58 protein-coding genes, 4 tRNA genes and 1 rRNA gene (1 of these 63 running past the window's edge) are annotated in these 57,671 nt (G+C 32.5%); 25 read left to right on the top strand and 38 right to left on the bottom strand.

Translation table 11 applies throughout. The features are described from left to right. Positions 1-1,415, top strand: the 3' portion of a protein-coding gene (locus ABD940_RS20510) for a M1 family metallopeptidase (protein ID WP_345208011.1). Its footprint begins 214 nt before the window's first position; the window shows 1,415 of its 1,629 coding nt (coding positions 215-1,629); its start codon lies off the left edge, out of view; it ends in the stop codon at positions 1,413-1,415. Positions 1,416-1,582: 167 nt separating this feature from the next. Further along, entirely contained in the window at positions 1,583-3,439 is a 1,857-nt protein-coding gene (locus ABD940_RS20505; RefSeq protein WP_345208009.1) for a M61 family metallopeptidase, read from the top strand. A gap of 115 nt (positions 3,440-3,554) precedes the next feature. On the opposite strand, the gene ABD940_RS20500 is transcribed toward ABD940_RS20505, so the two are convergent. From ABD940_RS20500 to pepE, 4 genes are read right to left on the bottom strand one after another with little or no spacing between them, the layout of a single operon-like run. Then, on the bottom strand, positions 3,555-4,712 hold the full coding sequence (locus tag ABD940_RS20500) for a sensor histidine kinase (protein WP_425550377.1): 1,158 nt from the start codon (positions 4,710-4,712) through the stop codon (positions 3,555-3,557). Positions 4,713-4,715: 3 nt separating this feature from the next. Then, positions 4,716-6,086, bottom strand: coding sequence for a D-alanyl-D-alanine carboxypeptidase/D-alanyl-D-alanine endopeptidase (gene dacB / locus ABD940_RS20495; protein ID WP_345208005.1), 1,371 nt, complete (start codon positions 6,084-6,086; stop codon positions 4,716-4,718). A gap of 36 nt (positions 6,087-6,122) precedes the next feature. Next, positions 6,123-6,674 carry a hypothetical protein gene (locus tag ABD940_RS20490; RefSeq protein ID WP_345208003.1) on the bottom strand — a complete coding sequence of 184 codons (552 nt, stop codon included), beginning with the start codon at positions 6,672-6,674 and terminating at the stop codon, positions 6,123-6,125. Between the two features lie 5 nt (positions 6,675-6,679). Next, positions 6,680-7,372 (bottom strand): dipeptidase PepE, encoded by a 693-nt coding sequence (gene pepE, locus ABD940_RS20485; protein ID WP_345208001.1) that lies wholly within the window; start codon positions 7,370-7,372, stop codon positions 6,680-6,682. Between the two features lie 186 nt (positions 7,373-7,558). Here pepE and ABD940_RS20480 point away from each other — a divergent pair, with 186 nt between their 5' ends. Beyond that, positions 7,559-8,101, top strand: a complete 543-nt coding sequence (locus tag ABD940_RS20480) for a tetratricopeptide repeat protein (protein ID WP_345207999.1) — start codon at positions 7,559-7,561, stop codon at positions 8,099-8,101. Positions 8,102-8,142: 41 nt separating this feature from the next. On the opposite strand, the gene ABD940_RS20475 is transcribed toward ABD940_RS20480, so the two are convergent. Next, positions 8,143-8,628 carry a YdeI/OmpD-associated family protein gene (locus ABD940_RS20475; RefSeq protein WP_345207997.1) on the bottom strand — a complete coding sequence of 162 codons (486 nt, stop codon included), beginning with the start codon at positions 8,626-8,628 and terminating at the stop codon, positions 8,143-8,145. Positions 8,629-8,875: 247 nt separating this feature from the next. On the opposite strand from ABD940_RS20475, the gene fsa reads away from it, so the two are divergent. Then, positions 8,876-9,529, top strand: coding sequence for a fructose-6-phosphate aldolase (fsa, locus tag ABD940_RS20470; RefSeq protein WP_225686713.1), 654 nt, complete (start codon positions 8,876-8,878; stop codon positions 9,527-9,529). A 103-nt stretch (positions 9,530-9,632) separates the two neighbouring features. After that, a complete protein-coding gene (locus tag ABD940_RS20465; RefSeq protein WP_345207990.1) occupies positions 9,633-10,625 on the top strand; it encodes a serine hydrolase domain-containing protein in 993 nt (330 codons plus the stop codon). A gap of 39 nt (positions 10,626-10,664) precedes the next feature. Here the strand turns inward: ABD940_RS20465 and ABD940_RS20460 are convergent, their stop codons facing one another. From ABD940_RS20460 to fucP, 12 genes are all read right to left on the bottom strand, one after another. Beyond that, entirely contained in the window at positions 10,665-11,507 is an 843-nt protein-coding gene (locus ABD940_RS20460) for a GLPGLI family protein (protein WP_345207988.1), read from the bottom strand. Positions 11,508-11,530: 23 nt separating this feature from the next. Next, positions 11,531-12,091: a sugar O-acetyltransferase gene (locus ABD940_RS20455; protein ID WP_345207986.1), complete on the bottom strand. Its 561-nt coding sequence runs from the start codon at positions 12,089-12,091 to the stop codon at positions 11,531-11,533. Between the two features lie 89 nt (positions 12,092-12,180). Continuing rightward, positions 12,181-13,083 carry a GLPGLI family protein gene (locus ABD940_RS20450; RefSeq protein WP_345207984.1) on the bottom strand — a complete coding sequence of 301 codons (903 nt, stop codon included), beginning with the start codon at positions 13,081-13,083 and terminating at the stop codon, positions 12,181-12,183. Between the two features lie 76 nt (positions 13,084-13,159). Beyond that, entirely contained in the window at positions 13,160-15,040 is a 1,881-nt protein-coding gene (locus ABD940_RS20445; protein ID WP_345207982.1) for a M56 family metallopeptidase, read from the bottom strand. Between the two features lie 3 nt (positions 15,041-15,043). Next, the gene (locus ABD940_RS20440; protein WP_345207980.1) at positions 15,044-15,409 is read right to left on the bottom strand and encodes a BlaI/MecI/CopY family transcriptional regulator; all 366 of its coding nucleotides are present in this window, start codon (positions 15,407-15,409) and stop codon (positions 15,044-15,046) included. A 437-nt stretch (positions 15,410-15,846) separates the two neighbouring features. Continuing rightward, positions 15,847-16,626: an L-fucose dehydrogenase gene (locus tag ABD940_RS20435; RefSeq protein WP_345207978.1), complete on the bottom strand. Its 780-nt coding sequence runs from the start codon at positions 16,624-16,626 to the stop codon at positions 15,847-15,849. A gap of 71 nt (positions 16,627-16,697) precedes the next feature. Next, positions 16,698-17,522, bottom strand: coding sequence for an amidohydrolase family protein (locus ABD940_RS20430; RefSeq protein WP_345207976.1), 825 nt, complete (start codon positions 17,520-17,522; stop codon positions 16,698-16,700). A gap of 216 nt (positions 17,523-17,738) precedes the next feature. Next, the gene (locus ABD940_RS20425) at positions 17,739-18,068 is read right to left on the bottom strand and encodes an L-rhamnose mutarotase (protein ID WP_345207974.1); all 330 of its coding nucleotides are present in this window, start codon (positions 18,066-18,068) and stop codon (positions 17,739-17,741) included. Further along, positions 18,065-18,916, bottom strand: a complete 852-nt coding sequence (locus tag ABD940_RS20420; RefSeq protein ID WP_345207972.1) for a fumarylacetoacetate hydrolase family protein — start codon at positions 18,914-18,916, stop codon at positions 18,065-18,067. The genes ABD940_RS20425 and ABD940_RS20420 overlap by 4 nt, the downstream gene beginning before the upstream one ends. Before the next feature lie 220 nt (positions 18,917-19,136). Continuing rightward, positions 19,137-19,901 (bottom strand): SDR family NAD(P)-dependent oxidoreductase, encoded by a 765-nt coding sequence (locus tag ABD940_RS20415; protein ID WP_345207970.1) that lies wholly within the window; start codon positions 19,899-19,901, stop codon positions 19,137-19,139. A 34-nt stretch (positions 19,902-19,935) separates the two neighbouring features. Beyond that, a complete protein-coding gene (locus tag ABD940_RS20410) occupies positions 19,936-21,576 on the bottom strand; it encodes a UxaA family hydrolase (protein WP_345207968.1) in 1,641 nt (546 codons plus the stop codon). Positions 21,577-21,588: 12 nt separating this feature from the next. Continuing rightward, entirely contained in the window at positions 21,589-22,857 is a 1,269-nt protein-coding gene (gene fucP / locus ABD940_RS20405) for an L-fucose:H+ symporter permease (RefSeq protein ID WP_345207967.1), read from the bottom strand. A 539-nt stretch (positions 22,858-23,396) separates the two neighbouring features. Here fucP and ABD940_RS20400 point away from each other — a divergent pair. The 3 genes from ABD940_RS20400 to ABD940_RS20390 all read left to right on the top strand — a co-directional run bounded on the left by ABD940_RS20400 (position 23,397) and on the right by ABD940_RS20390 (position 24,950). Next, on the top strand, positions 23,397-23,978 hold the full coding sequence (locus ABD940_RS20400) for a hypothetical protein (protein WP_345207965.1): 582 nt from the start codon (positions 23,397-23,399) through the stop codon (positions 23,976-23,978). A gap of 156 nt (positions 23,979-24,134) precedes the next feature. Next, on the top strand, positions 24,135-24,587 hold the full coding sequence (locus ABD940_RS20395) for a carboxymuconolactone decarboxylase family protein (RefSeq protein ID WP_345207963.1): 453 nt from the start codon (positions 24,135-24,137) through the stop codon (positions 24,585-24,587). A 120-nt stretch (positions 24,588-24,707) separates the two neighbouring features. Then, a complete protein-coding gene (locus ABD940_RS20390; protein ID WP_345207961.1) occupies positions 24,708-24,950 on the top strand; it encodes a hypervirulence associated TUDOR domain-containing protein in 243 nt (80 codons plus the stop codon). 17 nt (positions 24,951-24,967) lie between these two features. On the opposite strand, the gene ABD940_RS20385 is transcribed toward ABD940_RS20390, so the two are convergent. The 5 genes from ABD940_RS20385 to ABD940_RS20365 all read right to left on the bottom strand — a co-directional run bounded on the left by ABD940_RS20385 (position 24,968) and on the right by ABD940_RS20365 (position 25,922). Continuing rightward, positions 24,968-25,378 carry a hypothetical protein gene (locus ABD940_RS20385; RefSeq protein ID WP_345207959.1) on the bottom strand — a complete coding sequence of 137 codons (411 nt, stop codon included), beginning with the start codon at positions 25,376-25,378 and terminating at the stop codon, positions 24,968-24,970. 131 nt (positions 25,379-25,509) lie between these two features. After that, positions 25,510-25,582, bottom strand: a tRNA-Met gene (locus tag ABD940_RS20380). 41 nt (positions 25,583-25,623) lie between these two features. Further along, positions 25,624-25,696: transfer RNA gene (locus tag ABD940_RS20375), tRNA-Met, on the bottom strand. Positions 25,697-25,735: 39 nt separating this feature from the next. Next, positions 25,736-25,808 (bottom strand) — tRNA-Met (locus ABD940_RS20370). 41 nt (positions 25,809-25,849) lie between these two features. Next, positions 25,850-25,922 (bottom strand) — tRNA-Met (locus ABD940_RS20365). Positions 25,923-26,023: 101 nt separating this feature from the next. Here ABD940_RS20365 and ABD940_RS20360 point away from each other — a divergent pair. The 5 genes from ABD940_RS20360 (at position 26,024) to ABD940_RS20340 (ending at position 31,898) form a co-directional block, all read left to right on the top strand. Beyond that, positions 26,024-26,635 (top strand): L-threonylcarbamoyladenylate synthase, encoded by a 612-nt coding sequence (locus ABD940_RS20360; RefSeq protein ID WP_345207957.1) that lies wholly within the window; start codon positions 26,024-26,026, stop codon positions 26,633-26,635. A gap of 40 nt (positions 26,636-26,675) precedes the next feature. Next, on the top strand, positions 26,676-27,377 hold the full coding sequence (locus ABD940_RS20355; protein WP_345207955.1) for a CPBP family intramembrane glutamic endopeptidase: 702 nt from the start codon (positions 26,676-26,678) through the stop codon (positions 27,375-27,377). 4 nt (positions 27,378-27,381) lie between these two features. Then, positions 27,382-28,140: a peroxide stress protein YaaA gene (gene yaaA, locus ABD940_RS20350; RefSeq protein ID WP_345207953.1), complete on the top strand. Its 759-nt coding sequence runs from the start codon at positions 27,382-27,384 to the stop codon at positions 28,138-28,140. Then, on the top strand, positions 28,141-28,992 hold the full coding sequence (gene prmC / locus ABD940_RS20345) for a peptide chain release factor N(5)-glutamine methyltransferase (protein WP_345207951.1): 852 nt from the start codon (positions 28,141-28,143) through the stop codon (positions 28,990-28,992). It begins immediately after the preceding gene. A 407-nt stretch (positions 28,993-29,399) separates the two neighbouring features. Next, positions 29,400-31,898 (top strand): pectate lyase family protein, encoded by a 2,499-nt coding sequence (locus ABD940_RS20340; RefSeq protein WP_345207949.1) that lies wholly within the window; start codon positions 29,400-29,402, stop codon positions 31,896-31,898. A 207-nt stretch (positions 31,899-32,105) separates the two neighbouring features. Here the strand turns inward: ABD940_RS20340 and ABD940_RS20335 are convergent, their stop codons facing one another. Next, on the bottom strand, positions 32,106-32,480 hold the full coding sequence (locus ABD940_RS20335) for a helix-turn-helix domain-containing protein (RefSeq protein WP_345207947.1): 375 nt from the start codon (positions 32,478-32,480) through the stop codon (positions 32,106-32,108). A gap of 231 nt (positions 32,481-32,711) precedes the next feature. Between ABD940_RS20335 and ABD940_RS20330 the strand changes: the two genes are divergently transcribed. After that, positions 32,712-32,912: a TIGR04139 family peptide modification target gene (locus tag ABD940_RS20330; protein WP_345207945.1), complete on the top strand. Its 201-nt coding sequence runs from the start codon at positions 32,712-32,714 to the stop codon at positions 32,910-32,912. Between the two features lie 61 nt (positions 32,913-32,973). Then, the gene (locus ABD940_RS20325) at positions 32,974-33,444 is read left to right on the top strand and encodes a hypothetical protein (RefSeq protein ID WP_345207943.1); all 471 of its coding nucleotides are present in this window, start codon (positions 32,974-32,976) and stop codon (positions 33,442-33,444) included. Positions 33,445-33,656: 212 nt separating this feature from the next. Here ABD940_RS20325 and ABD940_RS20320 read toward each other — a convergent pair whose 3' ends face one another. The 4 genes from ABD940_RS20320 to ABD940_RS20305 form a co-directional block, all read right to left on the bottom strand. Beyond that, the gene (locus tag ABD940_RS20320; RefSeq protein ID WP_345207941.1) at positions 33,657-33,818 is read right to left on the bottom strand and encodes a hypothetical protein; all 162 of its coding nucleotides are present in this window, start codon (positions 33,816-33,818) and stop codon (positions 33,657-33,659) included. 80 nt (positions 33,819-33,898) lie between these two features. Further along, positions 33,899-34,144, bottom strand: coding sequence for a hypothetical protein (locus tag ABD940_RS20315; protein ID WP_345207939.1), 246 nt, complete (start codon positions 34,142-34,144; stop codon positions 33,899-33,901). Continuing rightward, positions 34,135-35,061 (bottom strand): IS1595 family transposase, encoded by a 927-nt coding sequence (locus ABD940_RS20310; protein ID WP_345207937.1) that lies wholly within the window; start codon positions 35,059-35,061, stop codon positions 34,135-34,137. The genes ABD940_RS20315 and ABD940_RS20310 overlap by 10 nt, the downstream gene beginning before the upstream one ends. A 43-nt stretch (positions 35,062-35,104) precedes the next feature. Continuing rightward, complete coding sequence (locus tag ABD940_RS20305; RefSeq protein ID WP_345207935.1) at positions 35,105-35,377, bottom strand: hypothetical protein; 273 nt, start codon at positions 35,375-35,377, stop codon at positions 35,105-35,107. A 307-nt stretch (positions 35,378-35,684) separates the two neighbouring features. Between ABD940_RS20305 and ABD940_RS20300 the strand changes: the two genes are divergently transcribed. Further along, the gene (locus ABD940_RS20300; protein ID WP_345207934.1) at positions 35,685-35,981 is read left to right on the top strand and encodes a hypothetical protein; all 297 of its coding nucleotides are present in this window, start codon (positions 35,685-35,687) and stop codon (positions 35,979-35,981) included. Here the strand turns inward: ABD940_RS20300 and ABD940_RS20295 are convergent. From ABD940_RS20295 to ABD940_RS20270, 6 genes are all read right to left on the bottom strand, one after another. Further along, a complete protein-coding gene (locus tag ABD940_RS20295) occupies positions 35,978-36,175 on the bottom strand; it encodes a hypothetical protein (protein ID WP_345207933.1) in 198 nt (65 codons plus the stop codon). The genes ABD940_RS20300 and ABD940_RS20295 overlap by 4 nt on opposite strands. 75 nt (positions 36,176-36,250) lie before the next feature. Continuing rightward, positions 36,251-36,559, bottom strand: a complete 309-nt coding sequence (locus tag ABD940_RS20290; RefSeq protein ID WP_345207932.1) for a hypothetical protein — start codon at positions 36,557-36,559, stop codon at positions 36,251-36,253. 28 nt (positions 36,560-36,587) lie between these two features. After that, a complete protein-coding gene (locus tag ABD940_RS20285) occupies positions 36,588-37,229 on the bottom strand; it encodes a rhomboid family intramembrane serine protease (RefSeq protein WP_345207931.1) in 642 nt (213 codons plus the stop codon). A gap of 14 nt (positions 37,230-37,243) precedes the next feature. Beyond that, complete coding sequence (locus ABD940_RS20280) at positions 37,244-39,832, bottom strand: DNA gyrase/topoisomerase IV subunit A (protein WP_345207929.1); 2,589 nt, start codon at positions 39,830-39,832, stop codon at positions 37,244-37,246. A 6-nt stretch (positions 39,833-39,838) separates the two neighbouring features. After that, positions 39,839-40,315 (bottom strand): hypothetical protein, encoded by a 477-nt coding sequence (locus ABD940_RS20275; RefSeq protein ID WP_345207927.1) that lies wholly within the window; start codon positions 40,313-40,315, stop codon positions 39,839-39,841. A gap of 54 nt (positions 40,316-40,369) precedes the next feature. Beyond that, complete coding sequence (locus ABD940_RS20270; protein ID WP_345207925.1) at positions 40,370-42,259, bottom strand: DNA topoisomerase IV subunit B; 1,890 nt, start codon at positions 42,257-42,259, stop codon at positions 40,370-40,372. 291 nt (positions 42,260-42,550) lie between these two features. On the opposite strand from ABD940_RS20270, the gene ABD940_RS20265 reads away from it, so the two are divergent. From ABD940_RS20265 to ABD940_RS20230, 8 genes are all read left to right on the top strand, one after another. Then, on the top strand, positions 42,551-43,270 hold the full coding sequence (locus ABD940_RS20265; RefSeq protein WP_345207923.1) for a LytR/AlgR family response regulator transcription factor: 720 nt from the start codon (positions 42,551-42,553) through the stop codon (positions 43,268-43,270). A 127-nt stretch (positions 43,271-43,397) separates the two neighbouring features. Beyond that, on the top strand, positions 43,398-44,555 hold the full coding sequence (locus ABD940_RS20260) for a T9SS type A sorting domain-containing protein (protein ID WP_345207921.1): 1,158 nt from the start codon (positions 43,398-43,400) through the stop codon (positions 44,553-44,555). Positions 44,556-44,817: 262 nt separating this feature from the next. After that, a complete protein-coding gene (locus ABD940_RS20255; RefSeq protein WP_345207919.1) occupies positions 44,818-46,035 on the top strand; it encodes a T9SS type A sorting domain-containing protein in 1,218 nt (405 codons plus the stop codon). Between the two features lie 221 nt (positions 46,036-46,256). Beyond that, positions 46,257-49,175, top strand: a complete 2,919-nt coding sequence (locus tag ABD940_RS20250; RefSeq protein ID WP_345207917.1) for a sensor histidine kinase — start codon at positions 46,257-46,259, stop codon at positions 49,173-49,175. Then, complete coding sequence (locus ABD940_RS20245) at positions 49,144-49,878, top strand: LytR/AlgR family response regulator transcription factor (protein ID WP_345207915.1); 735 nt, start codon at positions 49,144-49,146, stop codon at positions 49,876-49,878. Before ABD940_RS20250 ends, ABD940_RS20245 begins: the two co-directional genes overlap by 32 nt. A gap of 129 nt (positions 49,879-50,007) precedes the next feature. Beyond that, a complete protein-coding gene (locus tag ABD940_RS20240) occupies positions 50,008-50,214 on the top strand; it encodes a hypothetical protein (protein ID WP_345207913.1) in 207 nt (68 codons plus the stop codon). Between the two features lie 261 nt (positions 50,215-50,475). Beyond that, positions 50,476-51,576, top strand: a complete 1,101-nt coding sequence (locus tag ABD940_RS20235) for a DUF4848 domain-containing protein (RefSeq protein ID WP_345207911.1) — start codon at positions 50,476-50,478, stop codon at positions 51,574-51,576. Between the two features lie 81 nt (positions 51,577-51,657). Continuing rightward, entirely contained in the window at positions 51,658-52,806 is a 1,149-nt protein-coding gene (locus ABD940_RS20230) for a methionine aminotransferase (protein WP_345207909.1), read from the top strand. A 75-nt stretch (positions 52,807-52,881) separates the two neighbouring features. Here ABD940_RS20230 and ABD940_RS20225 read toward each other — a convergent pair whose 3' ends face one another. Together ABD940_RS20225 and ABD940_RS20220 are read right to left on the bottom strand one after the other, a co-directional pair. After that, a complete protein-coding gene (locus ABD940_RS20225; protein ID WP_345207907.1) occupies positions 52,882-53,646 on the bottom strand; it encodes an SDR family NAD(P)-dependent oxidoreductase in 765 nt (254 codons plus the stop codon). Positions 53,647-53,733: 87 nt separating this feature from the next. Then, positions 53,734-54,681, bottom strand: coding sequence for a helix-turn-helix domain-containing protein (locus ABD940_RS20220; RefSeq protein WP_345207905.1), 948 nt, complete (start codon positions 54,679-54,681; stop codon positions 53,734-53,736). 167 nt (positions 54,682-54,848) lie between these two features. On the opposite strand from ABD940_RS20220, the gene ABD940_RS20215 reads away from it, so the two are divergent. Beyond that, entirely contained in the window at positions 54,849-55,010 is a 162-nt protein-coding gene (locus ABD940_RS20215; RefSeq protein WP_345207903.1) for a hypothetical protein, read from the top strand. Positions 55,011-55,105: 95 nt separating this feature from the next. Here ABD940_RS20215 and ychF read toward each other — a convergent pair whose 3' ends face one another. The 3 genes from ychF to rrf all read right to left on the bottom strand — a co-directional run bounded on the left by ychF (position 55,106) and on the right by rrf (position 57,625). Beyond that, a complete protein-coding gene (ychF, locus tag ABD940_RS20210; RefSeq protein WP_345207901.1) occupies positions 55,106-56,197 on the bottom strand; it encodes a redox-regulated ATPase YchF in 1,092 nt (363 codons plus the stop codon). Positions 56,198-56,381: 184 nt separating this feature from the next. Next, entirely contained in the window at positions 56,382-56,933 is a 552-nt protein-coding gene (locus ABD940_RS20205) for a ferritin (RefSeq protein ID WP_345207899.1), read from the bottom strand. Positions 56,934-57,516: 583 nt separating this feature from the next. Continuing rightward, positions 57,517-57,625: ribosomal RNA gene (gene rrf, locus ABD940_RS20200) — 5S ribosomal RNA — on the bottom strand. Between the last annotated feature and the right edge of the window lie 46 nt (positions 57,626-57,671).

Raw genomic sequence — 57,671 nt, 5'->3', positions numbered from 1 at the left:
CGAAAGATGTAACGAACCCAACTTTTCAGGTTGATCTTCAACAACCCATGAAAGCTGATAAAGTAGAAGGAAATTTCCCAATTGCAGAATACAAACAGGATGGTGATTTTATCTGGATAAAAACAAATAAAAGCTTCAAAAAAGGAGAAAAATACACAATTGATGTGACGTATTCCGGAAATCCTACCATTGCAAAACGCGCTCCTTGGGACGGAGGCTGGGTTTTTACAAAAGACGAAAAAGGAAATCCTTGGATGAGCGTTGCTGATGAAGGAATCGGAGCCTCAATCTGGCTTCCTACAAAAGACACCTGGAGTGATGAACCCGATAATGGAGTTGTCATGAGAATTATTACCCCGAAAGATTTAGTCGGAGTCGGAAACGGAAAATTGATTGACAAAAAAGCTCAAGGTGATAAAATGGTTTACACTTGGGAAGTCAAAAACCCGATCAACGCCTACTCTATCATTCCTAATATCGGAAAATATGTAAATTTCAAAGATACTTTTAACGGAGAAAAAGGAAAACTGGATCTTGATTACTGGGTGATCGATTATAATTTAGATAAAGCTAAAAAACAGTTCCAACAGGTAAAACCGATGCTTTCTGCATTTGAATATTGGTTTGGATCTTATCCTTTTTACGAAGACTCCTATAAGTTAGTAGATTCGCCTTATCTGGGAATGGAGCACCAAAGTAATGTTGCTTATGGAAACGGTTATCAAAATGGCTACATGGGACAGGATTATTCAGGAACTGGAGTTGGTCTGAACTGGGATTATATTATTGTCCACGAAAGTGGTCATGAATGGTTTGCCAATAATATTACCGCAAAAGATCAGGCAGATATGTGGGTTCATGAAGGCTTTACAATGTATTCTGAAGTTTTGTTTACCGAAAAATATATGGACAAAAAATCCGCAAACATTTATGCTCAGGGAATCAGACACGGTATACAAAATGATGTTCCAATCATTGGAAAATACGGTGTAAGAAACGAAGGAAGCGGAGATATGTATCCAAAAGGAGCAAGTATGCTTCATACGATTCGTCAGGTTATCAATAATGATGAGAAATTCAGAGAAATCTTAAGAGGAATTAATAAAGATTTTTATCATCAGACGGTAACAACAGAACAAATTGAAAATTACATTTCAAAAAAATCCGGAATTGATTTTTCTAGTGTTTTCAACCAATATTTAAGAACAACAAAAATTCCTGTTTTAGAATATTCTCAAAAAGGCGAGGAATTAAAGTTCCGTTATTCAAACATAATTAAGAACTTAAAACTTCCGATTATCGTCGAAGGTGTAACCATTAATCCAACTGAACAATGGCAAACCGTAAAACTGAAGAAAGGAACTCCGGTGGAATTTAACGAGAATTATTATATTGATTATAAGAAGGTTCAATAATATTTAAAAAACAAAGCAAAATCGTAACATCCGGTTTTGCTTTCTTATTTAATGACACATCTGTTTATTGATTAATTCATTAGCCTTTAAAATTTTATGAAAAGTTTAATATAACATTCGTAACAAATTTAATTTTTTAGCAACTACTTAACTATAAATTAAACTCAATGAAAAAAATAGCACTAAGCTTAGGCATTTTAACCGCTTTTCTGGTGAATGCCCAATCTATTAAAACGACTATCGATCTTGTGAATGTAAAGGACGATAAAGTTGCCGTGACGATGGAGTTTCCAAAAATGAAATCGGGAGATGTAAAATTCCACTTTCCTAAAACCGTTCCGGGAACTTATTCTATAGACGATTACGGAAGATTTGTAGAAGGGATCAAATTTCTTGACAATAAAGGAAAAGAAATTGCTTTCACAAAGGTGAATGATAATACCTATTCATTAAAAAATGCTCAAAATTTAACCACAGTTACTTATTTGGTGAATGACAGTTTTGATGATGAAATGGATAATTCTAAACATAAAGCTGTATTTTCACCTTCAGGAACCGATATTGAGGCAGGAAAAATTTTCATGATCAATACTCATGGATTTATAGGATATATCGACAATATGCAGGATGTTCCTTATCAATTGGTAATCCAAAAACCAACAGATTTTTACGGAACAACAGCTTTGGTAGATCAGGATAAATCTGAAGCTACTGATACATTTACATTAGCAAACTATGCAAAAGTTACCGATTCTCCGTTGATGTATACAAAACCGGATTACATTACTTTCAACGCAGGAGGAATGGATCTTGTTTTAGGAGTTTATTCACCTACCGGAAAATATAAGGCTGCTGATTTTAAAGAAAATTTAGAAAAAATGGTAATTGCTCAAAAGAAATTTTTGGGTGATATGAATACCAATAAAAAATATGCAATCATGCTTTATCTTTCAGGAGGTGACGGACCGCAGATCAAAGGTTTCGGAGCTTTGGAACACCACGAATCTACAAGTGTTGTTCTGCCTGAAATGATGCCGAAAGATGCCATTGATAAAACAATCACAGATGTTGTTTCTCACGAGTTTTTCCATACGGTAAATCCTTTGAAAACGCATTCAGAAGAAATTCACTACTTCGATTATGCAGATCCGAAAATGTCTCAGCATCTTTGGATGTATGAAGGTGGAACAGAATATTTTGCGAATTTATTCCAGATTCAGGAAGGTTTGATCAATAAAGATGAATTCCTTCAGAGAATGAACGAAAAAATCACCAATTCTAAGAACTACAACGATACAATGCCTTTCACGGTGATGAGTAAAAATGTTCTTCAGGATGAATATAAAGACCAATACAGAAATGTTTACGAAAAAGGAGCACTTCTTGCGATGTGTCTTGATATTGAATTGAGAAAACTATCAAATGGTGAAATGGGTTACCGCGACATGATTAGAAAATTATCTCAAAGATTCGGTGAAAATAAGCCTTTCAAAGATGATAAATTGATTGATGAACTGGTAACGGTTACGGGTTATCCTCAAGTAAAAGATTTCTACAACAAATATATTGCAGGAAGCCAGCCAACACCTTATATGGAATATTTGAATATGGTAGGTGTAGAAGCAAAAAAACAGGAAACTCCGCCAATTTTCTGGTTCATTAAAGATCCACAACAAACAGGATATGATGATAAAGATAATGCATTTGCATTCGATGAGAGTTCCGCATTGTCACCTTTCTCAAAAAGTATAGGATTTAAAATCACAGATAAAATCGTTGCTTTGGATGGAAAAACAATCAACATTCAAAATATTCAGGCTTTCATTGAATATGCTAAAACGATCAAAGAAGGTCAAAATGTGACAGTAACTGTTTTAAGAAAGAACGGTGACAAAACCGATAAAATTGATTTGAAAGGAAAAGCTATTTTGGATAAAATGACTGTGGAAACACTTAATTTTAAAGCCAATCCAACTCCGGCAGAACAAAAACTGCAGGATCAGTGGTTAACCGGAAAGAAATAATCTAATAAAATATCAATAATAAAGCGGGGAATTTTCTCCGCTTTTTTTCTTAAACAGTTTAGAATCTAAAAATTAGTATTATTAATGAAAACCTGTGATAATTAGTGTTTTTAAATTAAGCTTTTCTAATCGTAATTCTAAAAGTAGTTCCTTTCCCAACTTCAGTTTGTGCAATTTTAATATCTCCATTATGATATTCCTGTACAACTCTTTTAGCTAAAGACAAACCTAATCCCCATCCGCGTTTTTTTGTGGAATAACCTGGTTTAAAAGCATTTCTTGCCTGTTGTTTCGTCATTCCGCTTCCGTTGTCCTGAACCTCAACTAAAATATTTTTGTTTCGCTCAAAAACGGACATCGAAATAGAACCTTCTCCTTTCATTGCATCGACAGCATTTTTAACTAAATTTTCAATAACCCAACTCATTAAAATCCTATTATGTGGAACTGAAATATTATAGTTGGGAAGATGCAAGCCAAAATTTATTTTTCTTGAAATTCTTGTTTTTAAATAATCATAATTTTCCTGAATCGTTGCGTTAAAATCTGTATCATTTAATTCAGGAACAGAACCAATTTTTGAAAATCGTTCGGAAATCGTTCTTAATCTTTCAATGTCTTTTTCAATCTCATGGACACCTTCAGAATCAGGATCATCCAGTTTCATAATTTCCATCCAGCCAATCATTGACGATAAAGGAGTTCCGATTTGATGTGCCGTCTCTTTTGCCAAACCAGCCCAAAGATAACCTTCGTCTGTTTTTTTAATTGTTCTGAAAAACCAAAAAGAAAATCCAAAATATGAAAGAATAAAAAGCCCTAAAATATACGGTGAATACTGAAGGTTATTCAACAAAGGTGAGTTATCATAATAAACGATCTGTTTATTTCCTTTTACAATTTCAATTTCGATAGGCGTATAACTTTTCGCCATTTTTTTGGCTAAAGCAACTATTTTTACAGAATCACTTTCAATATCTTGAGGAATATTTTTATGTTCCATAATCTGATCATTTTTATCTAAAATAATCAAAGGAATTGTAGTATTTGAGCTATAAATCTGAAGAAGTAATGCCTGAATTTCTAAACTAGGAGTTTTTACTTCCTGTTGAAATTTTAAGGCAGTTACCAAAATATCGACTCTTTTAACCTCTTCCTTTCTAAGAAAATTAAAAAGAATGGTCGAAGCAATAACGATGGTTAATACAACGATCGTCATCAATACAAAAATGATCCAGTTATTAAGTCTCGCAAATATGGATTTCTTCAAAATAATTTATTTTAAAACATTCAGGATTTTCTGCAGTTCTGTACTTCCGCTTCCCTGATAATTATTAATAATGATTGAAAATACATATTTTTTTCCATCTTTCGAGGTATGGAAACCTGCAAAAGATTTTGTATCCTTCATCGTTCCGCTTTTCATTTTCATTCCATTGTCCTGTGTGGGAAAACCGTCGTAATAAGAATCGAACCAAGGTTGTTTTTTAGCATATAACAAAGCCTGAACTTCCGCTTTTGCAGCAACATAATTCTGTGGTGAAAGTCCGCTTCCATCGGCAAAATTGATCATATTCGGATTAATTCCTTTTGATTTCCAGAACTCTTTCAGAAATGCTACTCCACTTTTAAAACCGGGGTTTCCTTTTTTTTCTTTTCCTAATGTTTTAATTAAAGTTTCACCATACATATTGATACTTTTTCTTAAAAACCAATAGACAATTTTATCTAAAGTCGGCGACTCATAAGTAAGAATGATATTATTTTTTGGAGCTTCCAAAGCTTTTTTTCCTTCAATTTCAAGTTGAGAATTTGTCACAACTTTTCCTGAAAATTCAATTCCTGATTCTTTCAGCCATTGGTTTACTTCAGCACCTAACTGCAACGGCGGATTGGGTACCGAACCTGAAACTGTGACCAATTTTGAGGGTAAGGTTCCATTAATTAAAGCAACATTGGAATACGGTGCTGTAAAAATCAGACTTTGGTCTGAACTTCCGCCAATTTTCACATCGTTTAGCCAATTCACGTTTTGTAAAGGATATGAAAAACTTTTGAATTCGTTTCCGTTAATATTGATATCAAATTGATTTTCACGCCAATTTACTCCCCAAACTCCGGCTCCGTAATAATTTCCCAAATCATCCCACGGCCAACCTCCGGGAATCGCTTGGTGATCGAAGTAAGAATCGTCAATGACCAAATCTCCTGAGATTTTTTTTATTCCGGATTTTTTTACAGCTTCAATTAGTTTTTGTTTAAAATTTTCAGGTTTATAAGCTTCATAACGCCAACTTCCTAATGTCGGATCGCCAGTCGAACTGATAAAAAGATTTCCATTCAAATTTCCATTAGAAATACTTCCCGAATAACTTGAAGTTGTTTTAAAAGTGTAATTTTTCCCTAAAGTTTCCAAAGCTGCTGCTGCAGTAAATATTTTTTGAGTCGAGGCTGTAGAAAGTCCTTTATTTCCCTGATAATCGTAAATCATATTTCCGCTTTCATCAGAAACATAAAATGATAAATTTGAAGAAATTGCTCCAGAAGAATCCATCAAATCTTTGGTAACAGCGTCTAATTTCTGAGTAATATTTTGAGCAAAAATAATTTGCGTAGAAAGTGTAAGAATTGTGAATGTTTTTTTCATTCCGTATTTTTTAATCTAATCAAATATATAAAGATTTTAACTCATAAAGCCTGACATAACCTTTTCTACAATCCAGCTATTATTACTTCTTTTTAGTATAACTCTTTCACCACTTCCACAAAGTCCTCCGCAAAAATATCCGTAATTTATAATCACTCTTTTTTTATCTGCTGTAAATAATGGTTTCCCCACAAACAAAAAACCTTCTTTTCCATGTTTCTTTTCAAATTCCGTCCAAAAATATTTTCCATTGGAAGAATAACTAAGTAATTTTTCTTTGTGAATAATTCTAATATTTAAAATATATTTAGGAGTTAATGTAAACTGATCTATTGTTGCGTATTGTTCTTTTATTGATTTAATGTCTTTATTGTTAAAATATTCTTTTAATAATTTTTCATCAAAATATTTAGAATCATTTTTAACATTTGGGTCCTCAGTAATAATTTTAAAATTCTTAGAACTTTTATTCCCATTTTGGATGATAAAGTTTATCACTTCATAAATTTCTTCTTCGGATGGCTTTGGGGGTTGAGAATAAACCACAAATGAAGTAAACAGAAAAATTAAATATATTATTTTTCTCATTTTACTTAAATTTCAATTCCAGATTCGATCTCATAAGGTTCTTTATTTTTTTCAAAAATTCTCGTTAATTGGTTTCCTTCCACTGTAATTTTGTCGCCGATTCTCCTGATCCAGTTTCCTTCACGAAGTCCGACAACTTTCAGATCATTTTGGGTTAGAAATTCTTTAATTCTGGTTTCTCTTGTTTCTCCATTATGTTTTAAATCCGGATTTGGATCAAGATAATGTGGATTTAAATTAAAAGGAACCAATCCCATACAATCAAAACTTGGTGGATAAACGATAGGCATATCGTTCGTGGTTTTCATATTCTGTCCACCAATATTACTTCCTGCGCTGCATCCTAAATACGGTTTTCCGCTTTCTATATTTTCTTTTAAAACAGACATTAAACCTTCTTCATGCAACGTTTTAACCAACAAAAAAGTATTTCCGCCACCTGTAAAAAAGCCTTTTGCGTTGTTCACAGCTTCAATTTTATCTTCAAATTCGTGAAGTCCTTTTATTTTAATATTGATTGTTTTGAAAAAAGAACGAGCTTTTGCGGTGTATTCATCATGAGAAATTCCGCTTGGTCGGGCGAAAGGAACGAAAATTATTTCATCGATTCCTTCATATAGCTTAATTAATTCTTCTCTTAAATATTCTAAATACTCTCCGCCAAAAAGTGTGGAAGTTGAAGCTAATATAATGTTCATATAAAATGATATTAATTAAAATTGATTGAAGAACAAAGATAATTCAAACTGCAACGAATCAAAAATTTAGATAAAAAAACATTTAATCTTCTTAATATTTTCTAAAAAAGCTTAAAGGTTCTAAAATTTAAATCTTTATGGAATTATTATTGAATTTTAAAATGTACAATTCGAAAATATAAGATTATGAAAATGATTAAAATGAACATCAAAAACCTTTTTTTAGGTTTGATATTAGTAGGAAGTGTAAGTTTTGTAAATGCACAAACAACTCAGACAGACGCAACTGCAACGACTCAAACAACAGGTAATTCTACTATTGAAGGTCTTAAAAAACAAATTGAAACAAATCCTAAGGATACGGAAGCTTTAGTGAAATTAGCGGGAGCTTATCAGGACGCTTCAGACTGGACAAATGCAGTAGATACATGGAAAAAAATATCTGTATTGTTACCGGATTGGGCTCCGTCATATTACAGTCAGGCTTATGCGTATCAATCTTCAAAAGATGACGCGAATGCAAAAATCGCTTATGAAAAGTATATTGCTACTGTAAAACCGGAAGAAGTAGAGCAAAATAAGAAGAATCTAGCCTATGCTTACTTCTATCTTGCTTTTTCTGAACAGAAAAGTGACCCAAACAAAGCAAAAGAGCACATTGCTAAGTCGATACAGTATGATCCTACCAATCAGGATGCTGTAAAGCTTAACAAAGTTTTAAATTCATAGTTGTAAAAGATCCGGAATAATGTTTCGGATCTTTTTTTATTTTAATTAATTTTCTTTCCGAAAAAATCTGTCTCTCCTTGTAAATATCTGATTATCTTTTCAATATTTCTTTTGATGCTTTCTTCGGTTTTAAGATTATTGATATATTTTATTAATTCTAATTTTCTTGAAGGAATTAAATTCTCAAAATTCTTTGCTGCAATTACACTTTCATTGATTGCTTTTTCCAATTGCGGGTGAATGGTAATCGCCCTATCTGAATCATCAAATTCAACAAAAATTTCAATGATTTCGCCAATTCTTTTCGGTGAATTTTTAAGCATAGTTAAATTTACATATAACCGCCATTCGCCTGAATATTTCATTAAAGTTTGTCTGAATTCCTTACCATTTACAGTTCCTTTCACAGGAATCGGACTTTTATTTTTTCCTGATTTTTCGAAAATTTCATCTAAAATTTCACTGGGAATGAAAATAAAAGGATTGATTCCGATGATTTCGAGCTTTGTTGCAAAATGGTTTTTCATTAAAGTTTTTGTTGTAAGTTAAAATTAATGATTTTTGTTTATTCTAAGTTTGATGTTTTTTTAAACCACCCGTCAAAAATTCTTTGAATTTTCACCACCCCTCCAAAGGAAGGGAATTCTTATCTCCAATACTAACTTTATCATTGGATTGTTAAATCTTAAATCTTACACTTCACAACTCTCATTCAAATTAATTTTCCACTCGAAATGGAATGATTATCTTTGTAGGAAATAAATCTCAAAACAAATGAAATTTTTTATTGACACAGCTAATTTAGAGCAAATCAAAGAAGCAAAAGACCTTGGAATCCTTGATGGAGTAACAACAAACCCTTCATTGATGGCAAAAGAGGGAATTCAGGGAGCTGAAGCGATCAGAAATCATTATAAAGCTATTTGCGAGATCGTAGACGGTGATATTTCTGCAGAAGTTCTTTCTACAACTTATGAAGAAATGATCAAAGAAGGTGATGAATTGGCAGCAATCCACCCAAATATCGTGGTAAAAATCCCAATGATAAAAGACGGGATCAAAGCATTAAAATATTTTTCAGATAAAGGAATCAGAACTAACTGTACCTTAATTTTCTCTCCAGGACAGGCTCTTTTGGCTGCGAAAGCGGGCGCAACTTACGTATCTCCTTTTTTAGGAAGATTAGATGATATTTCAACTGACGGATTGAATTTGATTCAAGAAATCAGATTGATTTTTGATAACTATATGTACGAGACTGAAATTTTAGCAGCTTCTATCCGTCATTCAATGCACATTATTGACTGTGCTAAAATCGGAGCAGATGTAATTACTTCACCACTTCCTCCGATCTTGAGTTTGCTAAAACATCCATTAACAGATAGCGGATTGGCTCAATTCATTGCAGATTCTCAGAAATTAGCTTAAGAATTGTCAACTTTTAGATAAAAAACAGCGCGGAAATAAAGTTTCTGCGCTGTTTTTTTTATTTAACTATTCTTATTCATCATCATCCAATAAATAAAAGATCATGAAAAAGAATTTATTTTTATTTGCATTCCTTTTTTATGTTTTAAGTTTTTCTCAGACCATCAAATTTTCTCCGGAAAAATTGGATCATCTAAATACATTTAATCTTGAAAATAAAACCAGAGCTTTTATTATTTATCAGAACGGAAAAATAATTAATGAAAAATATTTCGGAACAAAGATCATTAATAAACAGCTTTTTGATGAAAATTCTTTTTGGTATTGGGCTTCGGCAGGAAAATCATTAACTGCAGTTTTAATTGGAATTGCACAACAGGAAAATTTACTCAATATTAATGATCCTGTTTCAAAATATTTAGGAAAATGGACTTCAATAGATAAAAAAGATGAAGATAAAATTACCATTAAAAGCTTGTTAACAATGTCTTCCGGGCTTGATTATATAAAAGATGAAAAATGTATAACCTCTGATTGTTTTATTTATAAAAATCCATCTGATACATTTTGGTATTATGATACTTCGGCATATTCTCAACTGGCAAAAGTAATAGAAAAAGCAACAAATAAAAGTATTGATCAATATACTTCTGAGAAACTTTCAGGATCGGGAATTTCGGGAAAATGGATAAAAAATGAAACGGGACTTGTTTTTACAAGCACTGCCAAAAGTTTTCTTCAATTCGGGAAATTGGTTTTAAATAAAGGGAAAATCAACGATAAAGTCTATTACAAAAACGATGAATATTTCCACCAAATGCTTGAGACATCTCAGAAAATGAATCATTCTTACGGTTATTTGTGGTGGCTGAACGGAAAAGATAAGATAAAACTCCCAGGAATTGAATCTTCTTTCAATCAGTCTTTGGTTCCGAATGCTCCAAAGGATATGTTTTGTGCTTTGGGAAAGAACGGACAGATTCTCGATATTGTTCCAAGTCAGGATTTAATTATTTTAAGAATGGGAGAAAATCCAAATACTTTCAGCAATATGATTAAATTTCATAGGGAGCTTTGGAATAAGATATTAGAATAAAATTACGGCTCGGAAACTTCGTTTCCGCGCCGTAATTATTTATTTCAACAAATCAAGTTCAAGAAAATTATTGTCTTTTGCATTATCTTCTTTTACTTTTCTTTCACGTTCACGAATCATATCGTTGATATCCAGCTTATTTCCTTTTTCATCGGTCATCATTATTTTAGTTCCACTTGCAAGCATTTGTCGCATTCCTTTTGTAGGATTATCCCGGTAGTCAAGGAACTGTTTTTTATATTTTTCCTGATTCAAAGGAATTAATGCTCCGAATCTATGATTTTCTTCCTGACTTTTCCATTCCTGATCTTTTAAATTTTTAATTTCTTTTAAAATATAAGAATGTGAATTAGTCTTATCTTCAAGCTTAACAATTAAACCCGGTAATCCATGAAATTTATACGGTCCGTCCTGAATCGGAATATCGGTAACAAACCAAGCCGTCCATTGTCTTCCTGCAAAATTCGCAGTTGCTTTTTGTGCATTAAACTCGCCAACTTTTTCTTTTTCCGCTAAAATTTTCCAGTCTAATTTTCTTTCATCCGAAACTTTATATTCATCCATATCCAAACGATTGAACAATATAATTTTATAGTCAGGATAAGACTTTTCGACAACATATGGTACCATTCCGAATTTAATTTTAGAAAAATCCCTGTTCTGACTTTTAGTCTGAGCCTCGATCACAGAATCTGCAATAAATTTGTATCTACTGTAAAATTTCGAGCCTTTTTTAGAAATATCAAGAAACATAGACTCGGTTTTAGATTCATCTTTTTTTGTAGAATCTGAAACAAATTTGTACTCATAAACAAAACGTTTATTCTGAGCATTGAATAGCATTCCCAACAAAAATGTAAATGCAATAATTATTTTCTTCATTAATATATTGGTTTGGATTAAATTTAATTAATAACATTCTTTACAACTTTACATGGATTTCCAACCGCAACAACATTGTCAGGAATATCTTTTGTGACAACACTTCCCGCTCCTATTACAGAATTATTTCCTATTGAAATTCCTGGAAGAACAACTACATTCCCGCCAAACCAAACATTATCTCCGACTTGTATTGGATGAGCGGATTCTAATCCTTCATTTCTTTGTTTGACGTCGATGGGATGATTTGCAGTGTAAAAACTACAGTTCGGACCGATAAAAACATTATCTCCGAAAGTGACTTTTGCACAGTCTAAGATCACAAGATTATGATTCGCATAAAAATTTTCGCCAACCTCGATATTATAACCGTAATCACACCAAAAATTAGGTTCAATACAGATATTTTCTTTTGTTTTTCCTAAAATATTTTTAATTAAAGAATTTCTTCCTTCAGCATTGGAATTTCTCAATTGGTTGTATTCCTGACAAAGATCTTTAACGGAAATTCTCTCATTTATTAATTCCTGATCGTAGTTCGCATTATATAAAAGTCCGTTCACACATTTTTCCTTTTCAGTCATAGATTTTGTAATTTATTTTTTAAAGATAATAAAAAGAAAACAGGATGAAAATATGACTTTCACCCTGCTTTTTCAAGAATATTTCTGTACTACTTTACTAAATCCGGCTCGATAGAATTGTTGTTCTTTGCCAACGTTTCTTTCGTTCTTTTTTCCATTTCTCTGAAAACCTGATTCGGATCTGAGATCTCTTTTCCATCCGAAGTTTTAACCTTGAAAGAAACTTTAGAATTATCTGTATTTCTCATCATCATTTCTCTCATATTTTTCGTAGGATCGTTCACGTAAGCTTTCCATGCTTTTCTGAACTGGTCTTCCGAAACTTCAATTTCTTTTCCTCCCATTCCGTAAACCCGCATATTTTGTGGCATTTCCGGCTCTTTTTCTGTTGCTGCAGGTGCTTCAACTTTTTTGTTTCCAATTAAAGTCATGATATGTGAACCTGTTGTATCTTCAATTTTTACAATTAAACCTGGCAATCCATAAAATTTGTAAGGTCCGTCCTGAAAAGGTATATCTGTTGAAAACCAAGCGATCCATTCTCTTCCCCCAAAACTAGTTGTTGCTTTTTGAGCATTGTATTCTCCGATTTTCTGCTTGTCGGATAGAATTTTCCATTCAGGTTTTTGATCTTCTTTAATTTTATATTGATCTGTAGCAATGCTTCTGAAAAGATAAGTTCCAAAATCAGGATAGTTTTTTGTAACCTTAAATGAAACCTGTCCCGGATTTTCTCTTCTATTTACACTGATATTTCCCGAAAATGATTTTATTTGCTTTTCAATATCTGCTCTTGAAGTAGAATCCGCGACGAATTTGGTGCGACTGTAATAGTTTGAACCATTTTTATCAATATCAAGGTACATCATTTCACTCTTTACATCTTCTTTATTATTAGAATCCGGAATGAATTTGTAATCGTAGAAAAACCTGTTGACCTGCGCGTTTGCAAAAACACTTAAAAATAAAAAAAGTAGAATATAATTTTTCATAAGTTGCATTTAAATAAAAAAGCTCTGTCAATATTTTTTTTAATTTAAGTATTAACAGAGCCTGATTGGAACTTTATTATTTAGTTTCGATTCTTATCTCTCCTGAAGTTCTCGCTCCATCGACTGATCTTTTATTAACATTCATGCTTTTAACAGAATTTGGCTTCAGAGCTTCCATTTCTTCTTTGGTAGATTCTTTACCATCAATATAGATCTTCATATCTCCCATTCCACTTGCATTTTTAAGTCCGGAGGTAATGATTGACTGTCCGTTTTGGCTGATTCTGATATTATCCGTCTTTAATTTAAAAACCTTATCATTTGGGAAGTTTTTAAATGTATTAGCATAAACATATACTCTTTTATCTCCATCCAAAGCTCTTCTTTCAGCATCCAACTTAGCTCTTTCTCCATCAAGTTTGGCTCTTTTTTCGTCTAATTTTGCACGCTCTTTGTCAAGTTTGGCTCTTTTTTTATCTTTCTCAGCATTTCTTTTGTCTCTTGATTCATTGAATTTAAAAGTTTTTTCCAGTTCAGGAGACCATTTCATATCTTTCGTGTCTTTGAAAGTATATACCTTTACATTCGGTGAAAATGGTTCATTTGGTTTACCAGGCGGCGGTGGCGGAAGATCAGGAAGCTCAATATTCATTTCAGGCATTTCCGGAAATTCCGGCATTTCTTCAAACTTCATATTTTCGATATTCTTCATTTTGTTTTTCCACTCTTTTGAGTTGAAATACTCATCAATTTTAACATCTTTACCGTCCATTCTAATTACCATTGCTGATTTTAGAAAATCTGGTGAACTGGCAATTTTTCCAATCTCGCCTGATAATTTTCCAATTTCTTCAAGATTTTTGTTGTACTCGTTGCTTTCAGGCTTTAGACTCTTTAAGTTTTCACTTTTTTCCTGAATTTTTTTACTCAGATCAGCAATTTTTTTATCGTCATCTGCTCTTTTATAAATTCTTGGAGTTGCGACAGCATTATTTTTTGAATCCGGAGTAATCGTATCTTTTTTAATGGTGATTTTATCTCCTTTTTTAATTTGAGAAACGGCTTTCTCAATTTCTATATTTGTTGCTTTAATTTCTTGATTTTTAGCACTTACCAAGTAAGCAAATGCAACTGAAAATACTACCGGCAATGCAAAAATTCTACGCGCATACCCGAATTTGGTTTTAGCTTTTTGTAACATTTTTAATCGTTTTTTTAGATTTGAACTCAAAAACGGACTTGTCGCAGGCAACTGGTTTCCGGAAAAGTGGCTTGCTAAAAGCATTTGCGCAAATGCTTTTGTGTCCGATTGTTTTACGGCTTTTTTATCAGCCAGATATTCGTGAATTAAACTAATTTCTTTTTTGATGAGATGAAAGAAAGGATTGAACCAGAAAACAGAAGTAATGACCTCCATAAAGATCTTGTCTAATGAGTGTTTCTGTTCAATATGAACCATTTCGTGCTTTAAAATCTGCTTTCCGACATCGGAATTCAGCATAATGGAATTCTTCCAGAAAAGATTTTTAAAGTAAGAAAATGGAGCTTCAGATAAGTTTGTATGGTAAAAATTGATACCGTCGAAACTTTCCTTTTGAAATTGATTTTTAAGCTGTTGGATCCTGAAGATCCCGTAGACAAATCTTCCTAAAAAATAGAAAGAAACCAATCCCAAAGCTGAAAAAATAATTCTAAAATAAATGTAGTCATTGTTTGAGTTTTTAATTGTATTAAAATTCTGTACCTGATCTATTAACTTATATATGTTATCACTTACTTCAATGGTAAAGTCTTCAACCTTTACTAGAGGAAGCAACAACGATATGAGCATCGCAAACAAAAGATAAAATCTGTTGTAGTGATGAAACGTCTTGTCTTTTAAAGACAACTGATAATATAAAAACGTTACACCTGAACACAAAATAACTTTTCCGAAGTATAGAAGTACAGTTTCCATAGGTTAGTTTTTCTTTTTAAGTTCGTTTAAAAGCATTTCAAGGTCTTCTACCGTCATCTCATTTTTTTCTACTAAAAAAGAAACGGCACTTTTATAAGACCCTTTAAAATAATTTTTCACAAGGCTTTTCATCGTCTTCCCGGAATATTGTTCCTGAGAGATCAGTGGAAAATACTCATGTTGTCTTCCGTATACATTATAGTCTACGAATTCTTTTTCCTTCAGCACCTTTAAAATGGTAGAAACAGTGTTTGTGTGAGGTTTTGGTTCAGAGAAAAGATCAAGGACATCTTTTAGAAATCCTTTTTCAAGTTTCCATAAATACTGCATCACCTGTTCTTCCGCTTTTGTTAAAGTCTGAATTTTCATATCCTTTTCATTTTTATCATTAATCGTGACATAAAATTTTCACTATTTTTTATATCACTAAGAAATTAGTTATACAAATGTAGAAATAAAATCGATCGAAACAACTATTTTTTTAGTGATAAAACAAAACAACATTTAAACACCTGTAAATCAGATAAATAAATTTTATTAAAATTTGTTAAATTTTTAGAGGCATGAAATTATCACATAGAAAAAGCAGGAATTTCAATGGAAATACTTAAAGCATTAGATACTTTAAGTATGTATTTGGATATTATTAATTCGGAAAATTGGATTAATTACATGTAGTATTCACCCAAAACTGTAAGATTTAGGAATAATATAGCTATCAATATATATGAAGAAAAAATACAATTACAGCTTACATTGTATTTTTAAGTTTTAGTAAAATTAAATTTCTCGATAAAATGAAATTATTACAAGCTCCTATCCAAATGCACATAACCTCCATCCACATGAATCAATTGCCCAGTTGTATGCGAGGACTTTTCCGACAACAGAAAAGCAGCCATATTTGCAATTTCCTCGGAAGTTGTCATGCGGTTTTCCAAAGGAATTTTTGAGGTAATGTTTCTTAGTTTTTCTTCTGGATTTTCAAAAGTAGAAATCCATGATTGGTATAGCGGTGTCCAGGCTTCAGCAACAATAATCGCATTTACACGAATGCTGTACGGTAAAAGTTCGACAGCCCATTCTCTTGTTAAGGCATTTCTAGCGCCATTCGCAGCAGCATACCCCGAAGTTCCTCCTTGCCCTGTTTCCGCAGTTTTACTTCCAATATTTACAATCGAACCTTTACTTTCTTTCAAGTAAGGAAGTGCATGATGAACTAAAAGATAATAATGCACAACATTCTTATGATATGAAGCTATGAAATCTTCATAAGAACCGTTTTCCAGTCCTACTCCATCATTTACACCGGCATTATTAATGATTCCGTCGATTTTTCCGTATTTCTTTACAACTTCTTCGATAGCTTTTTTACATTCTTCAGGTTGAGAAAGTTCGGCAGTAACAAAATCTGCATTACCTCCATTATCAACAATTTCCTGAACGGCTTTTTTGTTATCTTCTTCATTTCTGCCAATGATGATTGGAAATGCTTTTTCTTCAGCTAAAATTTTAGCAATACCATTTCCTATGCCTTTTGCACCACCACTTATAATGATTATTTTATGGTCGAGATTTAAATTCATGTTTTTTGTTTTTTTTTGACGCAAAGAGCGCAAATATTTTAAAACTTAATCGCCTTTGTTGTAAAAATTGGTTATAATTTGTAAAATTCTTTAGCATTTCCAGAGAAAAAAAGCTCTTGCTCTTCCTTTGAAAATTGACTAATATATTTTGAAATCAATTTCAGCCACAGCATATAATTTCCGCCTAATAACATTACAGGCCAGTCGCTTCCGAAAACTAATCGCTTAATTCCAAATTGAGAAAAAATAAAATCCAAAGTTTCAAAAATTGATTTTTCATCAATCACATTCCAATTTCCTTGAGTTAAAAGTCCGGAAACTTTGCAATACATATTAGGATTTTGGGCAAGTTCTGAGATATTTAATTTCCAGTCTTTTAAATAATTGGTTTTCAAATCCGGTTTTCCGCAATGATCCAAAATGAAAGGTTGATTTGGTAGTTTTTCAGAAAGTTTTACTGCATCAGAAAGCTGATTTTGTCTCAATAAAATATCGAAAGTATAATCATATTGATGAAGTGTAGAAATCCCATCGAGTATATTTCTTTGTAATAAGAAACCAGTTTCTTCTCCTTCTGCAATATGCCTAAAACCTTTGATGAGTTTTTCTGACTGATAATTTTGAAGTGATTCTTCAAGTCTTTCAGAAGTCAAATCAATCCAGCCGATAATACCTTTAATAAAAGGATTTTCTTTAGCCAAATTCACCAAAAAATTTGTTTCTTCATCACTTTGATCAGCTTGAACTGCGACACAACCTTCAATTTGATTTTCATTTAAATAAAACGAAAAATCTTCCGGCAGAAAGTCTCTTCGGATCGCTGTCATATCTTTTGTAATCCAAGCATCTCGAACCGGATCAAATTTCCAAAAATGTACGTGAGAATCAATAATCATTTGATTTACTATTTGTTTAAATAAAATGCAGAAGAGTAATTTGACAAGTATATTTACCGCAAAAGATTCAAAAGAAATGGTTAACAAAAAATAGAAACTCAAAAGTTTACAAAATGAACAACCTTCTCAATCGTTTTGCTAACTTTTAATTCACTAAAAGCATGAGAAAATCTTTTGATGCTTTTGCGGCTAAAAAAATATCATGTGCTCAAAAATTTATAATGAAAATACTTTATCCATCAATTTCCATTTTTCTCCTGGCTTAGAATTAGGCAACTGCTGTTGAAATTTCGACATTAATCTTTCCCATTCCTGAACTTTCGGATTGTTGTTATCGGCTTCATTTTTACCTTCAAAAGAAAAATTTTCATCAACTTCAATAATCATCAACAATCGATTTAGAATCCTATAAATTTCCATATTTATAATTCCGGAATCCAAAATACTTTGCTTGATTTCAGGCCAAACATTTTGATGATATTTTTCGTATTCGGCAATCAATTCAGGATCATCGACCATATCAAGAGCTAGACAATATTTTTTCATTCTCCGTATGCTTTTACGTTCTGAGTACTGCTTCCTAAACTATCAATTCCTAATTCCACCACATCACCTGGTTTCAAGTACCAAGGCTCAGGTTTTTGTCCCAAACCAACACCTGCAGGTGTTCCTGTCGTAATCACATCTCCCGGAAGCAACGTCATAAACTGACTAATGTAGCTCACCACAAAAGGGATATCGAAAATCAGATTTGAAGTATTTCCATCCTGTAAAATTTCTCCGTTTACCTTCAGCCATAAACGCAGATTATGAACATCTTCAATTTCATCAGGCGTCGCAATGAAAGGTCCAATCGGTGCAAAAGTATCGCAGCTTTTTCCTTTTACCCATTGTCCGTTTCTTTCCAACTGAAATTCTCTTTCACTGTAATCATTATGCAAAACGTATCCTGCAACGTGTTCGAGAGCAATTTCCTCAGAAATATAACTTGCTTTTTTTCCGATAACGATGGCTAATTCTACTTCCCAGTCGGTTTTTACACTGTTTTTAGGAATAATTAAATCATCATTTGGGCCAACAATTGCCGTGGTCGCCTTAAAAAACAAGATAGGTTCCTGCGGAATCGGAGCATTGGTTTCTGCAGCGTGATCTTTATAATTAAGCCCTACACAGATGATTTTTGATGGTCTTGCTAAAGGTGCACCTAGTCTTTCATCGGCAGAAATTTCAGGTAGATTTTGCGTGTTTATTTCAGATTTTAAATTTTCAATAGCGTCACCGGAAAAAAAGTTTTCATCATAATCTTTTACCAGATGGGATACGTCGTATCTTTTATCGTTAATTATAACTCCCGGTTTTTCATGTCCCGGTTTTCCGAATTTTATTAATTTCATTTTTAAATTTTATTGTTTTGAATGTTTAATTTTAACGCAAAGGGCGCTATGTTTTTTTTGCTCTTTTTCTGCATATTTTCGTTCGCAAAGGCGTTTCACTCAGCTAAGGCTTTGTTATCATTTGCTGAACGAAGCGCCTTTGCGAAGGATTTTTTTTTATCAGTTTTATTTATAATCTTTGCGAACATTGAGTTAAAGAAAATAATTCGTAAGTTATTTTTTAATTGTTCAAAGTCGTAAAACCACCATCAATAGGATAATCTACACCTGTAATGAATGACGCTTCATCACTGCATAAATACAAGGCTAAAGAAGCAACTTCCTCAGGTTGAGCCATTCTCCCAATCGGTTGGGTTTTGGATAATTTTTCAAACATTTCTTCAATATTATCAGGATAATTTTTCTGTAAAAATCCATCTACAAAAGGTGTATGAACTCGTGCTGGAGAAATAGAATTACAACGGATGTTTTCATTGATATAATCTTTGGCAACGCTCATGGTCATTGCTTTTACAGCACCTTTTGCTGTACTGTAAGCAAAACGGTCAGGAATTCCGACCAATGCAGCAATAGAGGCCATATTAATGATCACACCGCCATCTGATTTTCTAATCTGCGGAATACCGGCAAATAAGCAATTATAAACTCCTTTAATATTGACATTATAAATTCTGTCAAAATCTTCTTCTGAAGTCGTATCTGCTTTTCCGATGTGGGCAATTCCGGCATTATTGACAAGAATATTGATTGCGCCAATTTTTTCGAAAACTTCCAAAACATCCTTCTGTTTTGAAACATCACAGGCATAAACTTTCGCATTTCCTCCGGAAGATTGAATTTTTTCAAGAGTTTCCTGTCCGTTTTGTTCTGTGATTTCTAGAATATGAACTTCTGCACCATTAGCTGCAAGCTGAACTGCAATGGCTTGTCCTATTCCGCTTCCTCCTCCTGTTACAACTGCTTTTTTATTTTTTAATGAAAACATTTTTTATTTAATTAAAGATTAAAAAATTAACTTTTTAAAGACTAACCCCTCTTTTCCAAGGGATAAAATCATCTTGATTTAAAACAACAGCTTTAGGAATAATGTTTCCACTGGCTACTTCGATGCAGAAATCCAAAATATCTTCACCCATTTCCTGAATGGTTTTCTCACCTCGAACAACAGCACCTGTATCGATATCGATAATATCAGACATTTTCGTTGCTAAAGCTGTATTAGTAGATATTTTAATGACCGGACAAACTGGATTTCCTGTCGGAGTTCCAAGACCGGTTGTGAATAAAATTAAAGTAGCACCCGAAGCGGCTTTTCCTGTTGTTGCTTCGACATCATTTCCCGGTGTACAAACTAAGCTCAATCCTGGTTTTGTTGCTGGTTCTGTATAATCTAAAACATCAACGACAGGCGAAGAACCTCCTTTTTTCGCAGCACCTGCAGATTTTATGGCGTCAGTAATTAATCCATCCTTAATATTTCCGGGTGATGGATTCATGTAAAATCCAGAACCTACTGCATGAGCGAGTTCATCATATTCTGTCATCAGTTTGATGAATTTTTCAGCTGTTTCTTTATCTACAGATCGGTCGATTAAATCCTGTTCTGCACCACACAATTCAGGAAATTCTGCTAATAAAACTTTAGCTCCCAAAACAGAAAGAATGTCTGCAAGATGCCCAACTGCAGGGTTTGCTGAAATTCCGCTGAAACCATCGCTTCCTCCACATTTTACACCTACACAAAGTTTGCTTAGCGGTGCATCTTCACGTTCTATCTTATTGATTTCCAAAAGTCCCTTCAAAGTCTCGAAAATCGCATTTTTAATCATCGTTTCTTCACTTACAGCTTTTTGTTGTTCAAAAACAAGCAGAGGTTTATCAAAATCAGGATTTCGGTTGTATAAATCTCTTTTAAAATTATCGATTTGAAGATGTTGACAACCCAAACTTAGCAATGTTACTCCTGCAACATTGGGATGGTCTGCGTAAGATGCCAGAAGTTTGCTGAGTGTATCTGAATCCTGCCTTGTTCCGCCACAACCACCGGTGTGATTCAAAAATTTAATGCCATCTACGTTTTTAAAAACTCTTTCTTTTGAAGGAATATTGGAGGGAGAAAAATCAAGATCATCAATGTTTTCTCCTTTGGAAATCGCTTCCACCAGTTGATGAGTGTAGCTTTTATATTTTGCATCTACGGAATATCCTAATTCATTATATAAGGATTCTTTAATAATATCAAGATTACGATTTTCACAAAAAACAGTCGGAATAAAAAGCCAGTAATTTGCCGTTCCGACATCGCCATTGGAACGATGATATCCTTTAAAAGTCTTATGTAAAAATCTTGATACATCGGGTTTTGTCCAATGATAATCAATATCTCGGTAATAGTAGGGTTCGGCAGCATGTTTTGTGTTTTCCGTCGTCATCCGTGTTCCAGCTCCCAAATCGTATTGAACTTTACCTACCAAAACGCCGTACATAAATATTTCGTCACCCTGCTTCATGTCATTCATAAAGAATTTATGTTTAGCCGGGATTGCTTCTAAAGTAGTGTAAGTAGCTCCTTCGAAAATGATTTCGGCTTCTGCCGGAATGTTCTGCAAAGCAACCAAAACATTGTCTTTATTATTTATTTTTAAAATTAAATTGCTCATTTTTAGATTTAATTACAAAGAGGATTTTTTATTTCTGAATCGTAATGAAAAAAGAAATACAATGATAAAACAGAGCAAAGGAACAACATATGATAAATGAATATTTCCTGAAAAATCTGTTATTTTACTTGCAATTGGTGGTATTATTGCACCTCCGACAATCGACATAATTAATAAACTGGAAGCTGGTTTTGTTTCAGAACCGGCTCCCTCAATTCCCAAAGCGAAAATCGTTGGAAACATGATCGACATAAAAAACGTTAATGCAACAAGCGCATACAACGTTGAAATTCCTGTTCCTACAATAACCCAGATACTGAGAACAATACTGATCATACTGTAAATTCTCAGTAATTTCTGTGGTGAAATATATTTCATAAAAAAAGTTCCCGCAAAACGCCCTATCATAAACAATAATCCCGCAACTCCGGCATAATATTTTGCCTCCTGACCTTTCATATTAATAGCATCTTCAGCAAAAATCAAAAGAAAGCTGAAAACATAAATTTGCGCTCCGATATAAAAAAACTGAGCTAAAACTCCCCATCCGACATTTTTTACGCCTAAAACCTGAAGAAAATTCTTTGTTGATTTTTCTTTACTTTCGGTTACTTCCGGTAATTTGATGAATAAAAATAAAATCATTACCAGAAGAAGAACTAATCCTAAAATTATATAAGGACCTTTTACCAGTGATGTTTCTGCGTGAATGTAGGTTAATTTTGCTGCTTCACTAAGTGTGGCAAGCTCTTTCTGTGACTTCGGTTCTTCCCCCAAAATAAAAATTCCGCCGATAATTGGAGCAACAGAAGCCGCTAATCCATTAAAAGACTGTGCAAAGTTTAATCTTTGGGTTGCCTTTTCAGGTTCGCCCAAAACAGTTATGTAAGGATTGGCAGCAGTTTCTAAAATGGCAAGTCCGCAAGATAAAACAAAGAGGGCACCGAGAAAGAAAGGATAACTAATTGTATTGGCAGCAGGAACAAAAAGAAAACAACCTACTGCAAAAAAGAATAAACCTACTAAAATTCCGGTTTTGTAACCATACTTCTGAATAATCATTCCGGCAGGAATTGCCAGTAAAAAATAGGCTGCAAAAACAGATGAGTCGACCAAGGAAGCCTGAAAATGATTCAGTTGGAAGGCACTTCTCAAGTGTTTAATCAAGATCGGATCAAGATTATGGATAAATCCCCAAAAGAAAAATAAACTTGTAATAAGAATAAGTGGCAGACCATAATTCTTTTTTTTTGACACATTTTCGGTGTGGGTATTATTCATTGATCCGGCTATTTAATAAGTTACTGTTTAATTTTTAGCTTAATTTAAAAGTTAATCGATTGCTTAATGTAATTTTAAACATCATACATCCAAATTATTCTTCAATATTTAAACATTTTTATGATTTTTTAAAAATATGAAAATTTTATATAAAAAAAATTAAGCGTGCAGGATAGTACAAGACAGTACAATTATTCTTTAAATCTGGAAATTATTGTTATTGGATTTTATAAGTCATATTTCTTAATTAATATTTTAATAATATTTCTAAAAACATTTTCTATAAAAAAGGAAATTGCAAAAGTGTTTTTGTATTTAGATTGGTGTAATTAAAAAAATGAACTTAAATTATGAACATGAATTTTCATTGTTATTATGAAATTTTATAAAAAAACTGTCTACATAAAGAGTCTAAAAACGTCATTTATACAATAATGAAGAATTTATATTATAGATTTGTTAAAATTTATTAAATAAAATTAAAATGAATTTGTTTAAACCGAGAAATTATATTTATTTTAGTGCTTTAAAAATTTCTCATGAAAAGATATAATTTATTAATTGTACTATTACTACTTATTTTTAACATTACTACAGCTCAAAAGAAAGGTACTCCGGCAGCGGATTTCAGTGCAGTAGGTGAAGCTAAAACTAAAATCCAAAATACAGTTCCTCTAGTTATCAAACATTTGCAGGAAATCAGTGAAAAGGAAGGTGATCCGAATATTCTGTCTAACGGTAAAACTGCTTTATCAAGAGAATACGGAAAAGTGGAACTGGAATGGCGTCTTTACAGAGGAAATATGAATAACTGTATTCTGAACAACTCTTCTAAGAAGGCTAAAAAATGTATGGAATATCATACTTCAATGTTTAGAGGTACTTTAATCAACTACAACAACTATATCACAAATCTTACAAGAAAGAACGGATATCTAGGTGTAGAAGGTGACACGAAATTTGAATTCAACCCTTCTGAAATCACTACAAAACTTAGCGAATCTTATTTCAACGGAAGTGATGCAGCAAACAGAATGAAAGGAAATCAGAAAAAGGATTTTCTTGGTCAGACAATGGCTGATGATAATGCTCTTACGCCTTACAATCAATTGGCTCAATAATTTATTTTAATTAAATGATATTAAATCCCGCTTTTTTAAGTGGGATTTTTTTATGTTTAAATTAATATGATAATTTTTCAAAAAAAATCAATTCAATTTGTCCAAAAACAAAAATCCGATTGTCATTAAGATAGAAACAAGAAAAAATAAAATCTTATGACACCAAGAATTAATCTATTCGAAAAAGGAAAAAAAGCAATAACTCCAATCTTTGGAATTGTTCAGTATTTAAAACATTCTTCAATCGACAGACAACTAATGGAATTGATCAATTTCAGGATCTCACAGATCAACCAATGTGCTTACTGTCTTGATATGCATTCAAAAGAACTTCGTGCAATGGGAGAAACAGAGCAACGTCTTTACGGATTGAGCGCCTGGAAAGAAACTCCTTATTTCACAGACAGGGAAAGAGCGGCTTTGGAATATGCGGAAGCTGTAAATAGTCTTCATGTTTCCGATGAAGTTTATGAAAATACAAAAATCCAATTTTCGGAAGAGGAAATTATTGATTTAACCTTAGTTGTAAATACTATTAATATCTGGAATAGGTTCAACATCGCTTTCCAACAGATTCCGGGAGATTATCAGGTAGGAATGTTCGGATAAAATATTACGAAATTTAAAATCGATTTAATAAAAGAGAATCATATTATATTATGGTTCTCTTTTCATATTGATGTTTAAATAATGGCATAATAGATGTTTATAAAATTTAAAATCAATAAAATGAGCACATTAAAAAAAGGAGATATGGTAAAATGGAGATTCAGTAATGGAGAAACTCATGGAATCATTACAAAAATCCATACAAAAGATTTTATTTTCATGAATAGACAACGCCGTGCTTCAGAAGAAAATCCTCAATATGAAGTGATGAGTGAAAAAACAGGGAAAACTGCCGTTCATAAAGCTTCTGCTTTGAAAAAGATGTTAAAAAAAATTGCCACAGATAATTGTGGCAAAAAGTAATCCGTTAAAAATTATGATTATTTTATTTTATCATAAATAAATTTTGTGACAATAGCTCCAAACAAATAATAAGCAACAGTCATTACTTTCTTTTCGGTGGTTCCTGCAACAGGATCATCATCCAGTCCCATTTTCTCAGGTAACACTATCGCTCCCAATCCCATCGCAACTCCTGAAACGATATTGAAATTGGTTGTCGCAGTTGCAGCATAATACATTCCGTTACTTATTACATCTCCCGCGAGTGTTGCAGCATACAACTGATCATGATCTGTAATCTTAGCGTCAACTTTATCCAATGCTTTGTTTAAAGCTTCTTCTCCCACTTTATTAATTTGTGGAACATTGTCAAAATTTTTCCTGATGGTTTCATGCAAGAGATTAAGCGCAATTGCTCCGCCTAGTCCTGCGAGAATTTTCTTGTACATACTATTATGATTTAATGGTGTTATATAAAGTATATCTACATAAATTAAGCCATTAAAAAATAATACATTTAATTCACGATATAGAGAAATAAAAAAGAGTATCACAAAAATTGTAATACTCTTTAAAATAGTAGCGGGAACCGGACTCGAACCGATGACCTTCGGGTTATGAGCCCGACGAGCTACCTACTGCTCCATCCCGCGGTATATTTTTTAAAACGTTACCGACAAAAACGTTTAATTAGTAGCGGGAACCGGACTCGAACCGATGACCTTCGGGTTATGAGCCCGACGAGCTACCTACTGCTCCATCCCGCGGTGTATTTTTAGAGTGTTTACCGAAAACACTTAGCTTAGTAGCGGGAACCGGACTCGAACCGATGACCTTCGGGTTATGAGCCCGACGAGCTACCTACTGCTCCATCCCGCGGTATATTTTTTAAAACGTTACCGACAAAAACGTTTAATTAGTAGCGGGAACCGGACTCGAACCGATGACCTTCGGGTTATGAGCCCGACGAGCTACCTACTGCTCCATCCCGCGATATTGGATTGCAAATGTACGACTTTTTTTTAATAATCCTAATTTTTCTTTTAAATAAAGGACTTTTATGAAAACTATTTTAATATTCGTATCTTTGAACTATGGCAAAAATATTAAAAATTTACCCGGACAACCCTCAGGAAAACCTTATCAATGAGGTTATTAAAACCCTGAATAATGGCGGACTTATTATCTATCCTTCCGATACAGTTTATGCATTAGGCTGTAATATTTTTGATATTAAAGCTATGGAGAAGCTGGCTCAGATCAAAAAAATCAAACTGGAAAAGGCTCAATTCTCTATTATCTGCAATGATTTAAGCCACCTTTCGGACTTTACAAGACCTATTGATACATCAATCTTCAGATTTTTGAAAAGCCATCTTCCCGGTCCTTTTACTTTCATTCTTGATGCCAACAAAAGTGTCCCTTTAGCTTATAAAGGTCATAAAACTATCGGTATTCGTGTTCCGGATCATCCGATTCCGCAACTGATCGTTGAAAAATTAGGACATCCGATCGCTTCTACTTCCATTAAAGATGATGATGAAGTTCTGGAATATTCTACAGATCCTGAATTGATTGCCGAAAAATACGACCATTTGGTGGATATCGTCATTGATTCCGGATATGGAGATAATGTCGCTTCTACTATCGTTGATCTTACTTCCGGAGAACCTGAAGTAATCAGACAGGGAAAAGGTGATATTTAATTTCAACTGTAAACAATAATTAAAATTTTACGTTGATTTTATGAGTCTGAACGGAAAATATTCTTTAGGAATTCTGCTCACTTTTGTGCTTTTGGCTTTGGTAATGTTGTATGTTTTTCCTTTTATTAATGAAATAATAGGAACTACAAATATTACGGCTGAGAAATTTTTCTATTCCAGAATTGCTATTTGGTTGGTTTTAATCATCACATTTCTTTATAGTTTTTTCATTGAAAAACAATCTTTTTTACTTTGGAAAGACAAAAAATATCCAATTACCTTTTACTTTACAGCGGTAATATGTCTGTATTTTATCTGTTTAATTGGAGGAAGTTTTTTAAATGTCTTAGTCAAAATTTTAACTCACGAAAAGTTCAGTGAAAAAATGACTCAGCTTTCGTCTATTTTTAAAAACAATTATTTATTAATTATCTTTACATGCTTAACGGCAGGTGTTGTTGAAGAACTTCTCATGCGTGGTTATGTCCAAGCGAGAATTGAAAGGATTTACAATAATCAATACTTTGGAATCTTTATTTCTGCTATTCTTTTTGGAATCCTTCACAGCACTTACGGAACGATTGGTCAGGTTCTCGTACCTTTCTTTATCGGTGTCGTTTTTGCGCTGTTTTATAAACTTTATTCAAACATTAAGATATTGATTATCTGTCATTTCATGTATGATTTCGTATCACTCATAGTAATGAACCTTATTGATATCAAACATTTATCTGCATTTTAATATTATGAAAATAGTAACGTCTCCTGCTAAATTAATGAACACAGAAAATTCAACGGATCTGTTGAAATCTACCACTCCGAAATTCATTGAACAGGCAGAATTTATACACTCTTATTTAAAAGAAAAATCTCCAAAATATCTTTCCGAATTAATGGAAATTTCGCCAAAACTGGCTGATGAAAACTGGGAAAGAAACCAAAAATGGAAAGCAAAACCAACAGTAAAAGAATCTGCTCCGGCAATGTTTGCTTTTACAGGTGAAGTTTACAGAGGACTGGATGCCAAAACTTTAGACAAAAATGCGGTAGATTATTTACAAAAGAATTACAGAATGCTTTCAGGATTGTACGGTTTGTTGAAACCTTCCGATAAAGTAATGCTTTACAGACTGGAAATGGGAAGACCCTTCCAGTTCGATGAATACAAGAATCTATATGAATTTTGGAGAGAAAGAATCACGGAACAGCTAAATTCTGAAATGAAAAAGAACGAAATTCTCTTAAATTTAGGAAGTAACGAATATTTTAAAGCTGTCGACCGCAAAAAATTGAATCATAAAGTTATTGATTTTGATTTTTATGAATTAAAAGAAGGAAAACTTAAGACGATTGTAGTTTACACAAAACACGCAAGAGGTTTAGTGGTAAGATTCTGCGCTGAAACCAATGCTCAGACTTTGGATGATGTGAAAGCTTTCAACTATGAAGGTTACAGAATTGATGAAGAAAAATCGACAGATACAAAACTGATTTTCACAAGATAAATGACGATTTCAGAATTTAAAAAATATTTCAAAACAGAACTTTCCGGACTGTATACAGATTCGGAAAGTGCTTTTTTGAGTTCCATTTTCGTAGAAAAAATTGTTGGCTTTGATTCTTTTCATCAAAGAAGATTTGCTGATCAGGAATTATTGATTGATGATGAAAAAAAATTACTGGAAGTTATTTCAGAATTAAAAACCAACAAACCCTATCAACATATTCTTGGCGAAACAGAATTCTACGGAATGACTTTTTTTTTAAATGAAAATGTATTGATTCCACGCCCAGAAACGGAAGAGTTACTAGAATTTGCGATTAAAAAGATTCAAAATTCAGCATTGACAATTGACAGATTAAAAATTCTCGACATTGGAACAGGAAGCGGGATTATTCCTTTAGTTTTAAAAAAACATTTTCCTAATGCTGAAATAACTTCTATTGATTTTTCTGAAAAAGCTTTGGAAGTCGCGAAAAAAAATGCGGAATTCCATCAGCTTGAAATTAATTTTATTCAGGCTGATTATCTGAATTTTGATTTAAAACAAAACTTTGACATCATTATTTCAAATCCGCCTTACATCGGAATCGAAGAAGAACAGGAAATTGAAAATTCGGTAAAAGGATTTGAACCAACAATGGCGCTCTTCTCTCCTACTTCTGATGCATTGATTTTTTACAGAAAAATTGCTGAGGATTCTAAAAAATATTTAAATGAAAATGGATTACTTTTTTTAGAAATCAATCAGAAATTAGGTTCTGAAACTTTGGAATTATATATAAATGATTTTTCTGAAGCCCAATTAATAAAGGATTTATCAGAGAATGACCGTTTTATTTTCGGAAGAAAATAATTTTTAATGGAATCGAACTTCATTAAATCAGCCACAAATATTTTCATTCGGCATTTTCAAAATCCAAATATAACCTTATTTGAATAGAATACCATTTGTGATCAAAACTGTAATTATTCTCTAAAATTTAAAATTACATTCAATTCTCATTAAATTTTTCGTAATTAAACAACTTTTTAACTCTCATATTGATTATTTGGGAAATTAAAATCAGTCATTTACATTTAGGTTATACGATTAACATATTTTCAATGAATTTCCATAAACTCTTTATAATAAAGAGTTTTCACTGTTTTTTTAAACTAATTTCACAACGAAATGATTTAAATCAAATATTTATATATATTTGTGTGTAATCGATTACACATTATTGAATTAATTTTAAACTAATTAAAAAATTATTAATCATGAAAAAAGTTCTTTCTTTTTTTGTGCTTGTCTTTGGCTGTATTTTGCTGAATGCACAAGCTACGATTACACAGGCAACCGGATGGTTGGAAACAGCTTACATAAAATGGACTCCCGTAACCGGAGCCGACAGCTATAAAGTTTACTATACAGGTGGTGGTTTTACAGATAAAATCATTGACAATCAATTAATAAGGAATTACGGAACTTACTTTCGTGCAGATATTTTGGGTTTAAGTCCTGGAAATTATACCATAAAAGTTGTTCCCGTAACGAATAATATTGATGGTACTGCGACTGTTTCAAGTTCAGTGACAGTTCTTCCGCATGACAGAAATGGTTTTGCACACAGCAACGGAAGAATTCCGGGTGCTTACAATCTGGATGGAACTCTTAAACCCAATGCGGTAGTTTTATATATTACTCAAAATAATAAAAACACCGTTTCCATGAATGTTACAGGTGCTACAGTCAATCCATGTGTCGGTTTGCAGACTATTCTGGATGGTTTTAAAAAAGGAAATGACACACGACCTTTAGACATCAGATTTATCGGAAATATTACAGATCCAAGTTATTTATTGAACGGAGATGCGGTTGTAGAAAACAAAAGTATTGCTGCAAGTTCGATCACGCTTGAAGGTGTTGGTTCGGACGCTTTAATTAACGGTTGGGGAATCAGAATTAAAAATGCAACGAATATTGAAGTCCGAAATCTTGGTTTTATGTTAACTGATGCTGCAGAAGGAGATAATTTAAGTCTGCAACAGGACAACAGTTATATTTGGGCACATAACTGCGATCTTTTTTATGGAAAACCGGGAAGTGATGCGGATCAGGTGAAAGGTGACGGCGCTTTGGACGCAAAAAAATCAACGTATATTACTTTTTCATACAATCATTTTTGGGATAATGGAAAAAGCTGTCTTTTGGGTTTAAGCGAAGGAACAACTGCAGGATTATATATCACTTATCATCACAATTGGTTCGATCATTCAGATTCCAGACATCCGAGAGTAAGATATTATTCAGCGCATGTTTATAACAATTATTACGACGGAAATTCTAAATATGGCGTAGGTTCTACGATGGGATCATCGGTTTTTGTGGAAGGAAATTATTTCAGAAATGCAAAGTATCCGATCCTTACCTCAAAACAGGGAACAGATGTAGCAAATGGAGCAACAGGAACTTTTTCAGGGGAAAATGGCGGTGTTGTAAAAGCTTTTAACAACTATATGATCGGGCAAAATGCTTTTATTCCGTATAATTCTTCAACAGCTGCAAGTCATTTTGATGCTTATGTTGCTTCCGCAAGGAATGAAGTTTTAGGAACCAATATTAAAGCTTTACAAGGAAACGGAACGTATAATAATTTTGATACAGATACGTCGTTGTACGTGAATGCTGTAGTTCCTGATTCGCCAACGGCTGCGAAAGATAATGTAACTCAATATTCGGGAAGAGTTTCCGGTGGAGATATTAACTGGGCTTTCAATAATTCAGTTGATGATACTTCTGATGCGGTAAATACAGGATTAATGGCTGTTTTACAAAATTATGCTTCATCATTAGTTTCAATACAGGGAGAAACTGCAGCTCCGGCAAGTTCTCAGACATTGTTGATTGCTTCAAATAACGATCAAACCGTAGTTACAGGAAATTCGATGGCACCGATGGTTTTCACTTGGGGCGGAACGGCAACTGATGCAACTGTGACAGGACTTCCGGCTTCAGGAATCACTTTTGTTAAAAATACAACGGCAAAAACAATTACAGTTTCAGGAACTCCGACAGCGGATGTAGATTTTACGGTAACTACAGTTGGTTCTTCAGGAACTCCGGTTTCGGGAACAGGAAGTATTTCGGTGACAGCTACAGGAACGAATCCTCAGGGAAATGAAATTCATAATTTCACAACATCGAATTTAGCCAGTTCATTTTACACATTTACTTCGGCAAATATCAATTCTACAGATGGAACGGCAACTTTTGAAGGTTTGACTTTAACTAAAAGATTAAAAATAGAATCTGCAACAGGAATCACTTATACAACTTCTGCCCCATCTTCACTGACGCTTGTATTTGATCCTACTTTCGGGGGAACAATTAAAGTTGATAATGTTTCTTACACAGCTTCTTCAGGTGTGGTGACGGTTCCAAATGTAACGGCTGGTTCACATTCTATCACAAAAGGGAGTGTGGCGAATCTTTTCTATATTAAAACTCAATATGCATCTTCGACAGTTTTAGCGACTAATGAAAGCAAAGTTTCAGAAAAATTAAAGATTTACCCAAATCCGGTTGAAACATCTTTCAATATTTCAACTTCTGACACGATTGAATTGGTAAACATCATTAATAATGCAGGTGAAATCATAAAAACAATCAGAGGGAACAATAAAAATATTAATATAAGCGAACTTATCAGCGGAATTTATTTCGTTCAGATTAAAACTGACAAAGAAATTATTAATCAGAAAATCATTAAAAAGTAAATAAAATTAGATCTCTAAACATTTTGTTTTACCGTCTCAATTTTGGGGCGGTTTTTTGTTTTCTTAAAAAAAACAAAACAGCAAAGTCTATAACATTTGCTGTTTGATATTGAATTTCTAAATTTTTGAATTTTCTGAAGATCTTTTAAATAAGGTTGATCTGAGAATGACAGATTTATTTTTAGAAGGAAATAAATTAATTGCTGATTATTTTATTTTTAATCTTAGCGTTTCATTTTCTTTTCTTAACCCTTCTATTTCCTTTTCCAGTTTATCGATGTATTTTTTTTGAGTTTCTATGAAGAAATCTGGAATATTAGAATAATTAATATTACTTCCTGCATGATCTTGAAAAGTTGAATTATCATATTGAAAAGAAATCTTTGCATTTTCAACTTTAATTTCGTCTATAGGAACTTCTAATGTTTTTGCCAACTTTTCCCATTCATCATCAAAAATTCTTACTTCTCCACGTTCTTTGCGTGAATAGTTTGAAGTATCTGTACCTAATATCTTTGCCATGTTTTCTTGAGATATACCTTTTTCTTTTCTAAGACTTTTTAATTTTTCTTGAACCATCATTATTATTTGTTTTGTACAAATATGCAAAATGTGTACATATTTTGCAAAAAAAATGCAAAAAAATTGCAAATTTTAATTCCCCACTATTGGATTTTTATTTTTAGTTTTGACTCAATCAACGTTGATAGCCTACGACAGTATTTGTATGTGCACGATGCAAATATAGGCTTAAAATTCCCACGTCAGGGATTGTATGACAAAATTAAATTTTAATCTACAAAAATTAACAAAATGAAAAAATTAGTCGGTATGAAGAAAAATTTTTCTTCATTGGAAAACAAAAAATTAAACGATCTTAAATCTATTCAAGGAGGTTTAATGGAAAGCGGTACTACAGCAATTAATTATGTAAATACAAATCAAGGAAATTGTCCTGATAAGGAAACATGGAAAGATCATAAACTTGCAAACACTTTAATAGTTGGTTGTTAAGAAGAAATTACAAGGGAGTATTTCTCCCTTGTTTATATTCTATAATATTATCTTATAGTACATGATGAAATCAGCAATACTTAAACAAAAGAAAACATTATACGTTGTATATGTAGTTCTATCAATTCTTTTTAATCTTACTTCTTGTAGAACGAAAGAATTAAATTATATCACTTATTATAATAAGGTAAATGAAATTGATAGTATCTACAGATTTAAAAAGGATACAATTAAAGTTATTAAAGAGTATAAAAAACTTTTTAACAAATATCCTCCAAGAAATCAAGAACGGATAGACGAATTTAAAACATATATTGTGCTTTCAGATAAATATCAGAAAAATTTTGGAGGCAAAAAAACTCTTTACAAATTAATTCCTTTAGTTGCTCCATATGGTGAAGAATATAAAGATTTATTTGATCTTTATAAAAAGTATGGAATTGATAGTTTACAAATAAAAAATGAAATTGTAAAATGGAAAAAAAATTTAGGTAATTATACGCCAGTTTACACAAACCTAATAAGAAAATAATTAGTATCTTTAATCTCATGAAAGGATTTATTTTTATTAAAGATTTTAGTAGTGATACATTTCAAATTAATGTTTCACAGATAAAATATATTCATAGACCTCAATATGGATTACTACAAACTGAAATTGATTTAAATGAGATTTTTACAAGAATATATTTAGATAAAGATACTATTATACTTACAAGATTAAGTGTTGACGAAGTTGAAAAATTAGTTTCTGAAAGTCAGAATTGATGAACCTTCTAATATTTCATTGATTTTTTCTAAAATCTTTTTGTTTTCAAAAAGGCTTTTTCCATTTAGTATTTTTGCTATTTTTAGAGCTGATTCATGAATATCTGAAAGAGGCTCTTGTTTAGGTTTGTTTTCCATAATATTTAAAGTTTTGATTATTTTTTAGTCAGAATTGAGAAATCTCATTTGTCACATATATAAAGACAAAGAGAACTAAATTAGTTCTCTTTGTCTTTTTTCTTAGGTTTAAAAATCAAAGTTTGTTTCATGAATTGGTCAAACTTTGATAGTTTCTGTATAAACTCTGTTTTGATTAGTGGTATTTTATCTTTGTAGATTACTTTATTTATATCCAGTATTAAGTAACCGAATTTGTCTTTAATATCATCCACGTAGAAATACTCTTCACCATCTATAATAGTGTGTCTCACTTGTTCTTGTTTAAGCTCTTCACTTATTGACATAATTCTTTATACTTAGTTCGGACATTTGAATTTGACAACAAATATCTGAATTTTTCTTGGTCTGTGACCTTTCTCAGGTTAAATCTATACACAAATTCATCAACATACTTTTGAAGATGCTTTCTTGAAACATGATTATACATCCCTGAAACACTCTTTTTGAGAATGTTCCAACTGCCTTCGATGTTGTTTGTGTGTATGTTATTATCCTGCAAACTTACATACTCTTTTTTGGAATGGTCTATGATTTTATGGTCATAGTATTTATCTAAACCTGTATATCCTAACCATTCATCGGAAATCAAGGTTGTGGTTTCTGGATTTACATATCTGCAAACTAATGGCTGAATACTGTTTTTCTTTGTATCAGGTACAACAAAAGCATTCATTTTCCCATCTCTTTGAAGCATCCCCATTACTGGTGTTTTATCCTTAAAACTACGTCCCTGAGAGTTTTTGACCTTCTTATCTTTGTGCCTATTCTTATTTTTACCACCAATAAAAGTTTCATCACATTCAACAACTCCCTCTAACTCATTGCAATTCTCAATACCAAAACAAGCTCTGATTCTTTGAAGCATAAACCAAGCTGTTGACTGTCTTACTCCAATATCTTTCCCTAACTGTATAGAGCTGATACCTTTCTTATGAGAAGTAACAAGCCAAATAGCCATGAACCATTTACGAAGACTTATTTTTGAGTTCTCGAACATAGTTCCTGTTTTGACATTGAAGTATTTGCCAGTATTCTTACATCTATACTGGTTATTTTTACATTTATAAACTTTTGAAGTTTCATCAAAGGGACTTACGGGCGCATTACTCCATTTCATAACTTCCAAATAGTCTATACAAGCCTGTTCGGTAGAAAATATTTGAGTAAGTTCAAAAACTGATTTTATGTTTACGTTGAACATGATTAATATTTATTGGTGGTAAGTTTTTACTCTTTATGATATTCTAGTTTCCTGCTCCGTTCATTATAACTTGCATTTTAGAAGACTCCATAAAGGTACTTCCAGCCTGTCTATACACCATTCGTTTACCACAAACATCAAGTGCATAAGAGCCTCTTCCCTTATCTATGATTTTGATGTTTTCAACGGGGCAACCTTGCTCAACTGATACGATTTTGATTAGTTTACTTTCTGTTGCCCCGTGTGTTGCTTTTGCTGTTGCTTCACAGCTTAATAAAATTACTGATAATGAACTGATTAATAATAAATTTTTCATAAGATAGATTTTTAAAACCTACCCAAACCCAAAGTAGAAAATTTGTAATTATAAAATAAGAAAGTGTGGGTCTGTAAACTCTTGCTTATTAATCTGTGGCTCTGGATTGCCAATACAATATAAACAAGACAACCCACACCATATAGGTGCAAGTGTCCACTGTTTATTCTGTATTGTATTAGAGAAATTTTCCAGATTTCAGATTAACAGAATAAAAGCTAACGCTTCCTTTTATCGATAAAATTTGCTACAAAGGTACAAAAACTATGCCTTTTATTGTTTATCTTAGAGGCAAAACTTTTAAATTATGGCAAAATTCATTATAAGAGTAGAACTACATAATGCTAATTATCAAGATTACGAAACTCTTCATGATTCTATGTATAAGGAAGGTTTCTCAAAAACTATACAAGATGAGTTAACTAAAGAATGGTTTAATTTACCAACAGCTGAATATTACTACGAAAATGCATTAATTGATGATTACAATATAATTATTGATAAAGTAAAAATTGCAGCAAATAAAACAAATAAAATATTTGGGATAGTTGTTACTAAAGCAATTGTTGTTAGATGGGAAGGATTGGATAAAGTAAAAAATTAATTTTTACCATTACCTCTTTTTTTCTTATTCCAATCTTTTTGCCAGGTTGTATAAACGTCTTTTTTAGGTTCCTCAACAGAAACCGTAATTGAGTCTATTTCTTCTCTTTCATGAAGGTCAGTTGGAATAATGAAGAATCCTCTACTTTTTAATTCTTCAAGCAACTCTTTGTTTGTCAATTTTGGATTTTCCATTTTGTTAAATTTTAAGATTATTAATAAAAAATAAGACTGACTCGGATTGAGTCAGTCTTTGTATTGTTTGTTTCGTTAAAGATTTACACCTTCGGTGTAAACTGGCGTATAATTACCAAATAATACACTGAAATAAAAGACGATCGGCGTCAAAAACTGAATAAAACGCACAAAAAATAATGAGTGAAATGCTATCGTAGAATCAGTGACTAAAAACAAGACTTCATCCAACCAAAAAGTCGACCACAAAAAGAGAAATATTCCAAACCAAAGATTGGCTTTTTTATTGACTTTTAATGGATTGGCAAGCTTTAGTAAAGACAACAAAACCAATGAACCATAAATAAGTACAACGATAAAATTGTTTAACTCTGATGCGTTCATTGGTTTTGATATTTTATTTAAATATATTCTATCTAATTTTTTTCTTGACAAAAATCTGATATCCTAAATAAATCAAAGGAAGGGACATTACTCCCAAATAATACATGTTATGAAATGCCAATTGAGGATGCATTACAATCGAATAAACCAATCCGAAAAAAGCACCTCCTAAATGTGCAGAATGTCCCAGGTTATCCCATTGTTTTGGATTCAGCATCATATAAACTGAATATCCGAAATATAGCGTTCCAAAGATCCATCCAGGTAAAAAGTTTACGCTAATCTCATTCGGAGCCATCGCAATTGAAGCGAAAATAATTCCGGAAACAGCGCCGGAAGCACCAATCGCAGAATACCAAGGTTGATTTTTATAGATCATTAAACTGAATAAATTTCCAATTATTAACGATCCAAAATATATTATCAGAAAACCTATATTCCCAAAAAACATCATTACTGCACCCTGAAAAAGATATAAAGACAGCATATTGAAGAACAAATGCATAAAATCTGCATGAAGAAATGCGGAAGTAATCAATCTGAAATATTCCTTTCTATTATTTATTGCAGATACACTAAATTTATATTTTTCAAATATACTTGCGTTATTCAGTCCCATATAACTAACGACACAAGTAACAGCTATTATAATTAAAACAATTGGACTCATAATTTTTTCAACATTTAATTTTCTGTATTCTCATCACTTTGAAACAAATCGCCTATTGTTCCGTCTTCATCAAATCCGGTCATTGGTTCGGGATCTTCATAAACTTCCGCTTCTTCTTCTTCCGGTTCAGGAATTGTGATGTTTATTGATTTTACTTTGAATTTAGTAAACTGGTTTCCAATTGCTTTTATACCTTTCACTGTTATAAATTCATCAATATTTACAGTTTCAGGATCGCGATCTTTACCTTTATCTTTGGCGAAAATAATTTCGGCAGTCGAACCATTCGCAACGATTACATTTTCGATAAATGATTTCGAGTTTTCCGATGGCATAAACGTCTGAACATTCGGTGTATTTTCGAATAAGAACCTCTTAATGAAGTAAATATCTTTTTCTCCGTCAAAATAAATACAGGTTACAGGCTGATTCGGTCGCCATTTTTCAAGAACCAGATATTCATCATCAAAACGGTTTCCAAGATCAAAAGAAACCAGCTTTGCTTCACCGTTTGTATTGATGGTCAGTATTTTATCATCACCTTTAAAGTTGCCTAATAAAGTTCCTCTTGCATCTGCATTCAGTCTTCTTACCGTATCATCGAACCAGATTTTTCTCGGAGCTAAAGTAGAAACTCCTTCTTCTTTCAGGTCTACTTTTTTTATCGAATATTTTGTTACTAAATTTCCTTTAGAATCACGCCCTTTAATCGCTAATTCTGAGAAATCGATATCCATTTTATTCTTTCTGATTCTCGGGTTTGGTTTTAAAAGTACACTCACCGTTTCCGCTTCACCATTTGGATTAGCCGAAAAATAAAGAGTTTCAGAGAATTTTTTGTCTGAAGCTAAAGGATAGTCTGTATTTCTTGTCACACCCGTCACAGAGAAACGTTTCATATAATAAGGTCCGTCTCTTCCTTCACGGTAGATCATGTTGTAAACCGTTCTCTTATCATTCTTTTTGAAAATTGCAACATGAAGAATATCTTTTCCGATGAAAGTTTTAGCTTCTACTTTCACTACTTTCATACTTCCGTCTTTCCTGAAAGTAATAATATCGTCGATATCTGAACAATCAAACAGATATTGATCTTTTTTCAGGGAAGTTCCAATAAAACCTTCTTCGAAATTAGCGTAAAATTTCTCATTCGCCACCGCAACTTTTGTTGCATCGATGGTATCAAAAATTCTAAGTTCAGTTTTTCTCTGTCTGTCTTTTCCGTATTTTTTCTGAATATTCAAATAATAATCAATTGCATACTGAATAAGATTTTCCAGATGATGTTTTACCTGCTCGATTTTCCCTTCAAGAGCAGCAATATTTTCTTTAAATTTATCTAAATCGAATCTCGAAATTCTCTTAATTCTGATTTCCGTTAATTTTAAAATATCCTCTTCCGTAACAGCTCTCAAAAGATGCGCTGTGTGAGGTTTTAAGCCTGCATCAATGGTTTTGATAACTTCTTCCCAAGTTTCAACTTCTTCAATATCGTGGTAAATTCTGTTTTCAATAAAAATTCTTTCCAAAGAAGAAAAATGCCAGCTTTCCTGCAATTCATGAAGTTCTATTTCAAGCTCTTTTTTGAGCAAAGAAACGGTGTGATCTGTATTTCTTCTTAAAATCTCAGAAACATTCAGAAACATTGGTTTATCACCAACAATTACGCAGGCATTTGGAGAAATTGTAACCTGACAATCCGTAAATGCATATAAAGCATCAATCGTTTTATCCGGTGAAGAATCATTAGGAAGATGAATCAGAATTTCAACCTTATCAGAAGTATTATCTTCAATTTTTTTGATTTTGATCTTTCCTTTTTCATTTGCTTTCAAGACAGAATCAATAAGATCGCTCGTTGTTTTCGAAAAAGGAAGCTCAGTGATCATCAAAGTATGCTTATCAACCTGATTGATTCTTGCTCTGGCTCTTACTTTTCCACCTCTGTGACCGTCATTATATTCAGAAACATCAAGGAAACCTGCTGTAAGAAAATCAGGAAATAATTCAAACTTTTTACCTTTTAAATGAGCAACCGAAGCATTAATCAATTCATTAAAATTATGCGGAAGAATTTTTGTAGATAAACCAACCCCGATTCCTTCAACTCCCTGCGCCAAAAGCAATGGAAATTTTACAGGTAAATCGATAGGTTCGTTATTTCTGCCGTCATAAGATTTTGCCCATTCTGTAGTTTTTGGATTAAAAACAACTTCGAGCGCAAAAGGAGTTAATCTTGCTTCAATATATCTCGCTGCCGCTGCAGAATCACCTGTATAGATGTTCCCCCAGTTTCCCTGAGTATCGATCAGAAGTTCTCTCTGCCCGATTCCTACCATCGCATCGGTAATAGAAGCATCACCGTGAGGATGATATTTCATGGTATTTCCTACGATATTGGCAACTTTGTTGTAACGTCCGTCTTCCAGCTCACGCATGGAATGCATGATTCGTCTTTGAACAGGCTTAAAGCCATCAAAAACCGACGGAATCGCCCTGTCTAAAATTACATAAGAAGCATAATCCAGAAACCAGTCTTTGTAAAGTCCTGAAACTTTTTTTAAGCTCTCACCATCATTATGCGAGTATTCTTCTGTCATCATTTATTTTTAGCTCTTTTTCTCATTATTAGCTTTCACTACTTTATTTAAGGAGAATTTTAAATCATTAATCTCTTTATTCGAAAGATATGAAATTTCATATTTCAACATTGTTGAACCGCTGTTTTTACTTGAAATTGTAATGTAAAGTCTTTTAACAAAAAAGATATTTACCACTTCAAATTTCAGCAGCTTGTACTTTGGAAATTCATCACTTAATGGCTTATGCAAAAAAGGGATGATATTCCTGTTTCTGAAATGAAGTGCTTCTCCGTCACTGTCATATTCAAAAATCTGTCTTCCGTTAAGATAAGAAAATACTACTAAAAAGACCGGAACAATGATTAATAGTGAACTTTCCCATCCTAAAATGTTAAATCTGTATTCTTCCAACAGATAAGCTCCCACACCAGCGATCAAAAACATGACCAGCAAAGTGTTTACGAAGCTGTAAACCGAAGCTTTATTACGGTTACTAAGTCTCATATTATTAGTTTGTGTTTGTGGTTTGTCTGAATTTCTCTAAAATTATAACTTTAATTAATTTTCATCTATGATTTCACTCAATACTTCTTTTTTATTAATATCCGGATCTTCAACTACCAGATTTTCAAGAATAAACACTTGTCTGTCCGGTGTATTTTTCCCCATGTAAAATTCCAATAATTGTTCTATCGTTTGATCTTTACCCAATACTACAGGTTCCAGACGAATATCTTTCCCGATAAAATGCTTGAATTCATCCGGTGAGATCTCTCCCAATCCTTTGAATCGAGTGATTTCAGGATTCTTTCCAAGCTCATTTAAAGCTTTGATTCTTTCAAGTTCTGAATAACAATATCTCGTTTCCTTTTTATTTCTTACTCTAAACAAAGGCGTCTGAAGAATATAAAGGTGACCGTTTTTGATTAAATCAGGGAAAAACTGCAAGAAGAACGTAATCATCAACAGACGAATGTGCATTCCGTCGACATCGGCATCAGTTGCGATAATAACCTGATTGTATCTAAGATCTTCTAAACTTTCCTCAATATTTAAAGCTGCCTGAAGTAAATTAAATTCTTCGTTTTCGTATACTACTTTTTTCGTTAAACCATAGCAATTCAGCGGTTTACCTTTCAAAGAAAATACAGCCTGAGTTTCTACATCTCTTGACTTTGTGATCGATCCGGATGCAGAATCTCCCTCAGTAATAAAGATCTGAGTTTCGCCCTTTCTTTCGTTTTTCTGATCGTTGTAATGCTGTCTGCAGTCACGAAGTTTTTTATTGTGAAGAGACACTTTTTTTGCTCTTTCTCTTGCCAGTTTCTGAATTCCGGAAAGTTCTTTTCTTTCCCTTTCAGAAATTAATATTTTTCTTTGGATCGCTTCTGCAACCTCAAGATTTTTATGTAAGAAATTATCTAATTTGCTTTTTAAGAAATCAATGATAAAAATTCTTACCGTCGGTCCGTTTGGTCCCATATCATTTGAGCCTAATTTTGTCTTGGTCTGAGACTCGAAAACAGGTTCTTCTACGTTAATGGAAATTGCTGCAACGATAGATTTTCTGACATCTGAAGCATCAAAATTTTTATTGAAAAACTCACGGATCGTTTTTACATATGCTTCACGAAAGGCATTCAAATGTGTTCCTCCCTGTGTTGTATTCTGTCCGTTTACGAATGAAAAATACGTTTCGGTCTGTGATTTATCAGTATGTGTAATTGCCACTTCTATATCGTTATCTTTCAGATGAATGATAGGATATAAAGTTTCATTTTCCAGCTCTTCATCCAATAAATCTTTAAGCCCGTTTTCAGAAAAGAAAGTTTCTCCGTTAAAAAGAATTTTCAAGCCCGGATTCAGATAAGAATAATTACGAAGCATTCTTTCGATATATTCTTTCCTGTATTTAAAATGAAGGAAAATCTCTCCATCCGGAATAAAAGAAATTTCGGTACCATTTCTGTCTGAAGTTTCTTTTTCGGCAAAATCTTCAGTGATTAATCCGCGTGAAAATTCTGCAATTTTCATTCTTCCGTCACGGAAGGACCGTACACGGAAATAATCTGAAAGGGCATTCACGGCTTTTGTACCGACCCCGTTCAGACCTACGGATTTTTTGAAGGCTTTACTGTCATATTTACCTCCGGTATTCATTTTTGAAACGGCATCCACTACTTTTCCAAGCGGAATTCCACGACCGAAGTCACGGATCGTAACTTTACCGTCGTCTAATTTTATTTCAATTCTTTTACCGGATTTCATCCTGAACTCATCGATCGAGTTGTCCAGGATTTCTTTTAGTAAAATATAAATACCGTCATCGGCGGAAGAACCGTCTCCCAGCTTCCCGATATACATTCCGGGACGTAAACGGATGTGTTCCTGCCAATCGAGGGTTCTGATATTATCTTCGGAATAGATTGGATTTATTTCTTGTGACATATGTAATTTCAGCAAACATACAAAAGTACGAATTTGAAAAAAATTATCCGAATCTTTTGATTCATTTTTTCTTAATATTTATTCTTAACTGTTGGATAGTTATTAATGAAACTCTATATTTACATTATTCAATGCTAAGTGAAAAAAATCAGAATTTATCTGTTTTTTGATATTAATTGAACAAAATTTAATTAATACAGCAATATTTTAATGTAAAACAATAAAAAAATCGATATGACTACAGCTCATTAAACATAATAAAAAACTGAAACCAAAACCCAAACTCACACCATGAAAACTAAATTACATGCCTGCATCATTGATGATCAAGATGATGGCAAATCTATTTCCCAACTTCTGAAAAACGAATTTCCTGAATTTGAGATCGATTTCCAGACAAGCAGTATTCAGTTTGCATCTGATTACTTAAGCAAAAACTCTCCCGACATCTTGTTTGTTGATATTCAACTTGTTGATGAAACTACGGTTGAGATTTTATCAAAATTTAGGGAAAGTCCCTCTCCTATTATTTTCATTACAGACTCCGAAAAATCTGCCATTCAGGCTATCAAAAAAGGAATTACAGATTATTTATTGAAACCCGTAAGAAATCTTGACTTTGTTCTTACCGTCAATAAAGCAATTGAAAATTTTAAGAAAAATAAAGTTTCCATTCTTAATAATTCTATTCAGAATAAAATAAACCTTCCGACTCTTCAGGGATTTAAAAGAGTAAATATTGATGAAATTATCCGTTGTGAAGCAGATTCCAATTACACTTTTATTTATTTACTGGATAAAACCAAAGTAATAGTTTCCAAAACGCTGTATGATTTTGAAAAAAACCTTTCAGAATATAATTTTTTTAGAATTCATCATAAACATTTGATCAATCTTGAACATTTAAAGGAATATATTAAAGGAAAAGGCGGACAAGTCGTAATGGCAGACAATTCCGTTCTGGATGTTTCCATACGCAAGAAGAATGAGTTTTTACATAAAATAGCTTAATAATTCACACATATTTGAAAAATATTAACACCTACTCATTTCTCCATTACAGTTAATCACTCTTCATAGGCTGATGTTTAATGCTTTGATACTTTTGGAAAACAATCAAACAATAAATATTATCATTATGAAAAAAAGTCTATTTAACGCGAAAAATTTAATCGCTGTAGCGATGATCTTCTCAACCGGAGCTGTAAATGCACAATGGTTAACTACAGGAAATGCAGGAACAACTACAGCAAGTTACGCCGGAACTACTGGTGCAACAGCATTTTATTTGAGAACAAACGGAGCAACGGCGATTCCGGGACAGGCAATTCTTAATGAGTTCGGAAGTTTTATCGTGGATGGAGACAATAACACCAACATTGTAAAAACTAAAGGAAGCATTGCTGTAGGCGCAAGTAATAATCTTGGTGCTGGTGCAGGAAGCTCACTTGTAAGCGGTTGGGGAAATAATCTTGCAGCAGCGGGAGGTGCAAACCTTATTGCAGGACAAGATAACGTTGTACTGAACAATGCAGGAAAATCTGTAGCTCTAGGTTGGAAAAACATCATTAGAAATGCTAATCAGTTTGCTATTGGTGTTGGAATTGACCTTACAAATTTTTATTCCGGAGGTTTCGGGGTTGATCTTGCAGCAACCGGCGATCGTTCTTTCGTGATCGGATCGGGAACAGGAGGAACAAAATTAACAAACAGTATTCCTCGTTCTATCATGTTTGGGATGTCTCCCACTTCTACGATGCTGATTGTAGATCAGTCTGTAGGAGTAAGAACAACTACACCAACTGCTAATTTTCATACGGTAGGAACAGTGCGTCATCAAGGGCTTCCAAGCGGATCAGGAAGAGCTTTGGTAGTTGACAATGACGGAAATGTAATGGTTGCAACAAGTACAATTACAAGACAGGCAAATAGCGAAATCGACTATCAAGGTCAGATTGATGAGCTTAAAAACGAAATCAAGGAGCTTAAAGAATTATTAAAGCAAAATAAAATGAGCGTCGATTTAAGCTCGGCTTCAAATGAACCAAAATTATATCAAAATGCACCAAATCCTGGAAGAGGAGAAACTACCATTAAATATTATCTTCCAAAAGATTCTAAAGATGCATCAATCTTAATTTATAATATTTCCGGACAATTGGTAAAAACAATTGCTTTGAGAGAAAAAGGAAACGGAAGTATCAATATTTCAGGAATTCAGGGAGGTTCGTATGTTTACAATCTAAATGTTGACGGTAAAAATATTGACACAAAAAAAATGCTGATCCAAGACTAACTTTAAGTTTTAGATAATTTAATTTCTATCTCAATTTTTTTAAAGCTGCCTTTGGGTGGCTTTTTAACGTTTATTAACAAATCGTTCACACTTACTAAAAATTCTGACACATTTACTTAATCACCTTAGTGTGAGATTGTTTTAACTGATACTTTTATTCTACAAAAAATTAAAACGGTGAAAACCAAAATCAAATGAGTATTAATTCCTAAAGTTTTTGTTGGTTTTTGATCTATAAAATCAATATAACATTATGGTAAGAATGTATTTTTTAACCCTGTATTTCTTATTAGGAACTTTTTTATTAAGTGCACAAAATCAAGCTCCGTGCAGCGATTTTAACGATTCTTCAAATCCTGCAGGAAACTGGCATACCGCTCCTTATCCCAACGGAATGGTAGGCGTCAATTTCGGAAGCCCGAATTCTTTGGATGGCTCTCAATATCTTATTTTAAATGATCTTTCAGGAAGTTCTTGGTATATTAATGATAAAGATTATATGTATTTGGGCGAAAGATTTCAGGGACAATGTCTGTATTTTGATTTCTATCTTGAAAAAGACGGTGGATATGGCGCTCCAATTCATCCAAGAATTACTCTTTCTAATGCTACTCAAAGTATTACATTCGTTGCAAATATTACAGTGACTCCCGGAAGCGGCTGGGTTCGTATAAAAGCACCGATTGCTGCCTGTACAGGCTCCACTTTACCGAGCAATTCGGATGGTACATGGACAATGGATCCAAGTATGACCTGTGCAGATTTTAATGCCGTAATGTTTGGTTCTACCACACTTTCTCTTTCTCCGGACTATACTTCAAGTCCAAGTGAAGTGGTAATGTATGATAATATCTGCGTAAAACCATGTGAAGGTTGCAACGAATGCAATTCTAACTTCAAAATCCAGATGACAACGAGTACTTCAGGAGGTTATACTGTTGGGCAGATCTTTTTAGAAAGTACCAATTCGCCAAGTTTATATAAAGTAAACTGGGGTGATGGAACTGTAGGCGATGTGATGACTTCTCATACTTATTTGAATGCAGGATCTTACAAAGTTTGTGTAACTCAATATGAGGGTGACAAACCAAAATGTACAACCTGTGTAGAAATCTGTATTCCAAAACCATTTCAAGCGGGTAAAACTGTAAACAGTACAGATTTAACTTCTCCTCTTAAAGATATTGCTGATGTTGCAAAAGGTGAAATAGGAGTTTCAAGTGAGATAAAAGATTACACTTTGGTTCCAAATCCGGCAAAAAACTATGTTGATGTACAGACAAATCTTACAAAAAGAGGAAATGTTGCCATCAAAATCATGGATGCATCAGGAAAAATATTGATTAATACTTCTGAAAATGTAGAAAATGGACGTCAAAGTATTAAGATCAATACCGAAAAATTAATACAGGGAACGTACATTGTAGAGATAAAATCTGAAAACAAAACTTCTTCACAGAAGCTTTTGATTTCAAAATAAGTGGTTGATAATGAATTCCAAAAGAAAGGCTGTCTTCTTGTAAGGCAGCTTTTTTTTGATTAAATCTATTTCAAACTAAATCTTAAAGTCTTTTTATCATTAATTGAAATTAAACATCATTTAAAACTGAATTATTTAAAGTTTATTACAAAAAAATCGAGATTCCATATTTTTCAATATATTTATGAAAACTAATAACTCACATTGCACAGATATAGTTAATGATAAAAAAATTATTTTTCTTTGTATTGAACCTCTTTTTTTCACTTTACAATTCGCAAATCCCTGGATTACTGAATTATAATGAAAATGACGGACTGAATAGTTCGTATACTTACCATTTAAGACAGGACAATAAAGGATTTATATGGATCGGAAGTGATAACGGTCTTTTTAAGTTTGACGGAAAAGAATTTAAACAGTACGGAAAAAAAGACGGACTTAAAAACATCGAGGTTATCTCCTGTGAACCGCTTCCAAACGGTGAAGTTTTCATCATTCCGTTTATGAATGATTTTGCTTATCTGAAGGATGGGAAAATTGCAAATTCCGACATTAATAAATATCTGAAAAACCAGCTTGGAACTTCAATTCCCGAAGTTCAGCGTGATGGAAATAAACTATATCTTTTCAGTACAAATAATGTAAAAAACGTATTTGTTTACGAAAATGGAAAAATAAAAAAAATTCCGGTGTCTATCGATTATGGAAAAGATTATTTTGGTTTTATAAAATTTGATCCAAAAACTAAAATTCTTTATCAAAAAAGTTTTTATACTAAAAATATACTGGCTTATCATATCATCACTCATAAAAAAACCTATATCCCGTGCGAAGTCGGAGGAAATGTCTGTCAGAAGGATGATTTTATTGTTTTATACGATAAAAAACAATGTCTAAATATTTATCAACTTTCAACGCCTTATACAATTAAAAAAATCAGAACTTATAAGTTTAAGGAAAATTATTTTTACACTTTTATAGATAAAAACTACAAATTGTGGGTGAATTTAGAAAATGGCGGAACTTTATTCTTTAATCAATCTTTGAAGGAAAAAAATCAGAGTTCAAAATCTCCGGTAAAACTTCTTGCAGACCAAGTCATTCATAATATTCTGGTGGATAAGGATGATAATGTTTGGTTTAATTCAAGAAATAACGGTCTGTTTTTTATCGCCAAAACTTTTTTTGAAAATTATATCAATCTCCCATTAAATAACAATTCCGAATATATTAAAGCTATTGAAAAAGACGGCGAAAATATTATTTTGGGATATAATAAATCTTCCGGAGCGATCTACAGAAACGGAAAATTCAAAAATATAGTCTTAGATTCCAAAAGTAAAGCAGATAATAAAGCTGTATTTGCCAAAGACAACACTTTAATATTCGGACTTTCAACCAACTACACTGTTTATGATCTTATCAGCAAAAAACAGAAAAAATTAATTTACAGTACAAAAAATTTAGTTCCTTATTCGAACGATTCTGTTCTGCTTTGTACCGGAATCGGACTTTTTACCTACAACCTAAAAAGTGGGCAGAACAACATGATTTACAATGACCGAACTTACACCGCTCTTCCCTATTCCAAAGACAGCCTATTTGCCGGAAATTTTAGTGATCTTTATAAAATCAATACAAAAAATAAAGAAAAAAAGCTGTTTCTTGAGAACTATTATTTTACTGATATAAAAAAATTAAAAGATAACCTTTATATCGGCTCTACAAATCTAAATGGAATTATTTTGTTTAATTCTTATAAAGTAGTCAGAAAGCTTACTGAAAAGAATGGTTTAATTAATAATCAGATTAAAAAGCTTACAGTTGAAAATCAAAATGTTTTTTGGGCAAGTACAAACTCCGGAATTTCGAGAATTGAGGCAAGTGGAAATAATTTTAAGATTAATAATTTCACACAGACAGACGGTCTTCCATCGAATATGGTTTCAGGCTGCGTCATAAAAAACGATTCTATTTTTATAGGAACATCCAAAGGTTTGGGAATATTTTCTATTAAAAAATTACTGACTCAGGAAAAATTCATCAATAAAAAAGTCATTATTAATTCTGTAAAAATAGGAAATAAAGAATATTTTAATCTGAATGAAAAACTAAACGGAATTTCTCCCGATGACGTAGTTTTTAATCTGAGCTTTCTTGATTACACTTCACAGGGAAAAATCAGCTACCGTTACAAAGTAGAAGGATTGAATAACGAATGGCAGATCAATAATTCTTCAAAAATTATTCTCAGTTCATTACCGCCGGGAAAATATGTTTTAAAAATTTTCGGATTGGGTTACAACGGAAAACAGTCGTACCAATCTACCGATCTGGCTTTTGAAATCCAGCCGCAGTTTTGGCAGACTTGGTGGTTCAAGTTATTACTGGCTTTAATTTCTATAGGTTTATTTATTATTATCATTAACTATTATTTTCACAAAAAAAGAAATAAAAAGCTCGAAACTTTATTTTACGAAAAGAAAATTGCAGAGCTTGAACTTCAGGCAATAAAAGCACAGATCAATCCTCATTTTATATATAACTGTCTTAATTCCATCCACTTTTTGCTGTATAAAAAGGATTATGAAGAAACCGAAAATTATCTGAATATTTTCTCGGAAATGATCCGGAAAACGCTTCATTATTCTGAGAAAACTTTCATGCCGATCTCTGAAGAAATAGAATACCTTTCTTTATATCTGAATATGGAAAAACTTCGTCTAAAAGATCAATTTGATTATAAAATCACGGTTTCTGAAAATGTAAATACAACATGGAGCATTCCATCATTACTGATACAGCCATTTGTAGAAAACTCTATAAAACATGGAATTCCGGGACTGAAAGACAGAAAAGGGCTCATTGAAATTTCGTTTGAATATTCCACTCCGCATCTTTGTATAACAATTACGGATAATGGAATCGGAATCGACAGTAATAAGGTTTCTTTATCGAAGGCAAATTCTTTTGGAGTCAAATTATCTCAAAAAAGAATTGAAACATTCAAACAGCTTTTCGAGGCTGATATTATATTAGAAATCAACAATCTTTTTGAAAAAGAAGGGAAGCAAGGAACACAAATTAAACTATACATTACACCCTATGAAAACAAAAACACAAGTATGCATCATTGATGATGAACAGGACGGCAGAGATTATATTTCACTTTTAATAAAAAATGAATTTCCTGACTTAGAAATCGTTTTTCAGGCAGCAAGCGTGGAAGAAGCTTATATTGATCTCACAAAAAATTCACCTGATATTATTTTTCTAGACATTCAATTAAATGACGGAACTGCATTTGATCTTTTATCAAAATTTAAAGAAATTTCGGCACAGATTATTTTTATTACGGCTTATGAAAACTTTGCCATTCAGGCTATAAAAAATGGGGCAACCGATTATCTTTTAAAACCTATTAAAAAGATAGATTTTGTGATTGCCGTTAATAAGGCTTTAGAAAATATCAGAAAAAATAAAGCTGCTGCAGTTAATAGTCTTACCTCAAATTCAAAAATTAGTCTGCCAACTTTTCAGGGGTTTAAAATGATAAGTATTTCTGATATTATTCGTTGTGAAGCTGATTCCAGCTATACTACTTTTTATCTTGTGAATAAAGGACAAATTATTGTTTCGAAAACTTTGGCGGATTTTGAAGACGTTTTATCGGAACATCAGTTTTTCAGAATTCATCATAAACATTTGATCAATCTGACTCATCTTCAGGAATATATCAAAGGAAAAGGCGGACAGGTAATTATGAGTGACGGTTCAGCGCTCGATGTCTCAACTCGTAAAAAAAATGATTTCCTACAAAAAATAGAAAATATAGAATAATTTTTCTCTTTACAGTTAACTTCAAAACCGCCGCATTTATTGATTCAAAAATTACACTTATTAGTTTAGGATGTTTTCTATTATATTACTTTTCTACTTTCGTCATGTTAATCAATAAATAAAATTATCATGAAAAAGTTCATTAAAAAAGAAATGACAAAACAGGAAATGAAAAGTGTGTTTGGGGGAGTACAAATAATTACGCCAAGCAGTCCTGGTTACACTCCTCCACCAGCTCCTGTAATTATTAATCCACAACCAATTGGTGGTATAGCTTATATCTATACGTTACCTCCAAATGGATTACCAAATAATGGGATGATTGTTCCGAAATAATTGGAAATTTAAAGTTTCGAAAAAATAAGAAAATATTTTCAACACATTGAAGATTAGATTATTTCATTAAAAAAGGATGGCTCGATGAGCTATCCTTTTGCTTTATTTTGGAAAATTAATTTTTATTTATCTAAAATTATTTTCACAGTTAACTCAAAAATTACTGCATTTACTGTGTAGAAAATTACACTTATTAATTTGAGATATTTTCTATATAGTTGTTTTTCTAATTTCGTCATGTTAATCATTTAATAATTAATCATGAAAAAAAGTATTTTAATTTTAGTAATCGCAATTACTATTTCTGCACTATTTTCCTCGTGCTCTAATGAAGACGTAATTCAAAATAATGAAACATTAAATGTAAAAGTATCGGCAAATAAAAATACAATTGCGGGTATAGATAAAGTCACTGTATCAGAATATGGCTTTTTAAAATTTGAATCACCAGAATCTTATGAAGAAGCAGTTAAGCAATTATCCGAAATGTCAAAAGAAGAGTTAGATAACTGGGAAAAAAGCATAGGCTTTGTTTCTTCTTATTCTTTTTATGGAATTTCAGATTTTGAAGAAAATATTCCTTATACCGAGGATATAAATGCAAATCCTGAGCTATCTATTGAAGGATTTAAAAACTCAAGCTATGTTGATCCTCTTTTATTAAGAATTATCGATCGATATGGAATTGTACAAATAGGAGATTTTATATTTAATTCCAAAATTGACGATGGATATGTTCTAGAAATAGGAAGTACAGATTTTGCAGCTAATTATAATGATTTTAAAAATGGAACATTCAAAGCTGACAAGATGAATATGCTTACAAATGAATGGGATAAAAATATTAGTGAGAATATTGACATTTTTGAATATTTAAAAACAGGTATTAAAGGACTTACTCTTATGAGTAATAAGAATATGTTTCATAATAAAGAAGTTCCCGATCGCTCTCCAACTATTGTAATTGATGGTTCTGGTACAACTTACAGAGCAGATGCAAAGGTTTCTTACCAAAAAGCCGTTTTTTACTTTAGCCTTATAGCAAAACTAAAATATCAAAGAAAAGGTTCTGGTAATTTAAGTCCATGGGTTGCAGTCTCAACTCATATGTGTTTTTTAACCAACTATAATCTAAATATGGTTACAACCTGTAAATATAAAGCAAAAAAAGACAGTGAAAAATTTCCTTCACCACCTCACCAAAACTATCAAGGTATGATTGATGATAATAAACTTGATTGGAGAGCCTATCATGGTGGAAGAAAATTAGAGAAATATGAAATGAAAGCATGGTTTGCCTATACTGATCTTAATACAGTTTCTACAGTTACTGTATATGCTTCTCTTGCTGACGGTTATTAATAAAAAAAGAAAGCTATTTAAATAAATGGCTTTCTTTTTTTTAATTTCCTTAAATTCGGTACAATAAAAAACCAACCTTTAATGATACAACTTCCTTTATCGAAGCTTTCCAACGTGGGAACTACCATTTTCAGCCAGATGACGCAGCTTGCCAATGAAAATGAAGCTATTAATTTATCTCAGGGATTTCCGGATTTTATGCCAGATTCTGAACTATTGGATCATGTAGATCATTTCATTAAAAAAGGCTTTAATCAATATGCTCCGATGGGAGGAATGATTGGTTTAAAGGAAGAAATCGCAAAAAAAATTGAAAATTCTCATCAGGCAATTTATCATCCTGATTCAGAGATTACGGTAACTGCAGGTGGAACTCAGGCTATTTTTACAGCTATTGCCACTTTTGTGAAAAAAGATGATGAGGTGATTATTTTTGAGCCGGCTTATGATTGTTACGAACCAACAGTTGAGCTTTTCGGAGGAATTGTAAAACGTTTTGAAATGAAAGCTCCGGATTATGAAATCGACTGGAATGTTATAAAAACTTTAGTTTCAGATAAAACAAAAATGATAATTCTGAACAATCCCAATAATCCTTCAGGAAAGATTTTAAAAGAAAATGACATTCAGGAATTAATTAAAATCGTTGAAGGAACATCCATTTTAATTTTAAGTGATGAAGTTTATGAAAATATTGTTTTTGATGGAAATCAACATTTAAGCATCTCCAAATATCCTGAACTGAAAAACAGAAGTCTTTTAGTAGCTTCCTTCGGGAAATTATTTCATGTTACCGGTTGGAAAATAGGATATTGTGCCGCTCCGAAATATTTGACAGATGAGTTCAGAAAAATACATCAGTTCAATGTTTTTTCCGTCAACACACCGATTCAGCTGGCTTTGGCAGAATACATGAAAAATCCGAATCATTATAATCATTTAAACCAATTCTTTCAGGAAAAAAGAGACTTTTTACGACAAGGTTTAGCCAATACGTCCTTCGAATTATTGGATTGTGAAGGAACCTACTTTCAGGCTTTGAAATATGACAAAATTTCAGATAAAAGTGATTTTGATTTTGCCAGTGAATTGACAATCAAACACAAAGTAGCAAGCGTTCCTTTTTCATCCTTCTATAAAAATAAACTGAATGAAAATGTAATTCGTTTATGTTTTGCAAAAAAACAGGAAACTTTAGAAAGAGCTCTTGAAAATTTATCTAAATTGTAATTCTAATCTTCGCTAATTTTAAATAAAAAAGAACAGTTTCATTAGAGACTGTTCTTTTTTATTTTCAGATTAATTTTATAAAAACATTCCGCCTGAAGCCTCAATTCTCTGTCCTGTAATCCAACGTGAATCTTCAGTACATAAAAATGCAACTACTCCACCAATATCATCCGGCAAACCGGCTCTTCCTAAAGCTGTGATACTTGCCACCATATCGTTCATTTCTTTTATATCTCTCACTCTTCCGCCTCCGAAATCCGTTTCTATGGCACCCGGAGCAACAACATTGGCTCTTATCTTTCTTGCTCCCAATTCTTTCGCCATGTATTTCGTTAACATTTCAACTCCCGCTTTAATAGAACCATATACAGAAGATCCTGGTAAAGCAAACCTTGCCAATCCTGAAGAAATATTTACAATCCCTCCATTATCATTAATGAACGGTAAAAACTTCTGAGTTAGAAAAAACACACCTTTAAAATGAATATCTACAACATCATCCAACTGTTCTTCCGTAACTTCTGTAATTGGAGAATATAAAGCCGTTCCTGCATTATTCACAAGGTAATCTATATTTCTGCTTCCTGTATTTTCTTCAAGATGATCTCCAACTTCTTTTATAAAGGCATCAAAACTTTTAACATCTTTTGTATCCAATTGATAAGCAATCGATTTTTGACCTAAAGCCTGAATTTCTGCAACTACTTTATCCGCTTCTTCTTTATTGCTTCTGTAAGTGATGATAACATCCAAACCTTTTTGAGCGATTTTTATAGCAGAATTTCTTCCCAATCCGCGGCTTCCGCCAGTAACTAATGCAATTTTTGTTCTTGCTTCCATTTTAATTATTTTTTTGATGAGACAAAGTTCAGACATTTTTGAGATGAATTGTTTGCTTCAATCAAACTGAAATTTGCAAAATTCAAATCACGAACGAAATTCTAAAGGAGCCAATGTTGTTTTCTTTTTAAAAAAGTTCGAAAAATGGGCAATTTCTTCAAATCCCAGAGCATAGGCAATCTCAGAAACATTCCATTTTGTTTGTTTTAATAATATTTTTGCTTCTTGAATAATTCTTTCAGCAATAATTTCTGTGGTTGTTTTTCCTGTGTTTTCTTTTAATTTTTTATTTAAATAATTCACATGAACCGCTAGTCTGTCGGCATAATCTTTCGCTGTTTTCAGTTGCAGTCTTTGATCTGAAGATTCAATAGGAAACTGTCTCTCTAACAATTCAATAAATAATGAAACCACTCTTAATGAAGCATCATTAGACGTTGATAATTTTGAAGCTGGCTGTAATTTCTGTCCATAATGAATTAACTCTAAAACATAGTTTCTAATTAAATCATATTTAAAAATATAGTCAGAATTTATCTCTTTTTTAATCTTCCCATAAAGTTGCTCAATTTCATCTGCTAATTCATCATCAATCTCAAACAAAGGAATATTTCCCGGCTGAAAAATTGGTAAATCTTCAAGTGTATTGTGGGATTTATCTTTGATAAAAAAATCTTCGGTAAAAACACAGAAACTTCCCGATTGGTTCGGATCTTCCGGAACCCAATGATACGGAACTTTCGGAGTGGCAAATAACAAAGCATTATTTTTAATCTGAATAATTTTATCAGCATATTCCGCTCTGTTTCTTCCTCTTATCAGGCTAATTTTATAATATTTCCTCCTATTATAAGGCATTTCAGAAGTTGTTCTTATTTTTTCAATAGTTTGAGCAATATCAAAAACATTAAAATGACCAATATCTTTATGAAGACCTTTCGGAAAAATAGTTTCGATGTCCGTTCCCAATTTTGCCGTCATTTCTCTGTAGAAATCATCCAGCGAAGTATATGAAGTATGTGCAATCTTTTCCATAATAAAGATTTGTAAAATTCAAATGTACGGAATAATATTATTTTACTTTAAAAATTCTATATTTCATATTAAAACAAATATAATATAAAATTTTTCTAACAAATGTGATTTATGTATAATAATTTTTCTTAACTTAGTTTTTACTAACTCACTAAAAATCAATTATTATGAAAAATCAAATCCTGAACAACGGAAAAAAATTAAACAAAAGAGAACTTCGTGTAATTACTGGAGGAAAAGAGCAATGCATCGATCCAATGACAGGGCAATGCAGAAAAATTGGAATTGGCTGTGCCGAGAAAATCTGTCAGCTTCTTCCGATTGACTAATTCATAAAGTCATTTCGACGAACAAAATTTTAGGCAAAAAACGCTCCCAAAATTCATTGGAAGCGTTTTTTATTTATAACTAACTTTAATATTTCTTATACGTTGAATCTAAAGTGCATGATGTCACCATCTTTCACGATATATTCTTTACCTTCTACAGAAAGTTTTCCGGCTTCTTTTATTTTAACTTCAGAACCATACGTCATATAATCATCAAATTTGATAACTTCTGCACGGATAAAACCTTTTTCGAAATCTGTATGAATTACTCCTGCAGCTTGAGGAGCTGTCCAACCCTGACCAATCGTCCAAGCTCTTACTTCTTTTACTCCAGCAGTGAAATAGGTCTGAAGCTTTAATAAATCATAAGCTTTTCTGATCAAACGATTTACTCCGGGCTCAGTAAGACCTAGTTCTTCAAGGAAAATTTCTCTTTCTTCGAAAGTCTCTAATTCGTTGATATCAGCCTCGATCTGAGCAGCTAAAACAACAACTTCAGCACCTTCATTCTTAGCCATTTCTTCAATTTTAGCAATCCAGTCATTTCCATTCTTGATTGAATTCTCATCAACATTACAAACGTAAAGAACAGGTTTATTTGTCAATAACTGAACCTCTCCGATTACAGACTTTGCAAAATCATCCATTGCGAATTCTCTTGCATTTTTACCGTCTTCTAAAAACTTCTGAAGATTTTGAAGTGTTTCGTATGTTAAAATATCTTCCTTCTTTCCGGATTTGATGAATTTTTTTGCTTTTTCAACTGCTTTTCCAACAGTTTCCATATCTTTTAACTGAAGTTCAATATCGATGATTTCTTTATCTCTCATTGGATCAACCGAACCTTCAACGTGAATGATATTTCCATTGTCAAAACATCTCAAAACATGAATAATCGCTTCGCACTCACGTATGTTTGCAAGAAACTGATTTCCCAATCCTTCTCCTTTGCTAGCTCCTTTTACAAGACCTGCAATATCAACGATTTCCACAACCGCCGGCAAAACTCTCTCTGGTTTTACTAATTTTTCCAATTCAAACAATCTATGATCTGGTACAGAAACTGTTCCCAAATTTGGTTCAATTGTACAGAAAGGATAGTTTGCTGACTGTGCTTTTGCGTTGCTCAGACAGTTAAAAAGAGTTGATTTACCTACATTTGGTAAGCCTACGATTCCACATTTCATATTGTAAAATTCTAGTTTAATGTTTAGTGTTCTAAGTTTTCATGAATTCAATCTCAATTTTTGAATTTAAAACCTTGAACTTTCAGCGTGCAAAGATAGTGAATTTAAAGGGAGATTCATAATAAAAAAAATCTGTCAATAATTTGACAGATTTTCAATAATTTTAAATTTACTTGTTAAGCTTTTAAGGATTCGCGCCTGTAGCATCCTGCGCTAACGGAACATCATTTGGTGCTTCCTGTAACGTTTTATCTAAAGTAAACAGAGACTCATCTGTAGCTCTGTCACCACCTGCAATTTTTAATTTGTCAATTAGATTGGACGCCAATGTTTCTTCTTCAATTTGTTCCTGGACAAACCATTGCATGAAGTTCCAAGTTGCCCAATCTTTTTCTTCTAATGCTAAATCTACAATTCTGTAAATTGCTGTCGTGTTGTCTACTTCATGCTTGAAAACTCCATCAAAACAGTCTGTCAGAGATTCTGGGTCAGCAGGAGGAGCTGGAATTGCATCTACTTTTGGTTTTCCTCCTCTATTAAGAACATATTCCATGAATTTGATAGAATGATTTCTCTCTTCCTGAGCATGTCTGTAAAGAAAATTGGCAATACCTTGATAGCCTTTATCATCTGCCCAAATTCCGTAAGATAAGAAAACGTGTGATGCATGAATTTCTTTATTCATTTGATCACTAAGTGCTTTTTCCACCGTCGCGGAAAGTCTGTTAGTATTCATAATTTTATATTTTTAGTGATTATGAATGTATTTATGCAAAAATGATTCCGAGAAGTTTTTAGTTCAATTAAATTGATCGAAAGAGATTTATAATTTATTGAAATACTTTATTTTAGATTAGTAATTTATAGTTATTCTAAACTTTTAAAACTTTTATTTTTTAATATCACTTTAAAATATATACTGTGGAATGTTCTTGCTATCAGAACTAATTTATCTATTATATCTATTATCTTTCTTAAAGTTTTTCCTAATTTATAAACTAAATTAAGTGTTGGTATCATTGAATGAGAACCTTCTTGAAATTTATTTCTTAACTTATGTATAAAAAAGTCTCAGACATGTATTTGCACGATATTTTTTATCCCTAATCTCTTTTAAAGTAAGGGTAGAATTGAGATTACTTCGCTTCGCTCAATAGGCAAAAAGAGTATAAAAGATCAACAAAATTGCTTATTGCAAAGATAATTTGCTTAGGTATAAACCAAAAAGAATGAACATACAAAACCTCATTCATTTATTTGAATGAGGTTTATACATAAAAAAAGTCTCATAGAAACTAATCTATGAGACTTTAAATAAAAACTGGCGGCGACCTACTCTCCCGCTATTCGCAGTACCATCGGCGCTGGTGGGCTTAACTTCTGTGTTCGGAATGGGAACAGGTGAGCCCCACCGCTAAAACCACCCTAAAGGTTGTATATAAGGTTCAGGTTGCAGATTATAGGTCTTAGGTAA

This window comes from Chryseobacterium ginsengisoli (assembly GCF_039542325.1).
GTDB lineage: Bacteria > Bacteroidota > Bacteroidia > Flavobacteriales > Weeksellaceae > Chryseobacterium > Chryseobacterium ginsengisoli.
This window is presented reverse-complemented; position numbering and strand designations above follow the sequence as displayed.

Excerpts from the sequence above, each read along its gene's own strand:
- ABD940_RS20505 (WP_345208009.1), top strand. The coding sequence starts at position 1,583 with ATGAAAAAAATAGCACTAAGCTTAGGCATTTTAACCGCTTTTCTGGTG.
- dacB (WP_345208005.1), bottom strand. The coding sequence starts at position 6,086 with ATGAAAAAAACATTCACAATTCTTACACTTTCTACGCAAATTATTTTT.
- ABD940_RS20490 (WP_345208003.1), bottom strand. The coding sequence starts at position 6,674 with ATGAGAAAAATAATATATTTAATTTTTCTGTTTACTTCATTTGTGGTT.
- pepE (WP_345208001.1), bottom strand. The coding sequence starts at position 7,372 with ATGAACATTATATTAGCTTCAACTTCCACACTTTTTGGCGGAGAGTAT.
- ABD940_RS20480 (WP_345207999.1), top strand. The coding sequence starts at position 7,559 with ATGAAAATGATTAAAATGAACATCAAAAACCTTTTTTTAGGTTTGATA.
- ABD940_RS20475 (WP_345207997.1), bottom strand. The coding sequence starts at position 8,628 with ATGAAAAACCATTTTGCAACAAAGCTCGAAATCATCGGAATCAATCCT.
- fsa (WP_225686713.1), top strand. The coding sequence starts at position 8,876 with ATGAAATTTTTTATTGACACAGCTAATTTAGAGCAAATCAAAGAAGCA.
- ABD940_RS20465 (WP_345207990.1), top strand. The coding sequence starts at position 9,633 with ATGAAAAAGAATTTATTTTTATTTGCATTCCTTTTTTATGTTTTAAGT.
- ABD940_RS20460 (WP_345207988.1), bottom strand. The coding sequence starts at position 11,507 with ATGAAGAAAATAATTATTGCATTTACATTTTTGTTGGGAATGCTATTC.
- ABD940_RS20455 (WP_345207986.1), bottom strand. The coding sequence starts at position 12,091 with ATGACTGAAAAGGAAAAATGTGTGAACGGACTTTTATATAATGCGAAC.
- ABD940_RS20450 (WP_345207984.1), bottom strand. The coding sequence starts at position 13,083 with ATGAAAAATTATATTCTACTTTTTTTATTTTTAAGTGTTTTTGCAAAC.
- ABD940_RS20445 (WP_345207982.1), bottom strand. The coding sequence starts at position 15,040 with ATGGAAACTGTACTTCTATACTTCGGAAAAGTTATTTTGTGTTCAGGT.
- ABD940_RS20440 (WP_345207980.1), bottom strand. The coding sequence starts at position 15,409 with ATGAAAATTCAGACTTTAACAAAAGCGGAAGAACAGGTGATGCAGTAT.
- ABD940_RS20435 (WP_345207978.1), bottom strand. The coding sequence starts at position 16,626 with ATGAATTTAAATCTCGACCATAAAATAATCATTATAAGTGGTGGTGCA.
- ABD940_RS20430 (WP_345207976.1), bottom strand. The coding sequence starts at position 17,522 with ATGATTATTGATTCTCACGTACATTTTTGGAAATTTGATCCGGTTCGA.
- ABD940_RS20425 (WP_345207974.1), bottom strand. The coding sequence starts at position 18,068 with ATGAAAAAATATTGTCTAGCTCTTGATATGGTCGATGATCCTGAATTG.
- ABD940_RS20420 (WP_345207972.1), bottom strand. The coding sequence starts at position 18,916 with ATGAAATTAATAAAATTCGGAAAACCGGGACATGAAAAACCGGGAGTT.
- ABD940_RS20415 (WP_345207970.1), bottom strand. The coding sequence starts at position 19,901 with ATGTTTTCATTAAAAAATAAAAAAGCAGTTGTAACAGGAGGAGGAAGC.
- ABD940_RS20410 (WP_345207968.1), bottom strand. The coding sequence starts at position 21,576 with ATGAGCAATTTAATTTTAAAAATAAATAATAAAGACAATGTTTTGGTT.
- fucP (WP_345207967.1), bottom strand. The coding sequence starts at position 22,857 with ATGAATAATACCCACACCGAAAATGTGTCAAAAAAAAAGAATTATGGT.
- ABD940_RS20400 (WP_345207965.1), top strand. The coding sequence starts at position 23,397 with ATGAAAAGATATAATTTATTAATTGTACTATTACTACTTATTTTTAAC.
- ABD940_RS20395 (WP_345207963.1), top strand. The coding sequence starts at position 24,135 with ATGACACCAAGAATTAATCTATTCGAAAAAGGAAAAAAAGCAATAACT.
- ABD940_RS20390 (WP_345207961.1), top strand. The coding sequence starts at position 24,708 with ATGAGCACATTAAAAAAAGGAGATATGGTAAAATGGAGATTCAGTAAT.
- ABD940_RS20385 (WP_345207959.1), bottom strand. The coding sequence starts at position 25,378 with ATGTACAAGAAAATTCTCGCAGGACTAGGCGGAGCAATTGCGCTTAAT.
- ABD940_RS20360 (WP_345207957.1), top strand. The coding sequence starts at position 26,024 with ATGGCAAAAATATTAAAAATTTACCCGGACAACCCTCAGGAAAACCTT.
- ABD940_RS20355 (WP_345207955.1), top strand. The coding sequence starts at position 26,676 with ATGAGTCTGAACGGAAAATATTCTTTAGGAATTCTGCTCACTTTTGTG.
- yaaA (WP_345207953.1), top strand. The coding sequence starts at position 27,382 with ATGAAAATAGTAACGTCTCCTGCTAAATTAATGAACACAGAAAATTCA.
- prmC (WP_345207951.1), top strand. The coding sequence starts at position 28,141 with ATGACGATTTCAGAATTTAAAAAATATTTCAAAACAGAACTTTCCGGA.
- ABD940_RS20340 (WP_345207949.1), top strand. The coding sequence starts at position 29,400 with ATGAAAAAAGTTCTTTCTTTTTTTGTGCTTGTCTTTGGCTGTATTTTG.
- ABD940_RS20335 (WP_345207947.1), bottom strand. The coding sequence starts at position 32,480 with ATGATGGTTCAAGAAAAATTAAAAAGTCTTAGAAAAGAAAAAGGTATA.
- ABD940_RS20330 (WP_345207945.1), top strand. The coding sequence starts at position 32,712 with ATGAAAAAATTAGTCGGTATGAAGAAAAATTTTTCTTCATTGGAAAAC.
- ABD940_RS20325 (WP_345207943.1), top strand. The coding sequence starts at position 32,974 with ATGATGAAATCAGCAATACTTAAACAAAAGAAAACATTATACGTTGTA.
- ABD940_RS20320 (WP_345207941.1), bottom strand. The coding sequence starts at position 33,818 with ATGGAAAACAAACCTAAACAAGAGCCTCTTTCAGATATTCATGAATCA.
- ABD940_RS20315 (WP_345207939.1), bottom strand. The coding sequence starts at position 34,144 with ATGTCAATAAGTGAAGAGCTTAAACAAGAACAAGTGAGACACACTATT.
- ABD940_RS20310 (WP_345207937.1), bottom strand. The coding sequence starts at position 35,061 with ATGTTCAACGTAAACATAAAATCAGTTTTTGAACTTACTCAAATATTT.
- ABD940_RS20305 (WP_345207935.1), bottom strand. The coding sequence starts at position 35,377 with ATGAAAAATTTATTATTAATCAGTTCATTATCAGTAATTTTATTAAGC.
- ABD940_RS20300 (WP_345207934.1), top strand. The coding sequence starts at position 35,685 with ATGGCAAAATTCATTATAAGAGTAGAACTACATAATGCTAATTATCAA.
- ABD940_RS20295 (WP_345207933.1), bottom strand. The coding sequence starts at position 36,175 with ATGGAAAATCCAAAATTGACAAACAAAGAGTTGCTTGAAGAATTAAAA.
- ABD940_RS20290 (WP_345207932.1), bottom strand. The coding sequence starts at position 36,559 with ATGAACGCATCAGAGTTAAACAATTTTATCGTTGTACTTATTTATGGT.
- ABD940_RS20285 (WP_345207931.1), bottom strand. The coding sequence starts at position 37,229 with ATGAGTCCAATTGTTTTAATTATAATAGCTGTTACTTGTGTCGTTAGT.
- ABD940_RS20280 (WP_345207929.1), bottom strand. The coding sequence starts at position 39,832 with ATGATGACAGAAGAATACTCGCATAATGATGGTGAGAGCTTAAAAAAA.
- ABD940_RS20275 (WP_345207927.1), bottom strand. The coding sequence starts at position 40,315 with ATGAGACTTAGTAACCGTAATAAAGCTTCGGTTTACAGCTTCGTAAAC.
- ABD940_RS20270 (WP_345207925.1), bottom strand. The coding sequence starts at position 42,259 with ATGTCACAAGAAATAAATCCAATCTATTCCGAAGATAATATCAGAACC.
- ABD940_RS20265 (WP_345207923.1), top strand. The coding sequence starts at position 42,551 with ATGAAAACTAAATTACATGCCTGCATCATTGATGATCAAGATGATGGC.
- ABD940_RS20260 (WP_345207921.1), top strand. The coding sequence starts at position 43,398 with ATGAAAAAAAGTCTATTTAACGCGAAAAATTTAATCGCTGTAGCGATG.
- ABD940_RS20255 (WP_345207919.1), top strand. The coding sequence starts at position 44,818 with ATGTATTTTTTAACCCTGTATTTCTTATTAGGAACTTTTTTATTAAGT.
- ABD940_RS20250 (WP_345207917.1), top strand. The coding sequence starts at position 46,257 with ATGATAAAAAAATTATTTTTCTTTGTATTGAACCTCTTTTTTTCACTT.
- ABD940_RS20245 (WP_345207915.1), top strand. The coding sequence starts at position 49,144 with ATGAAAACAAAAACACAAGTATGCATCATTGATGATGAACAGGACGGC.
- ABD940_RS20240 (WP_345207913.1), top strand. The coding sequence starts at position 50,008 with ATGAAAAAGTTCATTAAAAAAGAAATGACAAAACAGGAAATGAAAAGT.
- ABD940_RS20235 (WP_345207911.1), top strand. The coding sequence starts at position 50,476 with ATGAAAAAAAGTATTTTAATTTTAGTAATCGCAATTACTATTTCTGCA.
- ABD940_RS20230 (WP_345207909.1), top strand. The coding sequence starts at position 51,658 with ATGATACAACTTCCTTTATCGAAGCTTTCCAACGTGGGAACTACCATT.
- ABD940_RS20225 (WP_345207907.1), bottom strand. The coding sequence starts at position 53,646 with ATGGAAGCAAGAACAAAAATTGCATTAGTTACTGGCGGAAGCCGCGGA.
- ABD940_RS20220 (WP_345207905.1), bottom strand. The coding sequence starts at position 54,681 with ATGGAAAAGATTGCACATACTTCATATACTTCGCTGGATGATTTCTAC.
- ABD940_RS20215 (WP_345207903.1), top strand. The coding sequence starts at position 54,849 with ATGAAAAATCAAATCCTGAACAACGGAAAAAAATTAAACAAAAGAGAA.
- ychF (WP_345207901.1), bottom strand. The coding sequence starts at position 56,197 with ATGAAATGTGGAATCGTAGGCTTACCAAATGTAGGTAAATCAACTCTT.
- ABD940_RS20205 (WP_345207899.1), bottom strand. The coding sequence starts at position 56,933 with ATGAATACTAACAGACTTTCCGCGACGGTGGAAAAAGCACTTAGTGAT.